The organism is Amphritea sp., from assembly GCF_016744155.1.
In the GTDB taxonomy this organism is placed as follows: Bacteria; Pseudomonadota; Gammaproteobacteria; order Pseudomonadales; family Balneatricaceae; genus Amphritea.
Window position 1 is genome coordinate 176,431 of record NZ_JADGEW010000003.1, and the last position, 47,011, is coordinate 223,441.

At 46.6% G+C, this 47,011-nt stretch carries 41 protein-coding genes, 4 tRNA genes and 1 pseudogene; 32 read left to right on the top strand and 14 right to left on the bottom strand.

Annotated features, from left to right (window positions below):
• Nucleotides 1-253 (top strand): annotated as a pseudogene (locus QZZ54_RS04565) (UDP-N-acetylenolpyruvoylglucosamine reductase); the annotation flags it as partial.
• A gap of 120 nt (nt 254-373) precedes the next feature.
• Here QZZ54_RS04565 and rne read toward each other — a convergent pair.
• A complete protein-coding gene (gene rne, locus QZZ54_RS04570) occupies nt 374-3,325 on the bottom strand; it encodes a ribonuclease E (protein ID WP_290699608.1) in 2,952 nt (983 codons plus the stop codon).
• A gap of 34 nt (nt 3,326-3,359) precedes the next feature.
• Nucleotides 3,360-3,596: a hypothetical protein gene (locus QZZ54_RS04575; RefSeq protein ID WP_290699485.1), complete on the bottom strand. Its 237-nt coding sequence runs from the start codon at nt 3,594-3,596 to the stop codon at nt 3,360-3,362.
• Between the two features lie 237 nt (nt 3,597-3,833).
• On the opposite strand from QZZ54_RS04575, the gene rluC reads away from it, so the two are divergent.
• The 3 genes from rluC (at nt 3,834) to cysB (ending at nt 6,995) form a co-directional block, all read left to right on the top strand.
• The gene (gene rluC, locus QZZ54_RS04580) at nt 3,834-4,802 is read left to right on the top strand and encodes a 23S rRNA pseudouridine(955/2504/2580) synthase RluC (protein WP_290699488.1); all 969 of its coding nucleotides are present in this window, start codon (nt 3,834-3,836) and stop codon (nt 4,800-4,802) included.
• 22 nt (nt 4,803-4,824) lie between these two features.
• Nucleotides 4,825-5,931 carry a DNA-binding protein gene (locus QZZ54_RS04585; protein ID WP_290699491.1) on the top strand — a complete coding sequence of 369 codons (1,107 nt, stop codon included), beginning with the start codon at nt 4,825-4,827 and terminating at the stop codon, nt 5,929-5,931.
• An 89-nt stretch (nt 5,932-6,020) separates the two neighbouring features.
• Complete coding sequence (gene cysB, locus QZZ54_RS04590) at nt 6,021-6,995, top strand: HTH-type transcriptional regulator CysB (RefSeq protein ID WP_290699494.1); 975 nt, start codon at nt 6,021-6,023, stop codon at nt 6,993-6,995.
• A gap of 325 nt (nt 6,996-7,320) precedes the next feature.
• Here the strand turns inward: cysB and QZZ54_RS04595 are convergent, their stop codons facing one another.
• The 3 genes from QZZ54_RS04595 to QZZ54_RS04605 are packed head-to-tail and all read right to left on the bottom strand — an operon-like array spanning nt 7,321 to nt 10,465.
• On the bottom strand, nt 7,321-8,340 hold the full coding sequence (locus QZZ54_RS04595; protein WP_290699497.1) for an LLM class flavin-dependent oxidoreductase: 1,020 nt from the start codon (nt 8,338-8,340) through the stop codon (nt 7,321-7,323).
• Entirely contained in the window at nt 8,330-8,749 is a 420-nt protein-coding gene (locus QZZ54_RS04600; RefSeq protein WP_290699499.1) for a heme-binding protein, read from the bottom strand. Before QZZ54_RS04600 ends, QZZ54_RS04595 begins: the two co-directional genes overlap by 11 nt.
• A complete protein-coding gene (locus QZZ54_RS04605) occupies nt 8,750-10,465 on the bottom strand; it encodes a sigma-54-dependent Fis family transcriptional regulator (protein WP_290699501.1) in 1,716 nt (571 codons plus the stop codon).
• Nucleotides 10,466-10,582: 117 nt separating this feature from the next.
• On the opposite strand from QZZ54_RS04605, the gene QZZ54_RS04610 reads away from it, so the two are divergent.
• Nucleotides 10,583-11,464 carry a LysR family transcriptional regulator gene (locus QZZ54_RS04610; protein WP_290699504.1) on the top strand — a complete coding sequence of 294 codons (882 nt, stop codon included), beginning with the start codon at nt 10,583-10,585 and terminating at the stop codon, nt 11,462-11,464.
• Here the strand turns inward: QZZ54_RS04610 and QZZ54_RS04615 are convergent.
• Nucleotides 11,457-12,038 carry a DUF2889 domain-containing protein gene (locus QZZ54_RS04615; protein ID WP_290699507.1) on the bottom strand — a complete coding sequence of 194 codons (582 nt, stop codon included), beginning with the start codon at nt 12,036-12,038 and terminating at the stop codon, nt 11,457-11,459. The genes QZZ54_RS04610 and QZZ54_RS04615 overlap by 8 nt on opposite strands.
• A gap of 718 nt (nt 12,039-12,756) precedes the next feature.
• Between QZZ54_RS04615 and QZZ54_RS04620 the strand changes: the two genes are divergently transcribed.
• The 4 genes from QZZ54_RS04620 to QZZ54_RS04635 all read left to right on the top strand — a co-directional run bounded on the left by QZZ54_RS04620 (nt 12,757) and on the right by QZZ54_RS04635 (nt 16,287).
• Nucleotides 12,757-13,272, top strand: a complete 516-nt coding sequence (locus QZZ54_RS04620) for a TRAP transporter small permease (protein WP_290699510.1) — start codon at nt 12,757-12,759, stop codon at nt 13,270-13,272.
• Nucleotides 13,273-13,321: 49 nt separating this feature from the next.
• Nucleotides 13,322-14,650 carry a TRAP transporter large permease gene (locus QZZ54_RS04625; protein WP_290699513.1) on the top strand — a complete coding sequence of 443 codons (1,329 nt, stop codon included), beginning with the start codon at nt 13,322-13,324 and terminating at the stop codon, nt 14,648-14,650.
• Between the two features lie 55 nt (nt 14,651-14,705).
• Nucleotides 14,706-15,188 (top strand): universal stress protein, encoded by a 483-nt coding sequence (locus QZZ54_RS04630; protein ID WP_290699516.1) that lies wholly within the window; start codon nt 14,706-14,708, stop codon nt 15,186-15,188.
• A 184-nt stretch (nt 15,189-15,372) separates the two neighbouring features.
• On the top strand, nt 15,373-16,287 hold the full coding sequence (locus tag QZZ54_RS04635; RefSeq protein WP_290699519.1) for a LysR family transcriptional regulator: 915 nt from the start codon (nt 15,373-15,375) through the stop codon (nt 16,285-16,287).
• A gap of 29 nt (nt 16,288-16,316) precedes the next feature.
• Here QZZ54_RS04635 and QZZ54_RS04640 read toward each other — a convergent pair whose 3' ends face one another.
• Nucleotides 16,317-17,543 (bottom strand): HDOD domain-containing protein, encoded by a 1,227-nt coding sequence (locus QZZ54_RS04640; protein ID WP_290699522.1) that lies wholly within the window; start codon nt 17,541-17,543, stop codon nt 16,317-16,319.
• Between the two features lie 175 nt (nt 17,544-17,718).
• Here QZZ54_RS04640 and ylqF point away from each other — a divergent pair, with 175 nt between their 5' ends.
• From ylqF to QZZ54_RS04670, 6 genes are all read left to right on the top strand, one after another.
• Nucleotides 17,719-18,687, top strand: coding sequence for a ribosome biogenesis GTPase YlqF (gene ylqF / locus QZZ54_RS04645; protein ID WP_290699525.1), 969 nt, complete (start codon nt 17,719-17,721; stop codon nt 18,685-18,687).
• Nucleotides 18,677-18,976, top strand: a complete 300-nt coding sequence (locus QZZ54_RS04650) for a hypothetical protein (RefSeq protein ID WP_290699528.1) — start codon at nt 18,677-18,679, stop codon at nt 18,974-18,976. The genes ylqF and QZZ54_RS04650 overlap by 11 nt, the downstream gene beginning before the upstream one ends.
• A 90-nt stretch (nt 18,977-19,066) precedes the next feature.
• A complete protein-coding gene (locus QZZ54_RS04655) occupies nt 19,067-19,315 on the top strand; it encodes a CDGSH iron-sulfur domain-containing protein (protein ID WP_290699531.1) in 249 nt (82 codons plus the stop codon).
• Nucleotides 19,316-19,377: 62 nt separating this feature from the next.
• The gene (locus QZZ54_RS04660; RefSeq protein WP_290699534.1) at nt 19,378-20,556 is read left to right on the top strand and encodes an NAD(P)/FAD-dependent oxidoreductase; all 1,179 of its coding nucleotides are present in this window, start codon (nt 19,378-19,380) and stop codon (nt 20,554-20,556) included.
• A 262-nt stretch (nt 20,557-20,818) separates the two neighbouring features.
• On the top strand, nt 20,819-22,171 hold the full coding sequence (gene yegD / locus QZZ54_RS04665; RefSeq protein WP_290699536.1) for a molecular chaperone: 1,353 nt from the start codon (nt 20,819-20,821) through the stop codon (nt 22,169-22,171).
• Between the two features lie 365 nt (nt 22,172-22,536).
• A complete protein-coding gene (locus QZZ54_RS04670; protein WP_290699539.1) occupies nt 22,537-24,726 on the top strand; it encodes an OsmC domain/YcaO domain-containing protein in 2,190 nt (729 codons plus the stop codon).
• A 150-nt stretch (nt 24,727-24,876) separates the two neighbouring features.
• Here QZZ54_RS04670 and QZZ54_RS04675 read toward each other — a convergent pair whose 3' ends face one another.
• A complete protein-coding gene (locus tag QZZ54_RS04675; protein ID WP_290699542.1) occupies nt 24,877-25,218 on the bottom strand; it encodes a DOPA 4,5-dioxygenase family protein in 342 nt (113 codons plus the stop codon).
• Between the two features lie 193 nt (nt 25,219-25,411).
• Between QZZ54_RS04675 and QZZ54_RS04680 the strand changes: the two genes are divergently transcribed.
• The 9 genes from QZZ54_RS04680 to QZZ54_RS04720 all read left to right on the top strand — a co-directional run bounded on the left by QZZ54_RS04680 (nt 25,412) and on the right by QZZ54_RS04720 (nt 30,989).
• Entirely contained in the window at nt 25,412-25,849 is a 438-nt protein-coding gene (locus QZZ54_RS04680) for a heme-binding protein (protein ID WP_290699545.1), read from the top strand.
• Nucleotides 25,850-26,000: 151 nt separating this feature from the next.
• Nucleotides 26,001-26,246, top strand: coding sequence for a DUF2164 domain-containing protein (locus tag QZZ54_RS04685; protein ID WP_290699549.1), 246 nt, complete (start codon nt 26,001-26,003; stop codon nt 26,244-26,246).
• Between the two features lie 86 nt (nt 26,247-26,332).
• Complete coding sequence (locus QZZ54_RS04690) at nt 26,333-26,863, top strand: N-acetyltransferase (protein WP_290699551.1); 531 nt, start codon at nt 26,333-26,335, stop codon at nt 26,861-26,863.
• A 102-nt stretch (nt 26,864-26,965) separates the two neighbouring features.
• On the top strand, nt 26,966-28,174 hold the full coding sequence (locus QZZ54_RS04695) for a DEAD/DEAH box helicase (RefSeq protein ID WP_290699554.1): 1,209 nt from the start codon (nt 26,966-26,968) through the stop codon (nt 28,172-28,174).
• A gap of 51 nt (nt 28,175-28,225) precedes the next feature.
• On the top strand, nt 28,226-28,546 hold the full coding sequence (locus tag QZZ54_RS04700; protein ID WP_290699557.1) for a hypothetical protein: 321 nt from the start codon (nt 28,226-28,228) through the stop codon (nt 28,544-28,546).
• Nucleotides 28,547-28,703: 157 nt separating this feature from the next.
• Nucleotides 28,704-29,042, top strand: coding sequence for a hypothetical protein (locus tag QZZ54_RS04705; RefSeq protein WP_290699560.1), 339 nt, complete (start codon nt 28,704-28,706; stop codon nt 29,040-29,042).
• Between the two features lie 139 nt (nt 29,043-29,181).
• Nucleotides 29,182-30,099 carry a glutaminase gene (locus QZZ54_RS04710; RefSeq protein WP_290699563.1) on the top strand — a complete coding sequence of 306 codons (918 nt, stop codon included), beginning with the start codon at nt 29,182-29,184 and terminating at the stop codon, nt 30,097-30,099.
• Nucleotides 30,100-30,269: 170 nt separating this feature from the next.
• Nucleotides 30,270-30,563, top strand: a complete 294-nt coding sequence (locus QZZ54_RS04715; protein ID WP_290699565.1) for a DUF6172 family protein — start codon at nt 30,270-30,272, stop codon at nt 30,561-30,563.
• 141 nt (nt 30,564-30,704) lie between these two features.
• The gene (locus QZZ54_RS04720; protein WP_290699568.1) at nt 30,705-30,989 is read left to right on the top strand and encodes a hypothetical protein; all 285 of its coding nucleotides are present in this window, start codon (nt 30,705-30,707) and stop codon (nt 30,987-30,989) included.
• A 139-nt stretch (nt 30,990-31,128) separates the two neighbouring features.
• Here the strand turns inward: QZZ54_RS04720 and QZZ54_RS04725 are convergent, their stop codons facing one another.
• Together QZZ54_RS04725 and nhaD are read right to left on the bottom strand one after the other, a co-directional pair.
• Nucleotides 31,129-33,282: a glutamine synthetase III gene (locus QZZ54_RS04725; RefSeq protein ID WP_290699573.1), complete on the bottom strand. Its 2,154-nt coding sequence runs from the start codon at nt 33,280-33,282 to the stop codon at nt 31,129-31,131.
• Nucleotides 33,283-34,317: 1,035 nt separating this feature from the next.
• Complete coding sequence (gene nhaD, locus QZZ54_RS04730; RefSeq protein ID WP_290699576.1) at nt 34,318-35,553, bottom strand: sodium:proton antiporter NhaD; 1,236 nt, start codon at nt 35,551-35,553, stop codon at nt 34,318-34,320.
• Between the two features lie 254 nt (nt 35,554-35,807).
• Here nhaD and QZZ54_RS04735 point away from each other — a divergent pair, with 254 nt between their 5' ends.
• Nucleotides 35,808-37,241 carry an aldehyde dehydrogenase family protein gene (locus QZZ54_RS04735; RefSeq protein WP_290699579.1) on the top strand — a complete coding sequence of 478 codons (1,434 nt, stop codon included), beginning with the start codon at nt 35,808-35,810 and terminating at the stop codon, nt 37,239-37,241.
• Between the two features lie 98 nt (nt 37,242-37,339).
• Here QZZ54_RS04735 and QZZ54_RS04740 read toward each other — a convergent pair whose 3' ends face one another.
• The 4 genes from QZZ54_RS04740 to folD all read right to left on the bottom strand — a co-directional run bounded on the left by QZZ54_RS04740 (nt 37,340) and on the right by folD (nt 42,222).
• On the bottom strand, nt 37,340-38,413 hold the full coding sequence (locus tag QZZ54_RS04740) for an FUSC family protein (protein ID WP_290699582.1): 1,074 nt from the start codon (nt 38,411-38,413) through the stop codon (nt 37,340-37,342).
• Between the two features lie 120 nt (nt 38,414-38,533).
• Nucleotides 38,534-38,944, bottom strand: a complete 411-nt coding sequence (locus tag QZZ54_RS04745; protein WP_290699585.1) for a hypothetical protein — start codon at nt 38,942-38,944, stop codon at nt 38,534-38,536.
• 89 nt (nt 38,945-39,033) lie between these two features.
• Entirely contained in the window at nt 39,034-41,169 is a 2,136-nt protein-coding gene (locus tag QZZ54_RS04750) for an FAD-dependent oxidoreductase (protein ID WP_290699588.1), read from the bottom strand.
• A gap of 201 nt (nt 41,170-41,370) precedes the next feature.
• Nucleotides 41,371-42,222, bottom strand: coding sequence for a bifunctional methylenetetrahydrofolate dehydrogenase/methenyltetrahydrofolate cyclohydrolase FolD (folD, locus tag QZZ54_RS04755; protein WP_290699590.1), 852 nt, complete (start codon nt 42,220-42,222; stop codon nt 41,371-41,373).
• 377 nt (nt 42,223-42,599) lie between these two features.
• Here folD and QZZ54_RS04760 point away from each other — a divergent pair.
• From QZZ54_RS04760 to clpX, 7 genes are all read left to right on the top strand, one after another.
• Nucleotides 42,600-42,675 (top strand) — tRNA-Arg (locus QZZ54_RS04760).
• A 31-nt stretch (nt 42,676-42,706) separates the two neighbouring features.
• Nucleotides 42,707-42,782 (top strand) — tRNA-His (locus QZZ54_RS04765).
• 57 nt (nt 42,783-42,839) lie between these two features.
• Nucleotides 42,840-42,924, top strand: a tRNA-Leu gene (locus tag QZZ54_RS04770).
• Between the two features lie 27 nt (nt 42,925-42,951).
• Nucleotides 42,952-43,027, top strand: a tRNA-His gene (locus tag QZZ54_RS04775).
• A gap of 254 nt (nt 43,028-43,281) precedes the next feature.
• Complete coding sequence (tig, locus tag QZZ54_RS04780; protein ID WP_290699593.1) at nt 43,282-44,607, top strand: trigger factor; 1,326 nt, start codon at nt 43,282-43,284, stop codon at nt 44,605-44,607.
• A gap of 112 nt (nt 44,608-44,719) precedes the next feature.
• Nucleotides 44,720-45,340, top strand: a complete 621-nt coding sequence (gene clpP, locus QZZ54_RS04785) for an ATP-dependent Clp endopeptidase proteolytic subunit ClpP (RefSeq protein ID WP_290699596.1) — start codon at nt 44,720-44,722, stop codon at nt 45,338-45,340.
• 133 nt (nt 45,341-45,473) lie between these two features.
• Entirely contained in the window at nt 45,474-46,769 is a 1,296-nt protein-coding gene (clpX, locus tag QZZ54_RS04790; protein ID WP_290699599.1) for an ATP-dependent protease ATP-binding subunit ClpX, read from the top strand.
• Nucleotides 46,770-47,011: the final 242 nt, after the last annotated feature.

Consider the following 47,011-nt stretch of genomic DNA (forward strand, 5'->3'; position numbering starts at 1 on the left):
TTACCCAGGGTTGGTGTCTTTTGCTGATAAGCCTGGCTATAGCAAATTAGCCGCAGGCTGGTTGATCGATCAGTTAGGCTGGAAGGGGCGTCGGGAGGGTGATGCCGGTGTTTACGAAAAACAAGCGCTGGTGTTGGTGAATTATGGTGATGCCAGTGGGCAGGATATTCTAGAGTTGGCGGGGGATATTCAAGCCGATGTATATACAAACTTCGGGGTAATGCTTGAGATTGAACCTCGCTGTTATCCCTAGTAGATGGCTTTCGTCAGGTAGACTGAATCTCTTGTTTAACAACCCTGCTTTTGAAATAAACAAATAGAATAGTAGACACAAAAAAGCCGGCTAATTAGCCGGCTTTTTTACTCCTGAGAATCAGATTGCGCTATTCTCGCTGGAGTCTGTGTCGCTTACAGGAACTTCATTAGCCGCAGTAGTGCGCGGATCATTTGGTGCCCGACGTGTGCGGCGTTGACGTGGTGCAGCAGCTTCAGGGTTGGCAGCAACAGGTGCTTCGCGACGAGGAGGTGGAGTCACGACTACTTCCTCAGAAGCAACAACTGGTGCGGTAAACTCTGGACGCTTACGAACACGACGTCCAGCTGGCCGAGGCTGTTCAGTCTTAGCGGCAGGCGCTTCAACTACCGGCGCTTCAACTACCGGAGCTTCAACTACTGGAACTTCAACTACTGGAGCTTCAACTACTGGCGCTTCAACTACTGGAGCTTCAACTACTGGAGCTTCAACTACTGGCGCTTCAACTACCGGAGCTTCAACTACCGGAGTTTCAACTACAGGCGCTTCAACCACTGGAGTTTCAACTACAGGCGTTTCAACAACTGGGGCTTCAACAACAGGCGTTTCAACTACTGGAGTTTCAATTACTGGAGTTTCTACTGCAGGCGCTTCAACAACTGGAGTTTCAACCGCAGGGGCTTCAGTAGCCTGGGCAGGAGAAGTAGTCGCTTCGGCTTCTAGTTTCGCTGAATCTGCTGCATTATCTCTCTTAGGACCGCGGCTACGCTGACGGCGTTTACGTGGAGCCTCAGAAGATTTAGCTTCAGTTTTAACTTCCGCAATCGGCTGCTCTACAGAAACAGAAACATCTTCAATCGTTGCTTCAGTATTAATGGCCTGTTCTTCATTAGTTAAAACAGAGTCATTAGCTGTAGTCGATACAGAGGTGTCAGCAGTACGCTTGCCGCTGCGCTCACCGCGACGACGACGTCCACGACGACGCTCACCGCGAGGGCGACCATCTTCGTTCTTCTCGGCGGGCTGATCCTGTTCGTTTTTAGGCTTGGGTTCGTTCTGCTCTTCTGTCTGCGGCTCTTGCTGACGGCTATTGCCTCGCTCGTTGCGGCGACGGTTGCGAGAGCGTCCCTGGTTAGACTCAACAGACTTTTCCTGATCGTCTTTTACAGGTGCTTTGGCTTCAACGTTCTCGCTGATGTTATCAACAAGTTTATCGCTGTCGCGGCGCTCATTACGGTTACGGTTGCGGTCACGGTCACCACGGTCACGTCTGTTATTCGTACGTTTGCGGCCCCGCTGCTTTTTGTTCCGCTCTTCTTTTTCCTTTTCTTGCTCTAGTTCCTGTTTGGCTTTGAGCTGTTCCGCTTTCGAGTCACCAAACAAAGCACCGAAGATTTTACCGAAAAATGATGGCTTGGCTGGGGTTGGGGGTTTAGCTGCTACAGGTTGAACTGGAGCTTGTGCCGGTGCAGGCGCAGGCGTAGCTGGAGCGACAGTGCTAACCGCAGCGCTTTCGCGAACAGGCAGTGGTTTAGCTGTTTCCATCTGCGGCTCAGCTTCAGGCTCTGGTTGAAGCGTATAGCTGGCGTCATTGGTATTAATGACTGTGTGATCGTCCCGCAGGCGTACAACCTCGTAGTGAGGTGTTTCCATGTTTGGATTCGGAACCACAACTACGCGAACGTTGTTACGAAGTTCAACATCATGAACTTCTTTACGTTTTTCGTTCAGCAGGAAGGTGGCGACAGAAACAGGCAATATTGCCCTGATCTGTGCAGTACGATCCTTCGACGCTTCCTCTTCAATCAGGCGCAGAATAGACAGTGCCAGAGATTCAGTGTCACGTACGGTGCCCTGGCCATTACAGCGAGGACAAACAGCGCCACGGCTTTCTATCAGAGAAGGGCGCAGGCGCTGGCGTGACATCTCCATCAAACCGAAGCGAGAGATGCGACCCAGCTGTACCCGGGCACGATCCACTTTGAGGGAGTCGCGCATCAGGTTTTCAACTTCACGCTGGTTTTTGATTGGTGACATATCGATAAAGTCGATAACGATAAGTCCGCCAATATCACGCAGACGTAATTGACGAGAGATCTCGTCAGCAGCTTCAAGGTTGGTTTGCAGCGCTGTTTCTTCGATATCGCTACCGCGGGTTGCACGGGCAGAGTTGATATCGATAGATACCAGGGCTTCAGTCGGGTCTATTACGATAGAACCGCCAGATGGCAGCTGTACTTCACGCTGGAAAGCGGTTTCAATCTGGCTCTCGATCTGGAAGCGGTTGAACAGAGGGATCTGCTCATCATAAAGCTTGATCTTGTTCAGATAGCTTGGCATGACCTGCTGAACGAAGTTCAGAGCATCTTGGTAGACTTCAGGCTTGTCGATCAGTACTTCGCCGATATCCTGTCGTAGATAATCACGAATCGCACGAATAACGACATTGCTTTCTTGATAGATAAGGAATGGTGCGCGACGCTCGTCGGATGCGGTTTTAATCGCTTCCCAAAGAGTCATCAGGTAATCCAGATCCCATTGAAGCTCTTCAGAAGAACGACCTATGCCCGCAGTGCGGACAATAGCGCCAGTCTTAGGTGGAATTTTCATTCCGTCCATTGCTTCTTTAAGCTGTTTGCGATCATCACCTTCGATACGGCGAGAGATGCCGCCGGCACGAGGGTTGTTCGGCATCAGTACCAGATAGCGACCAGCCAGGCTGATAAAGGTCGTGAGGGCAGCACCTTTGTTGCCGCGCTCCTCTTTATCTACCTGAACAATGACTTCAGTACCTTCAGCGAGGACTTCTCTAATATTCGGGCGTCCACCTTTGTCGGAGCCTTTCTTAAAGTATTCGCGAGAGATTTCTTTGAGGGGTAAAAAGCCATGGCGCTCAGCACCATAATCAACAAAAGCAGCTTCCAGGCTAGGTTCAACCCGGGTTATCTTGCCTTTGTATATGTTGGCTTTAGTTTGTTCACGGGAGCTGGATTCCATATCCAGATCGTAGAGGCGTTGACCATCAACCATGGCAACGCGCAACTCTTCTTGTTGAGTTGCATTAATTAGCATTCTTTTCATTGTTTGTTAGCGTTCTCTTATAACACTAACGCAGTTCATCTAGCCGTAAGCCACACAGAGAGGTGTCCGATATGTACTGCCGGACACGGCAAACCAAGTCTTCGTAGCGACTCTTGTGCTTAACTTCTTCGCTTGTACGCTTTGTTATGCGTGCAAGTCTTATCGACGGTGAAGGAAACAGTTGCCTCATATCGACTTCTTTATAGAGTCTGATCAGGCTGTTGCTGCCGGTTAATAGTGGCAGGTTCTGGGCAACTGACATCTTCACCTCCAACTGGTTTTGCAATTCAGGGCATTGCCAGCTAGATGAAATACGTAGTAATTCTTTTTAATTTAATGCTGTACAGGGGATTCAAACCGGTCATTTGCTTGATTTTAAGAACTATATGGCAAAAAAACCGGGAATTTCAAATTAGCTAAAGCCAACTGCCCGCAGCAGCGCTAGAATATAGCAGCTTAAACAGACAGCATCAATCGAAAGGTCCGATATCTAATTAATATGTCAGAACAAAATACATCTCCAGCCCCAGCCGTTCAATGGTTCGAAATTGATTCTGAGCTGCAGGGCCAGCGGATTGATAATTTCCTTCGCACCCGTCTTAAGGGAGCCCCTAAAACCCTGATTTACCGAATACTGAGGAAAGGCCAGGTTCGGGTAAATAAAAAGCGGATCAAGCCTGATTATCGCCTGCAGGAAGGTGATTTGGTTAGAGTACCTCCACTCAGGCTGAGTGAAGAGAAGCCGCAGGCAACTGTCAGCGAGAACCTGAAGGAGCTGATTGAAGCAGCTATACTCTTTGAGGACAGTGATATCATCGTTCTTAACAAGCCTTCTGGTCTGGCTGTGCATGGTGGTAGTGGTATTAGCCTGGGGCTTATTGAAAGCATCCGTCAAATCCGTCCTGAGGCAAAGTTTCTTGAGCTGGTTCATCGGCTTGATCGGGATACCTCCGGCTGCATTATGGTTGCTAAGAAGCGTAGCGCATTGCGTTTCCTTCATGCGGCGCTTCAAGCTAAGAAAATTACTAAGATTTATCATGCTTTGGTTGAGGGAAAGTGGTCGACACGAAAAACCAAAGTAGATGCGCCACTGCAAAAAAATGAACTCCAGTCCGGTGAGCGGAGAGTAAAAGCCCACCCTATGGGTAAGGCTTCGTTAACCGAGTACAAGGTGCTTCAGCGCTTTGGTGGTTTCGCAACGCTGGTTGAAGCTCGCCCCATCACGGGCCGCACCCACCAGATCAGAGTTCATTGTCTGTTTGCAGGTCATGCCATCATTGGCGATGATAAGTATGGCACTGACGAGATGAATCGTGAGATGAAAGGTTACGGCATTCGGCGTTTGTTTCTTCACGCTGCTGAGTTGCGGGTGCCTTTGCCTTCCGGGGGCAGGAGAATTTTCCATGCTCCGTTGGGAGCTGAGTTGGAAGCTGGTTTAAAAAAATTGCAAAACATTGACGGGCTTTAAATAGCCCGGTAAGGCGTGATTAATGAGTCAACAGATTAGTACTGAAGCGTTTAATAAAGCAGCAGATCTTATGCTGAAAAGTGGTAAATCACCCAATGCCGTTGAACTGGCTCAAACTCTTGGTGCGCAAGAGCAGGATTTAAGCGAGCTGTTGCAACAGTGGTGGACTGTATTGCCGGATCGTATCCAAATGTTCGGTGATGCATCGGTTAAAATGCCTGGGCTGCCTGAATCTTTAGTTCACAGCGTAGAATCTTTATGGCAACACGCCGTTCAGGAGGCACAGTCCACGCTGACATCTGATAAACAGTATCAGCAGTTGGCGAGTGATGATGCACGTCGTCATTCTGAAACCGAGCTGTTTAAGGCGCAAAGCCAGCAAGCGGAAATGGATCAGGTTTTCCGCGAAGTTCAACAGCAGTTGGAACAGGAAAAGCATCAGGTTCAAGTCCTCGATGCTGAGATATCTGTTTTAAAAATCAATCTGGCTACTGTAACGACAGAGCAGAAGACTGAAGAACAGCGTCGCCTGAATACTGAGCAGGAACTTAACCTGTTACAGAAGAAGATGGATGATTCAAAGAGAACCTTTGATCAGCGGGTGTTGGAAGAGCAGCGACATGGTTTGGATCAGGTCGCTAAAGCTGAAGCGGATACCCGATATTATCGCAGTGCATTAGAGAAGCTGAGAGATGAGTGTGGCCGCAAAGAATCTGCACTGACTAAAGATATCCATAATCTTCAGGCGTTAGTGGCCAAGAAAGATGTAAAGCTGGATACCGGAAAAACTCAGATTAAAACACTGGAAACTGAACTTAAACGCTATCAAAGTGATGACAGTCAGAGCGTCAGGGAGAGAGGTCAGCTGAGTAGTGCTTTGTTGTCCGAACAGAATCGTAGCAAACGTCTCGAAGATAAAGTGAGCGAGGCAAAAGAGGAGCTGAAGCGGGTTAATCAGAAAAATATTGGCACAGTCAATGATGCATCCCGACGTGAAAATATGCTCCGCGGTCAGGTAAAAGATAAAGATGAGGAGGTCATGCGTGCTAACGCCCGACTGGTATCCTTAGATAAGAAAATTGCCTCCCATGAAGAGGAAATTCGACGTCTTCGCAGCCGTTTAGCCTGATCGTTTAGTGAGAGTTTCACCTGTTCTGATAACCGTGTATTATAATTAAAAGTTATTAAGATATCTGTTTTTAGGTGTTGGAGGTATAAATGAAATTGCAGCAACTGCGTTACATCTGGGAAGTTGCCCGTCATGATCTGAATGTATCAGCCACGGCGCAAAGCCTTTATACCTCACAACCAGGGATCAGCAAGCAGATTCGTTTGCTTGAGGATGAGCTTGGCGTAGAGGTGTTTGCCCGAAGCGGTAAGCATCTGACCCGGGTAACACCCGCCGGTGAAGCGATTCTTGAAGTTGCTGGTGATATTCTTCGTAAAGTCGAAAGTATTAAACAGGTCGCTCAGGAATTCAGTGATGAGAAAATGGGCAGCCTGGATCTGGCGACGACTCATACTCAGGCACGCTATGCGTTGCCCGTGACTATTCATAGTTTCATGAAAAATTATCCAGATGTTTCTCTTCATATGCATCAGGGGACTCCGATGCAGATTGCTGAGATGGCGGCTGATGGCTCGGTTGATTTTGCGATCGCTACCGAGGCGATGGCACATTTTAATGATCTGATTATGATGCCATGTTACCGCTGGAATCGCTCCGTCGTGGTACCGAAAGACCATCCCTTGGCTCAGGTCTCAAAGCTGACGCTTCAGGATGTCGCGAAGTGTCCGATTGTTACCTATGTATTTGGATTTACTGGTCGCTCTAAGCTTGATGATGCTTTCAAGCGAGAAGGGCTGGAGCCTAAGGTGGTATTCACCGCGGTAGACTCTGATGTTATCAAAACCTATGTGCGTCTGGGTTTAGGTGTAGGCATTATTGCGACTATGGCCTTTGATGAAAAACTGGATAGTGATCTTGTTGCTTTGGATGCAAGCCATCTGTTTGAGTTCAGTACGACTAAAATTGGCTTCCGCAAAGGGACATTCCTGCGTGGCTATATGTATGACTTTATCCAGCAGTTTGCGCCGCATTTGACTCCGGAGGTCGTACGCCAGGTACAATCTTGTAGTAGCCGTGCCGAAATTGAAGAGATCTTTGCAGGGCAGGAGTTACCCAATTTATAGTTGATTGGGTTGAAGAATATGTATATTAAATAAAACCTCCTAAGAGGTTTTTTTTGTCTTCGGCGTAAGCAAAAGGTGAGCTTTTAAAATTCATCGGTCTCAACTTTGAGCTAATTCGCCCCTCAGTTTTTGCTCCGTTCTTGAGTTATTGATGACTAAGTATAATCAGCTCGAAGTGGTCTGGTCTGGTTTGAATCGGGGTGGAAGGACTACAGCCTCGTTGGTTAATAGTCCAATATGATTTTCAAGGGTGATGCCTAAAGCCTTCAAATTGTTGCTTGAAGGCTTTAGATAAAAAAACAGGCTTTATGTATAAAGATCGAAGTTATTTCTTGAATTCGGTCATCAGTTTTCTATAGCTGTTACAGCGGTCTTCGAAATCATAGGTGACATTTACCAGCATCAGTTCCTCGGCTCGGTAATGATCTGCCAGGTTTTCCAGTTCTTCCCGGCACTCTTGAGCAGAGCCGCTGATAACAGACCTCAATGTTTCCTGATAGTAGGCCTGATCTGAGATCGGCAGTTTACTGTACAGGTCTAACGCTTCTTCAGGACTGCGAATGTGTTCGCGAATCCCGTGGCGAAATGCCATCACTTTCCAATACATATTTGGCGCTGCCAGATAGGCTGCTTCCTCTTTGTTATCTGCACAAAGGCAAGCAACAGAGAGAATCGTCTGGGGCTTCTCTAGGCCTTTGCCATTTGGGCGGAATCGTTTTTTGTATCGCTCAAAAATCTCCGCAGGCCGTTCATGGGTTCCGATAAACAGGGCAAGCACAAACCCTAGTCCCAACTCTGCGGCCAGATCTACACTGCCTGAGCTGGAACCCAGGGTCCAAAGCTCTGGAGATGCACTATTTATCGGTGTGGCATTAATGCCCGCAAAGGGGTGTTCTTCGGGAAGGTTGTCATGAATGAATCCACTGAGATCGCTTAACAGCTGAGGATATAACTCGGCACTATTTGGTTGGTTAGGAAATGCCAGCGCTTTACTGGTCATATCTGTTCCCCCAGGTGCACGACCAACTCCCAGATCAATCCGGCCGGGATTCAGGGCCTCCAGTGTGCGGAAAGTTTCAGCTACCTTTAAGGGGCTGTAATGGGAGAGCATAACCCCGCCACTACCGACACGAATTTTTTGGGTGTTCTGCGCAATGTGGGAAATTAGAATTTCCGGGCATGAGCTGGAGTAGCTACGAGTATCGTGGTGTTCAGCTATCCAGTAACGATGGTAATCAAGCTCTTCACTTAATTGAGCAAGTTGTGTTGAGTAGTGTAGGCCGTCGCTCTGAGACTGTCCGTTATGGGCAGGAGCCTGGTCTATAACGCTGAGTTTAAGATTCATCTTTAGTCCTCGTATTACTCAGGCCTGACATTCTGATGGCCGTTAACGCTATCTCTTTATCTTCTGCAGCGGCTCCTCCTGAGATTCCTACGCCGCCAATCAGTCGTTGTTGTTGGTACACAGGTTCACCTCCGGCAAACAGAATCAGGCCGTTGTTGGTTTGCTCGAAACTGTCTAGTCGCTGATTTTTCACTAACTGACCTAACGCTTCGGTGGGTGCGCCAAACAGAACGGCACTACGTGCTTTTTTCTGGGCTATTTCAACGGAGCCTAAAGGGGAATTATCCATTCGCAGGAATGCGCAGAGATTGCCTCCCTGGTCAAAGACAGCGACATTGATGTTTATACCCATCTGTCTGGAGCATTCGACTGCATCCGCCATGAGTTTCTGACTTTGCTCGAACAGCATTTATACTACCTCTATATTCAGTTTCTTCAGCCGGTATGCCAGGGTAGGCCTGCTTACACCCAATAATCTTGCTGCTTCGGCCACATTGTTCTCGGCGCGCACTAGAGAGTGTTGTAGTAGTGCTTCTTCAACCTTTTCTAATGACCCCATCTGATCCAGTGCCTGATCCATCCAGTCTGTACTATCCGGAGATAACTCATTCGAAGAGGTCGGTGCGTTAATCAGCTCTCCTTCAGGTGAAATGATCTGGCTGTCCTGTCCCATGTTCATGCTAGGAAACAGGTATTGTGCGTCAATAGATTCACCGCTCTCTGCCAGGATGAGTCCTCGTTCTATGACATTTTCAAGCTCTCGAACATTGCCGGGCCAGCGATAGTTTAGTAATGCTTTCATCGCCAGGTCTGATAGCCCCAGGGTCTTTTTGGTGTAGAAGGCTTCGTATTTTTTAAGAAAATGATCTGTCAGCATCGAAATGTCTTCCCGGCGTTGGCGCAGGGGAGGGATATCAATGGGATAGACGTTTAGGCGGTAGTAAAGGTCGGCTCTGAAGCGTCCCTCTTCGACGGCCTTGCTCAGGGATTCATTGGTTGCGGCGATAACCCTGACATCAACACTGCGGGTATGGGTGTCACCTACTCGTTCTAACTCGCCTTCTTGAAGGACACGAAGAAGTGCCGCCTGAGAGCGTGGGCTCAGTTCAACCAGTTCATCAAGAAATATGGTGCCTTTATGGGCTCGTTCAAAGCGTCCCTCTCGTGATTGTGTCGCGCCGGTGTAAGCTCCTTTTTCGACGCCAAATAGCTCTGCTTCTATTAGATCGGGGGGAATCGCTGCACAGTTAACGGCGATGAAAGGCTGCTCTGATCTTTCTGAATTCTTGTGAATCCCTTTAGCTACCAGTTCTTTACCGACACCGGTTTCGCCTAATAGCAGGACAGAAACTTTCCCCGTAGATGCTTTTTTTGCGAGCTTGCAAACTTTTTGGTAGCCATCGGACTTACCAATAAAATTGCCTAAACTAGAGCTGTTGTCGATTTTATGCCGCAGTACGGATATCTGATCCTGTAGCTCGTACAGTTCTTCAATAATAGGGGATGATTTAAAGTAGTTACGGTAGGTTTGGTAGTCTTCCCACTCCGTTGCCGGGCGTCCTTCAAACAGGCACAGGTGATCACCGCAACCACGACACTGTTTCTCTTTGAAAATAATTTCCTGCCCTAACAGTTCAGAAGCAAAGCTGCTGGCGTGCCCGACCAGAGCCCAGCATGCAGGGCCGTCAATTAAACCCAATTCCGACGTAAACATTTCTGCTTCATAGGCATCATGCATAGTAAATTTGGCTAAGAAATGTTGGTTTTTCGGGTCGATCTCCAAGGTCTTTTCTTCGACGCGTACGGACCCTTTCAAGGCGTGAAGTTGAAAGCCCGTACGAAACAGCTCTTCTGGAGCAAGATTGCCTGATAGGCGTTTAACTAACTCTGCATCTTTCTGTCCAAGGCTATAACCCAGGCGCATAAAGAAGCCTTTAGCTCGCTCCAGGCCAACTGTGAGGATCTGTTCTTTGCGAAAGTTGGTCAGCGATGCCAGTTGCATCAACAACATTCTTTGCTCGCCGAACCAAACAGTACCATCGCTATTCTGGAATCGTACTTGTTCGAATAGCTGTTGGGTATCAGGGCGCTTTTGATTATTTAGATGTTCGGTTGCAATATTCATTAAATAAGCACTCTGGATCGTTATGATTGTTATCAAATCATCATATATGATTGCTTATATAAAAAGTTGGTGAAGAATTGTAATATATGATCCCAAATATGGGTTTATGGTAATCATATGAACTATCAGGATCTTTATATATTTCTAAAGGTGGTTGAAAGGGGGAGTTTCCTTTCGGCATCTGAATCTCTATCGGTTCCTACTTCGACTGTGAGCCGCAAGGTACAACAGTTAGAGCATGATCTGGGCTACAAGCTGATGCATCGCAGTGCCCGAAAAATGGTGCTGACGGAAGCGGGAGAAAAGTTCCATAATCGTTGTCAGCCTTTGTTTACAGAGTTGGAGTTTGCTGCAAAGGAGCTTGATGATGAACTAGCTGAGCCTTCCGGGTTGCTGCGTGTAACGGCGCCGGTCAGCCTGACTAACGATCTGTTGGCGGAATGGTTTTTTAAGTTTATGGAGCGTTTTCCACGGATTAATCTTGAACTGATTGTAGTAAATCGGAATATAGATCTGGTTGAGGAGGGGGTCGATGTCGCATTTCGCATAGGCGATGTGCATATGCAAAACTGGATCTCCAGACCTTTAATGGAGTCCAGTTTCAGTGTCTGTGCCAGTGATGATTATCTGAGCCGTCGTGGCATCCCTAAGCATCCAGAAGAGTTGTATCAGCATACGTTGATTGTTTCCCGAAGAACTCCAGTGTGGAATTTTAACGGGCCATTAGGAGAGAAGGTGAAAATAGCCGGGCAAGTACGGCTAAAAGTTGATGAGCTCAATCTCGCTGCGCGGGCAGCAGAAAATGGCCTGGGGATAGTTAACTTACCTGATTATGTTGTTGAGAAACTCATAAGTGCTGGGCGTTTAACAAAGTTGATGCCAAGTTGGCAGCCGCATCCCCGGGATGTGCATATGCTATACCCAGAGCGCAAATACATTCCGGGTAAAGCACGATTGTTTATTGAATTTATAATGTCTCAGGCGCAAGAGCTTAACTGATGTTTTCCGCTTTGATCTTATTCTCTGGCTCGTAAAAGTTAGGCCAGTATTTTTTAACAACCTCACCTGAGCTACCAAAAGTATGGCAGGTATTGAGTACGTGTGGCTTCGTATTTCCCTCACCCCAGCCCTCTATGTCTTTGCGCTCTGTATGTGTTGCCTGAAATGCAGTGGTAGCAATCGGACCCAGTAACTCTAATAAATGGGTGCATCCATTAGTCCCACTGAAAAGCTCTTTGCACTTTTTGGTAAAGCCAGGGGCTATGCGGGTACCTATGAGTAGCTTGTATCTATCTGCAATCGAAGGGCACATCTGGTAGGGGGTATAGTCCATGCTGGCAACCGCGTCGTGGATATTCAATTCCAGATCGATAGTAATCCGTATTGCCAGTAGGTGAATCGGCTCGCCGGCCTCAACAACGCCGTTGTTGCGTTCACGAATCTCAATAGGTGCCGTTTTAATATCGCTCAAATGTCCTTCGATATCCCATAAGCCATCGACACGTTTAAAGCCTGTGCATGTAACGGTACGAGTGTGTTCCAGTGTGCGCTCAGTAGGCTGTGGTAATGGCATAGGACCTTTCTTTCTATAATATAAATGTGTAATAGCTGTTAAAGGCTATCGTATGTCTTCATTTAGTTCATAAGCTGTTGTTCGTTACAGCAATATATACTCTGATTTTAACGGTTATTTATGTGGGTATCGAGGCTGATATAACCCTAATCTGGTGTGGTTTCTCTTATTTGGGCAAAAATAGACCCAGAAGTGAGAAGGGTTGGGCTTTTGTCTCAATAAGAGTTAGCTAAAAAATATTTACGTTTCTGATTTATTAAGTTAACATGTTAACTAATTTAGAGGCTGATAAGCTGTAAAGAGCGACTTATCGGTATACCACAGAGGAATGTTAGCTGTATAACGGACACTACTTGATACGAAATAATAAATTTATTTTGTTAAATGGTATCGTTTTTCGGTTAAACTAATACCTTGACCTCGGACAATTAATTTTGGACTGGGGTCGGGTAATAAATAATAAAGAGGGAATAATCCCCGTTAAGCTCTTGGGCATGATTCAAGAGCATCGAACGTATGTGCTGGAGACCGATCGAATGAAAATTATAAATTACCTGAGCCTGATAGCAGGAAGCGATGGTGACTCATGTCCTTTAAGTGTTAGGGTTGAAAACACTTTAGGTTGCGTAATCTAACTGCCACAAATCTATCCATTAAAACAATAATCGAGCTGGCTAACTGTTATCAAAGGCCGGTTGAAATAAATAAGGAGTCTGATATGGCTTTTAGTGCCTGGCTTTCAATGCACTATGAGGAGAAAGGACCGGTTGTCTGGTTGGCTTTCTTTCTTGAGTTGATTGCTGCTGTAACACTATTTTTCCTGATGGCGCTGACCTGTGCGGATGTGCTCGGTCGCTACTTCTTTGGCAATGCTGTCGATGGTGCAACAGAGCTGACGGAGATGGGTATTGCAATCCTAGTCTTCGCCGAAATGCCCGTGATCACTTGGCGGGGTGGCCATGTTGTCGTCGATATTCTTGACCGGATGCTGGGAAATACATTGATTAAGATTCTGGGGCTGTTTTCGGCTCTGTTGATGTCTACGTCGCTGTATTTTCTCGCAACGCGTATTTTTCAATTGGCTGAGAGATCGATACGTCGTGAAGAGGTAACTGAGTTTCTTGAGATGCCGGTGGGTTACATCGTTGAATACATAGCGTTCATGAGTTGGGCAACTGCTGCACTTATGATCACTTACGGTGTATACCGGTTGTTGACTCAGTCTGAAGACTAATTTGGGCCTTCTTCTTTAATACGCCGATAACGTTACAGGTATTTTCAGAATGATTACTGCATTAACTGGTTTTGCAATTTTGCTGTTGATTATCGTGGTCATCCGCATTCCTATCGCCTTTGCGATGGGTATTGTCGGGTTCTTTGGCTTTGCTTATATGCAGGGACTGACGTTCGATAATCTTATGGACTTTCGTTGGAATAGTACGCTCTCTATGGCGGCTAAACGAGTTGTCGACACTTCTCAGGAGTACGGTCTGTCCGTAATTCCTCTCTTTATACTTATGGGTAACCTGGTAACGAAGTCCGGGCTTTCTCATGAGCTTTACCGCGCCTCTTATGCCTTTTTAGGGCATCGTAAAGGTGGCCTTTCAATGGCGACTGTTGTGGCTTGCGGTGGCTTCTCTGCGATATGTGGGTCTAGCCTGGCAACTTCTGCAACCATGGCGAAGGTGGCGATGCCGCCGATGCGTAAATATGGTTATGCTGATTCTCTCGCGACAGCATCCATCGCTGCGGGTGGTACTCTGGGTATCCTGATACCACCTTCGGTTATTTTGGTTATTTACGGTCTGCTGACTGAAACCAGTATCCGTGAGCTGTTTGCTGCAGGCTTCATTCCAGGGATGATTGGTATTCTGCTCTATTTATGTGCCGTACGTTATGTCGTTTGGCGCACGCCTGAAGCAGGTCCTTGCGGTGACAAAATGGAATGGCCTGAGCGTATGCAAGCACTGAACGGTGTCTGGGGCGTTCTGACTCTGTTTAGCGTGGTGATGGGTGGAATATACGGTGGTATATTCACGCCGACTGAAGCTGCTGGTATTGGTGCTGGTGGTGCCTTTTTCATCGCGCTGTATCGTCGTTCGCTGAGCTTCGGTAGCCTGTTTGATATTCTCACCGATACTGCGCGTACATCTGCAATGCTATTTGCCGTACTTATCGGTGCGTTGATTTTCTCAAACTTCATCAACCGGGCAGGGCTTCCTGCAGACCTGCTAGAGCTAGTGAATGGACTTGATGTACCTCCGATGGTGGTTATTCTGGTTATTCTGGCAATCTACATCGTTCTGGGAATGGTGTTTGAGAGCCTGTCTATGCTGCTTCTGACGGTGCCAATTTTCTTCCCTCTGGTCGATAGCCTTGGTTTTGATCTGGTGTGGTTCGGTATTGTTGTGGTTGTGGTAACAGAGATCAGTCTGATCACACCGCCGGTGGGCATGAATGTGTTTGTTCTTGCCGCGGTACTTAAAGACGTTAAGGCCAGTACTATCTTTAAGGGTGTTACACCCTTCTGGTGTGCGGATATTATTCGTCTGGCGATGGTTACCTTTTTCTCTTCGATTGCACTGTTCCTACCGGAACTCTTGTATCGTTAAAGTCATATTAAGCATCTAAGGCCCCTTGTGGGCCTTTATTTATGAGGGTTACAGTATGCTGCCTGATGTAAAAAAAATTCTATACGCTTCAGATATTGATAAAGGTTCTCGTCCTGCGTTCAGGGCCGCCGTGAGTCTTTGTGGTCACTACAACTCTGAAATTACCTATCTGCATATCATTGAGCCGCTCAGCGCATCTGCAAAGAGTGTGGTTGAAACCATGATGAGCGAAGAATCTCTGCATGAGATGCATGGTGAGGGTTTAGGTAACCTTAAGCGTAAAATGGAAGGGAGAATTGCGCGTTTTTGTGAGACTGAACTTGAAGAGAATGAGATGCTTTCCGAAGGGTCAATACTCTCCCGTGTAGAAGAGGGAACACCCTGGAAAACGATTCTTAGGGTAGCTGATGATATCGACGCTGACGTCATTGTTATGGGGACTCGAACTCATTCTGCGGTTGGGCAGTTCTTGTTGGGTTCCACTGCTAACAAAGTGATGCAGAACTCTAAGCGTCCTATTCTGATCGTGCCTTTATAAGCTGAATAAACTTCAGTCTTCTGATTTCGGCATGATCTGAAATTCTGCTAAAAAGCGACTCCATTTTTTATGGTGTCGCTTTTTTTTGCCTGTCAAAGATTGGTGCCTAGCTGGAAATAATATTGTGTCTTACTGGGCGCCCTGATAAGTTTAAACTTGGTCATTAATATGGAGAAACCGGCTCATGGATGTACTCTCGGCTATGGAGGTTTTTGTCCGTGTTATAAAGTTGCAGAGCTTTTCTCTCGCGGCCAGTGATTTGGGTGTTTCTAGCTCGTCGGTCAGTAAACAGGTTTCGCACCTTGAGAAGCATGTTGGTGCAGCGCTTTTGGAGCGGACAACCCGGCGACTTAGTGTGACTGAAGCGGGGGCGGCGTATTATGAGAAATGCCAGTTAATTCTTTCCCAGGTGGAACAGGCTGAAACGCTTGTCACCGAACTTCAGGGCACCCCTTGCGGACTATTGAAAGTGAATAGTGATATCGCCTTTGGCTCGTTGCTACTTGCCAAAGCGATTCCCGTCTTTATGGAAAGATATCCTGATATTCAACTGGACCTAGTACTGGATGACGGGGCGGCGGGTATTGTTAAAGAGGGGGTAGATCTGGCTTTTAGAATTGCTGATTCAATATTGCCCGATGAAGATCTTAATATAAAAGAGTTGGCCACTATCCCGCAGGTGCTTTGTGCTACGCCTGAATATTTAGCGCTGCACGGTGAGCCACGCACTCCTGAAGAGCTTAAAGAGCATAAGTGTCTGCTAAGCACCTCATCTAAAGAAGCGAACCGGTGGGCGCTGAGCAACTCAGAAGGAACATATGTTGTTCAGGCTAAGGGTGGCCTAAGAGCCAACAGCTCGTTAGTGAGTATCGGGGCGATGCAGGCGCACCAGGGAATCTCTAAGCTAGCTCGTTTTGAGGCTGATCGCTTTATCGAGGAGGGTAGTGTCAGGATATTACTGCCGGATTATGATGTTAGTGCTGACAGGTTGTTCGTCGCTTTTCCCGAGCGCCAATATAAAAATTATAAAGCGGGTCTGCTTATAGCGTTTATTGAAGAGTGGTTAGTAGAAAGTTTGCAGCAGGAAGATGTTGTTTAGAAAGGCCGCCATAGCGGCCTTTTTTGTTATTAGCCTTCAAGATCGCTGAGGGCCTGCATGGCCTCTTTACTCCAGTCCAGGGCCTTTCGGTAACTGGCCTCATACAGATTGGAGTCAAAGTCGCTGGGTAATAGGTCCCAGTCACCGGCTTCATAGTTAGTGACATACAGCAGTGTCTCGCCTATTTTGCCCTGGTTGAATAGGATGGCGTTTTTAATGTCATCGCTCAGAGGTACGTCTTTAAGCATTGTTTTCTGATCGATATCAAGAAGTAGATGAAGGTTGGACATCATGCCGGCCATGAAATAGCTGCCGTGATTGCTAATCTTGGCTGCAAGAGCAACTTCTTCGCACATTCTTCCCCTGACCAGTAAGCTACGGCTAATCTCTTCAGGTTTTCCGCTCTGATTATTCAGGGCGATCAAAGTGGCCCATTTCCTGATTTGTGCCATGCCCAGCATAACGATAGCTTCAGTCAGGGACTCAACCTTGCGCACCAGTGAGTATGCTGCAGAGTTGACGATACGCAGTAGTTTATAGGTTAGGACCGGATCACGGATAATCAGATGTTCAAGTCTTTCGGGAGTAGTGTTTTGGTCTTGAAGCTCCTGGACTAACTCAAAAAGAGCTGCCTGATTCGGATCAACCTTCTTGCCTTTAACCAGTTTTGGCTTGCTCAGGAAATGTCCCTGAAATAGCTTAAACCCAAGTTTGTTACATTCTTCTAGCATTTCTACGGTTTCAATTTTTTCTGCTAGAAGAGTGACTTTGAAAGGGGTGATAAGTCGCACTTGCTCAGCAACTTGATCGAAGTTCAAGTCTTTAACGTCGACCTTAACAATGTGGGCTAGCTTAAGTAGAGGCACCGCTTCAGGTTTGTAGATAAAATCATCTAATGCGATACGATAGCCGCTTTTTGCTAGTCGATGCACCGCAATTATTAACTCGCGGTCTATTTTAATATCTTCAAGAATCTCGATTACGATATTTTTACGGGGCAGCTCTGGAAAATCATCAGAAATCAGAAGATCACGTGTGAGGTTAATAAATGCTGGAACACGTTTGAGAGATCCCTGATCAGAGATGCTAGTGTAAGAATTAAGAATGACTTCCCGGGTAGCACCGGTTCCCCGAAACAGAGCGTGTTCAGTGTCCTGCTCATCTCGGTATAGCAGTTCGTAGGCTACAACCCGTTGGCTTCGATCAAAAATCGGTTGCCGGGCCATCAGAACCTGAGAATCTGAAGTGGTGTCCATGTCTGCTCTTTCCATCGAAAACTGCGTGTTAATCAAGCATATAGCTAGTAGGCCCAATTGTCAGCTCTGATGTTGCCCATATCAGGTACTTTGAATGTAGGATATTAGTCGAAAGAAGTCGCTGTTTTGTATGCTATAGGTATAATGTGTGCCCCAGAAATAGTAGACCCTAATTATGAGTAGTATTAACTGGTTTCCGGGCCATATGCATAAGGCCCGTAAAGAGATAGCTAAGGTAATGGATGAGATTGATGTGGTCATCGAAATACTCGATGCCAGATTACCTGTGTCCAGTGAAAATCCGATGGTCTCAGATCTGGGGAAAGGTAAGCCAGTTATTAAGCTACTTAACAAGAGCGATATGGCTGACCCTGAACGCACTCAGGAGTGGGTTGATTACTACAATAGCCTACCTGATACCCAGGCCGTAATGATCGATTACTCACAGAAACTACTGATCAGTACTATTCCGGATATGTGTAACAAGTTGGTGCCTTCCCGGAGTAATAATGGCCGTCAGGTACGGGCGATGATTATGGGTATTCCCAATGTGGGGAAATCGACCATGATCAACGCTTTGCTGGGTAAAAAAATCGCTAAAGTAGGCAATGAGCCTGCTGTTACTAAGGGTCAGAAGCGTTTTACGCTGCGAAACGGTATGGCCTTGTCAGACACGCCCGGCATGTTGTGGCCCAAAATCGAAGATTATGATTCTGGTTACAGGCTTGCTGCCAGTGGTGCGATCAAAAATACGGCGATAGAGTTTGAAGATGTAGCCCTTTATGCCGCCGGTTTTTTACGTGAAAAATATCCGGACCTGCTGGTTGCACGCTATAAGTTTAAAGAGTTGCCTGATCATGCTGATCAGGTGCTGGAAGAGATTGGCCGTAAACGCGGTGGGCTAAGGCCTGGTGGTGTAATTGATCTGCATAAGGCCTCTGAGATACTGCTGAATGAACTTCGTAGTGGTCAGCTTGGCCAGATTACCTACGAGACCGTCACAGAGTGGCTCGACAAGTGGGAACAGCAACGGCTTGATGCTGAACGTATTGAGCAGGAAAGATTAGAGCAAGAGCGTTTAGAGGCGGAATCAGAAGCCCAGCGCTCGGCTCAGCGAAATAAAGGTAATAGATATGACACGTAAAAAGAAAAAACGCAGTTCGCCGAAGCCTATATTTTTGGATGTGCCGCGTCGCAGTGAAAAACTGGCTGATCCTGATAGCTATGAAAGTCGTAGACGTCGTAACCTGGAACAGAAGAAAAAGAGTAAATCGGTTTACGAAAAAGCCCGCGAAGCAGAGCAAGAAGCAGGTTCTACTACTCAGCAGCGCGAAACGCCGTTGGCCGAAAAGATACGCCGTCTTAAGCGAGCTGAAGAAGCTCGTCAGAAAGATTCCGAAGAGGTTGTTCAGAAAGACTCCGAAAAGGAATAATTCCTTCTATAGTTTGATCTCTGCTTTTGTGTGCTCTACGTTTACTGTTACCTGCGGCATTATTCGCAGGCAGTAAACGGAGATCAGGTTATGTCTCATGCTGATGTTCATCGTGCTGGCGACGCGCCTGCCAGAGTCGATCTCATAGAGGGCGAAACCTATTGCTGGTGTGCCTGTGGTCGTTCAAGCACTCAACCTTTCTGTGATGGATCCCATCAGGGTACAGGGTTAGATCCGATTGTATTCATTGCTCGAAAGTCTGAAACAGTAGCGCTCTGCTGCTGTAAACAAACAGGTACTCAACCACTCTGCGATGGTAGCCACAATAAGAGTCAATAATTCTCGCTAGGGCAATCACGACTGGGTACAATGCGCTTCTTTTGCTTTAGGAAGAGAGACTCTTGCAACAGTTTGATGTCGTTATTGTCGGGGCGGGTGCTTCCGGTCTTATGTGTGCTGCTACCGCCGGTTATCGTGGTCGCTCAGTATTAGTGTTAGAACATACCGCGAAGGTTGGCCGGAAGATTCTGATGTCCGGAGGCGGGCGCTGTAATTTCACTAATATGCACAATTCTCCTGCAAACTTCATCTCTCAAAATCCACACTTCTGTAAGTCTGCATTGAGTCGCTATAAGGCTCAGGATTTTATCGATCTGGTTGACCGACATGGCGTTGAGTACCACGAGAAAACCTTAGGGCAGCTGTTTTGCAATGACTCCAGCAAAGAGATCCTCCAGGTTTTGTTGACTGAATGTGAATGGGCAGGCGTTGAGGTCAGAACTGAAACAACGGTACATAAGCTGAAGTCTTCTGAAACGGGTTTCCAGTTACAAACGACCAAAGGCAATATTTCTGCCGGATCTGTTGTGATCGCTACCGGTGGCCTGTCTATTCCTAACGGTGGAGCAACCAGTTTCGCCTATGACATCGCTGAACAGTTTTCGTTGGATGTTTTGCCACGTACAGCTTCTCTGGTTCCTTTTACTTTGCAGCCGAAGGATAAAGAGGTCCTGAGTGAGCTTTCCGGTGTGTCTCATGCTGTCAGGGCAACAATAGGTAAAACCAGCTTTCTTGAGATGATGCTCTTTACTCACCGGGGTATTAGTGGCCCGGCGATTCTGCAGATTTCAAACTATTGGCATCCGGGTGAAGAGGTCGAAATCGATCTGTTTCCCGGTATCGACCTTTTTGAATGGTTGAAAGAACAGCGCGAAGCTCGCCCTAAAGCTGAACTGACTACCATCATGGCTCAGCAGATGAGTAAGCGGATGGCACAAATACTTTGTTCTAAGTTTGAGCTCAGTGGCGTGATGGGTAACTTCTCAAACAAGCAGCTTGAAGCGATTACCGCTGCGTTCTGTTGTTGGAAGATCAAGCCTTCGGGCACCGAAGGTTATCGTACAGCAGAAGTGACTATTGGTGGTATAAATACTAATAAAATCAATCAGAAAACAATGGAATCTAATTCTACTTCTGGTCTTTATTTCATCGGTGAATGCCTTGATGTTACCGGGCATTTAGGTGGCCACAATTTCCAATGGGCCTGGGCCTCAGGCTTTGCAGCGGGCCAGGCGGTTTAGTACACAGATGACACTATAGCCAAAGAATTTGTGCTGGCATAACCTACAGACCGTATATATTAGAAGCTTGTGAGGTTAACCGGCCTTCGCTTTGCCAGGCTAATTCCGGTTGTCACTTCATAAATTCTGGATATTTCTACAGCTCTTCAGTTGGCAGCGACTTAACCGCTATGTCATCCCACTGTCGTGGGAGAGTAAATTTAACTAAGACACAAAATTTGTAATCAGTCTTTGAATAAAGATAATTAATTGAGGGTGAGTAATGGCGATTGGCTTTGATTTTGGAACATCGAATTGTTCGGTTGCTCATGTTGTTGACGGGCATGTTCAAACGATTCCTTTATCCGATAACGAGTCGTTTATCTTGTCAGCATTGTGCGCTCCGACCCGTGAATCGGTCTCTGAGTATTTGTTTAGCTGCCTGGATATTTTACCCGGTAGCAGTGTTGGAGAGGAGGTGCTCAGACATGCAATCGCTGAGAACCGTGCCGAGGGTTTGAAGATACAATCCGACGATGTGCTTTTTGGTAAGCAGGCTTTAGAGCTGTATCTGGAAGACCCTGATTTTGTCTACTACGTTAAATCACCCAAATCCTTTCTCGGCACACAGCAGTTGCGTGAAACTCAGCTTGCACTGTTTGAAAATATTGTCTGCGCCATGATGGCTAATGTCAAAAACAGGGCGCAAGCATATTTAGGTCGAGATATCAGTGAGACGGTAATTGGCAGGCCTGTCAATTTTAATACCCTGGGTGGTGAAAAATCTAACATTCAGGCCGAAGGAATATTGCGTAGAGCGGCTTCCAGAGCAGGATTCAAGTATATTGAATTTCAATTTGAACCCGTAGCGGCAGGCCTGGATTTTGAATCGACTTTAACTTCCGAGAAGAATGTACTAGTGGTCGATATTGGCGGCGGTACATCTGACTGTTCGTTGATACGTATGGGGCCTAAATGGTTGGAAAAAAAGGATCGTGCAGAGACGCTTTTAGCTCATGCTGGAAAATCAGTGGGCGGTAATAATTTGGATATCGCTATCGCTTTTCAGCGGTTTATGCCGGAATTTGGTAAGGAAACTGATTTCAAATCAGGCAAAGCAATACCAACGATGACTTTTTGGGATGCGGTTGCAACGAATGATGTAAATGCGCAAAGAAGCTTTTATTCATATCAAAATTTGGACGTGCTCAATCGAATACGTATGGATGCCAAGCATCCTGAAAAAATTGAAAGGCTCATTCAGGTACACAAAAAAGCATTGGGTCATATGGTCGTCGGAGAGTCTGAAAAGGCAAAAATTGCGCTATCAAATCAATCAGACTATATCGCGAATATAAATTTGTTATCAGAGACGGTCGATATCCATCTATTATCAGAGCAGATGGAAAAATCTATTGCTGAACCTATGCGCCAGATTAAAGGGTTGATAGAAGAAATACTGCTACAAGGGGAGGTGACACCGGATGTGGTGTACATAACAGGGGGCTCTGCGCGTTCTCCTATTGTCAGAAAAGTTGTGGAATCAGTACTGCCCAATACACCCATAGCCAGTGGTAATTTTCTGAGTTCAGTGACTGAAGGCTTGGCACGCTGGGCAAATTTATGTTTTAGATAAGCCCGATTGTCACGCTACGCAGGCTGAATAGATATCGCTCCAGATCCAAATTTCTCCTGTTGTTCTTATTGAAAGTAAAAATTCTGAGGCTGCTGTGCATAAGCGGCCTTTATGGAGCTCTATACGTCGGCATACAGCAGTTCTTTGAAATCAAAATATAATTACCGGGTTGTCGGGGTATCGCTTGCATGGGCGTCAAAATAGTCTTCGTTTTAATTCCATTGATAGTGTTAAAATGCCCGCCAAATCATGCGGTCTACCGGGCTGTTTTGTCAGTGTTTAAAATACGTCGATACATCGTTGTTTAGTGGCTTACTGCTCCCAACATCAATTCTGTATTACACGATTCTGCAAAGAGTATTCAAATGGAAATCAAAGTAAATTTTTTAGAAAATCTCAGGCTTGAAGCAAAGTTTGATGATTTCACTGTTACCGCAGATCAGCCTATACGTTACAAAGGCGATGGCTCTGCTCCTAGTCCGTTTGATTACTTTCTGGCTTCGTCTGCGTTATGTGCGGCGTACTTTGTAAAGGTTTATTGTAAGGCGCGTGATATTCCGACCGATGACATCAGGTTGTCACAAAATAATATTGTCGACCCGGAAAATAGATACAACCAGATTTTTCAGATACAGGTAGAGCTACCCGAGTCGATTTCCGATAAAGATCGTACCGGTATCCTGCGTTCAATTGAGCGCTGTACGGTCAAAAAAGTCGTTCAGGAAGGCCCGGATTTCAAGATTGAGAGTGTCGAAAACCTGGCTGCGGACGCTTCGATTATGGCGATGGGAATTCCCGATGATGGTGTAAATACTATGATTGAGGGGAAAGACCTGCCACTGGAAAAAACCATCGCTAATATGACTGGTATTCTTGAATCCCTGGGAATGAAGATCGAGATTACCTCCTGGCGTAATATCGTGCCGAACGTCTGGTCGCTGAATATCAGGGATTCGGCCTCTGAGCTCTGCTTTACCAACGGTAAGGGGGCGACGAAAGAGAGTGCGCTTTGCTCCGCTCTGGGTGAGTTTATTGAACGTCTGAGCTGTAACTTTTTCTACAACGATCAGTTCTTCGGTGAAGAGCTTGCTAATGCTGAGTTTGTCCATTATCCGAATGAGCAGTGGTTCCCGCTTAATGAAGAGGATTCAGTCCCGGCAGGCTTGCTGGATGACTACTGTCTGGAGATATATAACCCTGAGGGTGAGCTGCAAGGCTCCAACCTGATTGATACCAACTCGGGTAACTATGAGCGGGGTATCTGTGCCATTCCCTATGTGCGTCAGTCTGATCAGGAAACGGTTTATTTCCCCTCGAATCTGCTGGAAAACCTGTTTCTCAGTAACGGTATGAGCGCCGGTAATAACCTGTTTGAAGCGAAAGTACAGTGTCTCTCTGAAATCTTTGAGCGGGCAGTTAAGCGGCAGATAATCGAGCAGGAGATCGTCCTCCCGGATGTCCCGTTGAATGTACTGGAAAAATTTCCGGGTATTATGGCAGGTATCCAGGGGCTAGAAGAGCAGGGCTTCCCGATCGTCGTTAAAGATGCGTCTCTGGGGGGGCAGTTCCCGGTGATGTGCGTCACTCTCATGAATCCCAGGACCGGCGGGGTGTTTGCCTCTTTTGGTGCCCATCCCAGTTTTGAAGTAGCACTGGAGCGTAGTCTCACTGAGCTGCTGCAGGGTCGGAGCTTTGAAGGCCTGAATGATGTGCCGCCACCTACATTCAGTAGTGAGGCAGTGACTGAACCGAATAACTTTGTAGAACACTTTATCGATTCAACCGGCGTCATCTCCTGGCGTTTCTTCAGTGCGAAGCAAGATTACAGCTTTGTTGAATGGGACTTCTCCGGGACTAACGAGGAGGAGTGTGGGCGTCTGATGGGCATTCTTGAGAAGATGGGTAAAGAGGTCTATGTTGCTACCTTTGGCGGTTTTGGGGCTGATCAGAGTGCTTCTGCCTGTAGGATGCTGGTACCTGACTACTCTGAGATCTATCCGGTGGAGGATCTGGTGTGGGATAACACTAACAAAGCGATCTACTTCCGCGAAGATATTCTTAACCTTCATACGCTGGATGATGATCAACTTGCCGATCTGGTTGAACGACTGGAAGAGAGCGAAGAGGATAATTACACCGAGATCAAAACCCTTATCGGAATTGAGTTCGATGAAAATACGGTGTGGGGCCAGCTCACTATACTCGAATTAAAGCTTCTGATCTATCTGGCGCTGCAGCAGTATGAAGAGGCGTTTGAGCTGGTGGACAGCTTCCTGCAATACAATGACAACACGGTTGAACGTGGTTTGTTCTATCGAGCGATGAACGCCGTGTTGGTCATCGCACAGGATGATGAACTGGAGCTTGAAGACTACCTGTACAACCTGCGTCGTATGTTTGGTGAAGAAGTGATTAACAAAGTTGTCGAATCGGTTAACGGTGAGGTTAAATTCTATGGTTTGACTCCCACCAGTATGAAGCTTGAAGGCTTGGATAAGCACCTGAGGCTGATAGAGAGTTATAAGAAACTCCATGCAGCCAGAGCGACTAATTAATTAGTCGCTGTTAGCTAAGACCCAGTCCTGGTGACTGGGTTTTTTATACTTCCAGAAAGAGAGATTGTTACAGCTAGGCTAGGTAGTTATTTTACTTATAGCATATCTATAAGTATCAAACTGATTAGAGTACTGACGCTATCCGCGTCATTATAGGAATAGTTCAAGGTTCAGTGGCTTGCTATCGCCCAGCCACATGACGTATTGGGTATGGTCATCCAAATCATTTCCGGTGACGGGATGGATAAAGACACTCAGGCCGTTTCTGTTAAGTATTAACCAAGGTAGTATCGCTGCAATTTTCTCAGAGCCAAATGAAAGTTGGCAGCTCCATCCAGGATGGGGGCCTACGAGCTTTTGGTGGACTCTACCCATGGTGATTCCTTGAGTATCGCGGGTCTGTTCACAAAACTCTACAGCCTGATCAAGGCTATCAGCATTGAAGTATACATGAGCATGATAGGCTGAAATTTTGATAGGTGGCTGTGTCATAATCATTCCGGTGTTTGTTGGCAGTTGTTGATCATAGATTAAAGCGATTTCCTGATGCAATTGTTATCGTAAGGCTGAGTGATGTTGTAAAAAGATAGATAGGCTATAAGTGCTTATATTTGAGATCCTGTGTGTCAGTTATAGGCATTAATTATTAGATGCAATCGCTGATTTATAAAGATAATAGGAAGATATGATGATTAAGACCCATACCCAGATATCACTGACACTTGATGCTGCTCTTGTGATTGCTAATTCCGCCATCAATAAAGGAAATGAGCTGGGCATTAAGATGAACGCAGTGGTGGTTGATGCTGCAGGTAATCGATTGGTGTCATTACGGGAGCCGGGTGCTCCAATGCCTGCGTTAGACTTTGCAGAGAAAAAAGCTTACACCGCAGCAAACTTTAAGTTACCGACTGAGAAGTGGTCAGACGTTCTTGAGGGACGGCCTGTCGTCGCAAATGGTTTGGCGCAGCATGAAAAAGTTGCTTTGTTTGGTGGTGGTTTGCCTGTAATAGTTGAGGGTGTTGTTGTTGGTGCAATTGGTGTTTCAGGCGGTAAAGTGCCTGATGATATTAAGTGTGCGGAAGCGGGGCTTGATGCGCTTAGTTTGCTTATTCATGATTAGGTGTTCTGGTACTGAATTGATGCTGTCACTTTAAAAAATATAAGTGTAGATAAGCAATTACTTTGGTAGTGGGCATAGATATACATAGCGATTAAATAGAACTATCCAGCGACGCATGCTATTTGTGACACCAAAGTTTAGAGAGTATTTTATGAGCGACATGAAATTCACTAAAGACGAAACTGATCGAATTGTTGCTAAGGTGAAAGCCTATTTCACCGATGAGCTCGACCATGAGATTGGTGGCTTTGAGGCGGAGTTCCTGATGGATTTCTTTGCCAAAGAGATAGGCCCACATTTTTATAACCAGGGGTTATCTGATGCTCATACGTTATTTTCAGAAAAAGCTAATGAGCTGGGCTATCTTATTGAAGAGTTGGAGAAGCCGGTTTCTTAAAGCCTGCTTGAAAAATGGCGTGAGATGCGTGCTGGCCAAGATTCAATCACGCTATAAATAAACACTCAGTTTTATCAGTGATAATTATGAATATTAGAGTAGCAAAAAGTGAGGATGGCCAGGGTATCCAACAGTTGTATCTCTCAGCCTTTCCCGAAGACGAAGGTGAGGTCGTGTCTAAGATTGCCATTGATCTGCTTGATGAAAAGACGACACCTAAAGTATTATCATTAGTTGCTGAAACCGAAAGCGATTTACTGGGTCATGTCGCTTTCAGCCCGGTGACAATAGCTAGTATCGAAAACTTTCACAGCTATATTTTAGCGCCATTGGCGGTGAAACCCGATTTTCAGAAACGGCATATTGGGTCACAGCTGATAGAGCAGGGTCTGCAGCAGTTATCTTTGATCGGCGTTAATGTTGTCTTCGTTTATGGCGACCCTGAATATTACAGCCGGTTTGGTTTTAGTGTCGAAGCGGCCCATCAGTTCAGGCCGGAATACAAGCTGCGATTTCCCTTCGGCTGGCAGGCCGTTCAGCTTAATGAGGCTAACCTACCCAGCGCCCCTGTTACTATAAAATGTGTTGCGTCTTTAAGTAGTCCGAGTCTCTGGTAACACTCCGCTAATTTCATAAGCTGAAATACCTGTATTTATACTTGCCACAATATTTATCTGATCTGCTAAACTCGCGGCTATTCTATCGTTAAGGCACAGTTTATGAGTTTTTCGTCATTTGGTTTAAACCCTCTTTTATTACAGGCAATCGAAGAAAAAGGGTATAGCCAGCCAACACCTATTCAGCAGGAAGCCATTCCTGCCATTTTGAATCAACAGGATGTGATGGCAGGGGCGCAGACGGGTACCGGGAAGACTGCCGCCTTTGCCCTGCCTATTCTGCAACAACTCGCTGTATCAGGCAGTGCTAAGGCTTCGGTACAAGCATTGGTGCTTACGCCAACACGGGAACTGGCGCTGCAGGTGGGCAAGAGCTTTCAGCAGTACGGCATGCACATGCCACTTCGAACGGTGGTGGCTTACGGTGGTGTCAGCATCAATAATCAACTCAGTGAAATCGCCAAGGGTGTGGATGTTTTGGTGGCGACTCCCGGGCGGTTGATTGATCTGGTCATGCGTGAAGCGATTGATCTGAGTAGTCTATCGTTCTTCGTTTTGGATGAAGCGGATCGGATGCTGGATATGGGTTTTATTGACGATATCAAACGTATCCTCAGATCGGTTCCGGCAACCCGCCAAACGCTGCTGTTCTCGGCCACTTTTGATGATGCGATATTTAAACTCAGTCAGAAGCTGCTTAGTAACCCTACGTTGATTGAAGTTGATCAGCGCAATGCTACGGCCAGTCAGGTTGAACAGATAGCCTATGAAGTCGATAAGCATCGTAAACGTGAAATCACATCCTTTCTGATAGGCTCAAAAAACTGGCAACAGGTACTTATCTTCACCCGTACTAAGAAGAGTGCTGATGATCTTGCCAAAGAGATGTGCAAAGACGGCTTAAAAACAGAAGCGATACATGGTGATAAATCCCAAGGAGCTCGAGAACGCGCGCTTGAAGGGTTTAAAAATGGAACGATTAGGGTGTTGGTAGCGACTGATGTGGCTTCCCGTGGGTTAGATATCCAGCAGCTTAAATATGTTATTAACTATGAGCTTCCGCATAATGCTGAAGATTATATTCACCGCATAGGTCGTACAGGCCGCGCGGGTGAAACCGGGCTGGCCCTTACATTGTTAAGCGCCGATGAAACCTGGTTGCTCGATGAGATACATAAAATTACTGATACCCGTCTGATGCAGCAGTGGTTGCCAGGATATGAACCTAATCTCGATCAGAACTTCGTTCAGAAGAACAAGAAAGGTGGCGGAGGTCGTACTAATAATCGTGGTCGATCGCGACGTCGTTAATTCTCCTGTAGAGGCTGAATACAGATATATTACAGGGTAGATGCTTAGCCGATGTTGCCAAATATTCTTTTCAGCCTAATCGTATCGTTGCCTATTGTAGGGTTGCTCTCGATTTGTCGATCGTTCGTTTGTGGTTACAGAAGTTATCAGGCCAGTAAGACGGCTTTCGTTATTTTATCTGTTGCCTATATCCTGATTATGCTGATCGTTCTGGCATTCGATCTTGTGGTGCTGTTTGGTTACGGGGTTGCCCATACGGGAAAGAGCAGCACAAACGATCTAATCGTTCTCAGTGTTACCGTTATTCCTACTTATGTTGTTACCGCAGGTCTTTGGCTGTTATGCCGGTATATGGAAAGAAGACTGGCTTAGTGATTCATCTCCTGGGTTCGTTGCCTCGCCTTTACTGGCTATGAACAGATGATGGCTGCAGGCCAATACGAAGGCTTGCAGAAGATTTAGACTTAAGAGGATTAGATACATAAATAAATATTATGTATCATGAGCTTACCGATCAGGAGACTCAGATATGAACAACTCTTTGCCCTTGCCAGATGAAAAGAAACTGCTGATAACCTATCGGGTAGAATCGGGCTGTCTGGGGCCGGAAGGTGAGTGTTATGTTTCAAGTTTTTGTGAATTCGCACAACGCCAAATCCAACCTCTCTATGCTGATTTTATCGCCTGGAATGTGGTATCCAGAGATGACAAACATGAGCCTGAAATCCAGTATAATCTAGTGACTAAAAGAGTGAATCACTCACAGGCCAGCCGTTATTTCGCTGCATTTGGGTCAAGTATTGATCAGTTTGAAATTGATCTCTCTGAAAGACTGGCAGAGCTTATTGATGAGTTCATGGGGCATTAATTCGATACGTTATTTCCTTATTTAACGTAGTGCGGCCATAAAACCCTAGCCTCTGTGTTTTTGTTTGTAGATTCTCATTGTTTGATCATACCCTCTCTTCTACTATTGGCACCATTGTTGGTGTAACAGGACAGGTATCGTGCAAGATATATTAGATGAGATTGTCGCTACCATAGGCGCTAGTGAAGATAGGGGGCAGCCCGCTGACTATATTCCTCAGCTGGCTTGTATCGATCCAAATCAGTTTGCGATTACAGTAGCGATGGCTGATGGGCGGGTTTTTAGCGCCGGTGATAGTGAGCAGTTGTTCTCCATTCAGAGTATCTCCAAAGTATTTACCTTAACTATTGCGCTTGGAAAATTGGGTGACGCTGTCTGGTCTCGGGTAGGCCGTGAGCCGTCCGGAGATCCTTTTAATTCTATCGTGCAGCTCGAGCATGAATTGGGTAAACCGAGAAATCCTTTTATCAATGCCGGTGCAATTGCGATCGCCGATGCGATTATTATGGGCCATCAACCAAAAGAAACATTGGGGGAGATTCTTCAGTTTGTTCGGTTTATTGCCGATGATGACAGTATCAGTATTGATGATAAAGTTGCCCAGTCTGAACTTGCCACCGGTGATCGTAACGCTTCTTTAGCCCACTTTATGGCTTCCTTCGGTCGAATGAATAACCCTGTTGATTGTGTCCTGGGTACATATTTTCATCATTGTTCAATTGCGATGAGTACGCTGCAGCTGGCTAAGGCGGGGCTTTTCCTGGTTGATGATGGCAAAAACCCGGTGACAGGTGCTCGTGTGGTATCGGCCCAGAGAGCCCGAAGAATTAACTCGCTTATGCTGATGTGCGGTCATTATGACGGATCAGGCGAGTTCGCATACCGTGTAGGGTTACCGGGTAAAAGTGGTGTAGGCGGAGGGATATTAGCTGTCGCACCGGGTAAGGCCTCAATTGCTGTCTGGTCTCCGGGTCTCGATGCGGTAGGAAACAGTAAGCTGGGAACGGATGCACTGGAGAAGTTGGTGCAGCATACTGGCTGGTCTATTTTTGGTTAAGTCCGCTAGGCTCCTAGGTGCAAACATCTGCTCAGCCCTATTTGGGTCTGGTAAGCACTGAAAATATCAGAATCAGCTGAGTGATTTGTGCTCAGACGTGTTAAAGTGCGCCGATTATTACTGGCATTATCTATCCGTAGTTAAGGCCTGTTTCACTCTATGGAATTATTATGAAAAAGACGTTTAAACTGTCTCATCCAAAGCTTGCTGTTGCCAGGCATGTTGACGCTATTAAGCACGAAGTTAAGAAGTATATAAGACGCGAGCGAAATAAAGCGTTGCCTGAGGATGTCGACTATTGGGATTTTGACTGTCGTATTGGCGCGGATGAAGCTTGTAGTGAGGCAGTTCAAATCTCGGAGATTAACAAATTTATTACTGAGGCTGAGTCAAACGAGGCTGAATCCTTTTATTTAGAGATTATCGCCAAGCCTGGGTATCGTAATTCAACACCAGCTGAGTAATTAAAACCTTTTAGTTATTAAAAGGAATTTGAGATCAGTACCGCTTGTTAGTAGGGCTTGTCAGAGGGGCTTATCAGAAGATCTCCTACAAAGAGATTAATAGGGTCTTTCTTCTCAGTTCGGTTTACATAAGGACTCAATATGAATTTGGATAAAGCAAAAAAGCGTATCGCTAAGTGCGTTAAGAGAGGCGTTAAAGGATATCCGCAAATATCGCTGAGCTACTTTGGTGAGACCGCTGATGTTGCTACTGAAGTCAGTGTTCAGTTTGTATTTGAAGAGGGTGCTGAGGCTCAGGAACAGAGGTTTGTAGGTAAAACTGATGTTAGAGAAGATGAGGTTATTCAGTCTGCGATAGTGAAAATTATCGAGCGGGCAGAGGTTAGTACTGTGTTAGTGACAGATACAGTGTCGCTTCTTGGCTAAGTGCTCCTGATTCTTCAATGTAATCTGATTCTTTAATTTCTCTGTTTTTCCAGATTTGCAAAAAAAAAGCACTGGCTGTCTGGCCAGTGCTTTTTTTATATGCCCAGCTTCATATGCATTCAGCTGGGCGAGTGAAAAGTTACTTAATAAATAGCATTTCACGGTACTTAGGAAGAGGCCACAGGTCGTCAGCAACCAGAGTTTCCAGCTTATCAGCTGATGCCCGAACTTCATCCATCAAGCCGCGTACATCAGTGGCTAGGAAGGTCATGTGAGCTTCTGTTGAATCGAACTCTTCAATATCCATAGCCGCGCTCAGTTTCTGAACCGAAGCCATCATTGCCGATGCATGTTCTGCAACGGCGGTAGCTGGAGAGTATTCCAGCTGCAGACCGGTAGATGCGATACTGGACAGATAGTTGATTGCTGCTGGATAGATCATGGTTGTTGCCATCTCGATAACCAGCTTTGCTTCAACTTCGATAGACAGAACATACTGCTCTGCATACACCTCAAAACGGCTAGCCAGTTCGACAGGAGACAATACGCCAGTACTGGCAAACAGCTCAATTACGTCTGGAGTTTTGAATGCTGGTAGTGCATCAGCGGTGGTAGGAATGTTCTTCAGACCATGCTCTTCAACCGCTTTGGTATGCCACTCAGAAGAGTAACCGTCACCACCGAATACTACATTGCTGTGCTTTTCCATCAGCTCTTTCAATACAGCGAAAACGGCCGCTGTTTTGTCAGAATTTTCTTCCAGCTTCGCTTCGAGTTTAGTGGCAATCCATTCCAGAGAGTCAGCCAGCATAGTATTCATTGCTACGAGCGGGCCAGACACTGACTGAGAGGAACCTACTGCACGGAACTCAAAACGGTTACCTGTGAAGGCAAAAGGAGAAGTACGGTTACGGTCGCCAGTATCACGATCAAATTTCAGGATTTGAGACAATCCCAGGTCCATCTGGCCGCCAGTGGTCGGCACGTGAAGTTCACCGGTTCTGATGTCATCAAATACTTTCTCAAGCTGAGAACCCAAATAAACAGAAAGGATAGCTGGAGGAGCTTCGTTTGCACCAAGACGGTGGTCATTTGCAGCGGAAGCGATAACTGCACGTAGCAGTGGTCCAAATTTGTGCACGCCGCGGATTACTGCACCACAAAAGAGCAAAAAGTTGAGGTTGTCATTAGGCGTATTGCCTGGATCAAGGAGGTTACCCTGAGTTGAGTTACCCACTGACCAGTTTACGTGCTTGCCCGAACCGTTAATGCCAGCGAATGGCTTTTCATGTAACAGGCAAAGGAATCCATGAGCTTTTGCTGTGCTTTTAAGCAGTGTCATCATCATTTGCTGATGATCGGCAGCAACGTTGGCAGCTTCGAAGTAAGGTGCAATCTCAAACTGACCAGGCGCTACTTCGTTGTGGTGAGTTTTTGCTGGGATACCCAGACGGTATAGCTTGTCTTCAAAGTCTTGCATGAATACCTGAACGCGCTCAGGAATTGCACCGAAATAGTGGTCATCAAACTCTTGTCCTTTCGCAGGAGAAGCACCAAAGAGTGTTCTGCCAGCAAGCAGTAAGTCAGGACGAGCGATAGCAAAGTTCTCGTCTACCAGGAAGTATTCCTGTTCTGCACCACAGCTTGAGTTCAGGGTAGCGATCTCTTCTTCACCCATCAGAGCCAAGACTTTCTGTGCGGCGGCGTCCATGGCTGCGTTAGAACGAAGCAGAGGGATCTTCTTATCAAGCGCTTCACCGGTCCATGACATGAAGACACTAGGTATCATCAATACAGCGCCGTTAGCGGTATGCATCATGTAAGCAGGGCTGGTTGGGTCCCATGCGGTATAACCACGAGCTTCGTTGGTCATACGCAGGCTACCATTCGGGAATGAAGAACCGTCTGGCTCGCCTTTAATTAGCAGGCTACCGGTGAACTCTGTAATAGCGCCGCCATCTGAATTGGTAACGACAAAGCCATCGTGCTTTTCTGCAGTGGCGTTAGTCATAGGGTAGAAGATATGGGAGAAGAACTTGGCTCCTTTAGTCATCGCCCAGTCTTTCATTGCAGCAGCGACCATATCGGCGACGGCAGGGTCAAGTTCAGCGCCGTTTTGTACGGTTTTCTTGATAGCTTTAAATGCAGACTTTGAAAGCGACTCTTCCATCTGCTCTAAACCAAAAACATCACATGCCCAGATCTCTTTCAGAGAGTCTGTCATCGTTGTTTCGAATGGTTTAGCGCTGGTTATTTCGCTGATCGCTTTCAAACGAGATTCATTACCGCTCATATACTTCCCCTGACTATCCAATATTTTTGTGGTCATGGCTCATGCTGGTTGTGACAACCAATTAAGCCAATAGCTAGCAAGCTACTGCACAACTTATAAGCAATAATCAAACCAACTTTAATGGCGTCTGTTTTTTTGTGTTTTAAATTGAAACTATGAGGAGGGAAACGCTAAGTAAACCGCTGGTATTTGGTGGCGAAAACTTTGTGGTAAGTGATCGGGTTTTCATGATTGTGAGTTCTTAAGTGTCTCTACAGGGCCCGTAAAACCTAGGGTTAAGCACGTTGATTAGTCTGAGGTTGAGTATTAGGGAGTCTAATTGGATACTAACCGTAAAGCGGGGCCTCTGGATTATTTGATGCTTGGGAGGGCGGATGAGTTATTGAGGTTCTAATGTCGCTGCTATCGACATTCAACCGTTGGTTAAACAAAAAGCGCACCAATGTTGTGCAAGGAATATTGCACTGCATCAACGTTAAATCAGTAACCAGAGGGAGTGCCATGGCACTAAGGTAGTTGTTTGCACCATTTTAGGTCAGGGGTTGAGTGCTCAGAATGCTATCCTGGGTGGTTTAAATAGGGTCGCCTGCTTTGTAATAGCCATTCAATAATTTCTATAAAAATATACTTGCTAAGTAATTATTATATTTAATAAACAATAAGCTAGGTCTTATTTTTAATGTCATTAGTTAATTGTGTGCTCGCTTCAATCTAGCGTTAAATAATCAGCAAGGGCTATACCGTTCTCTGTTATTAATAGTGAAAACAACCCGATTTAGACTAAGGTGAGTCGTTCAATGCTCACAAATAGTGCATCTACAGATACGTAATAATGGGTGCAGAATGTGTGAGGAGCTTGATGGGCTCAGCACTGAGGATCAGTTGAAGAAGCGTTAGAGCTTATGAGTGGGTGTAAGCTGAGGGCGTTTTCAATTGATGTTATGTCGGCAGGAAAATATTGAGGGGGTCTGAGTCCGGGTGCGTTTCGCAGTCAGCGGGATACATAATCCCGCTGACTAGTTATCTAGCACTGTATCAAAGTACCAGGTTTGTCAGAGCCATCACGGCCAGGTAACCGCAGGTATAGGCAATCAGCAGCCAGTGAATAAAGCGTAGATAGGAGATGAAAGAGAGCCCTTCGAGTTTACTCAGCGCGATAACGCCGGCAGCAGAACCGACGATCAGAATCGAGCCGCCAACACCTACTGCGTAGGTCAGTCCCAGCCATTCAGCCTGGCTCATCTGGATATCTGATTGAAGAATCGCAGCGGTTAAAGGTACGTTATCAACCAATGCGGAGAGGATACCAATGAAGTAATTGGCGACCGCAGGTGGCATATAGGTATAGAGTTCTGGCAGTAGTTCCAGTATTGATAGTTCTTTTAACATACCTACCAGCAGCAGAACGCCAAGGAAGAAGAGCAGCGTATCGAATTCGATTTCACGTACATATTCAAGCACGTTTGGGTTTTGTTCTTTACGGAAAAGGATCTGATGGACGATAAACATCAACGACAGTCCAAACAGAAACGTCAGAACCGGTGGGACTGAGAACATCACGCTCAGATACAGTGTGCTGAGAATAGTCAGCAGAAAGAGAGCGGCGATCAGTTTGTCCTGTTTCGCGATAGGCCGTTTAAACTTAGGGAGTGTAATTACCTCGTTACTACCCTGCATCAGAATCAGCGCTAAAATCGCAACGCCGATAATGGCTGGCAGAACCAGTAACATCAAATTGAGGATGGATACTTTTCCGTTGAGGAATATCATCAGGGTGGTGACGTCGCCAGTAATCAGCGAAACCCCGCCAGAGTTAACGGCAAACACAATCAGTGCGGCAAACTTCAGGGTGTCTTTTGTCTCAAGCTTGAGTGAAGCTAGCAGTGACAGCATGATCAGAGATGCGGTGATGTTGTCTGCCAGGGAGGAGAACAAAAGCCCCAGCAGTGCGATCAGAATCATCAGGGTGCTGAGTTTCAACTCACTAGGCAGCATTCGATATACCAGCTGAGTAATCAAACCTTTTTCGTTGAGGTAGGCTACAAAGGTCATCGCGGCCATCAAAAACAGCCACAGAACGGCGATATCGAGTAGCTGTTCGTTAAGAGCCTCTTGAATCAACTGAGGTGATTTTTCCGGGAATACAAAAGCAAGAATCCAGACCAGTGTGCCAATAAAGAGTGTGGATTTGGCTTTGTTCAGGTGAACAACATCTTCAAAAATGATCAGCAGAAAAGCGAGCGTGATCAGACTTAACAGCAAGTAATGCATCTCTGTTCCCTGTATCGAAAAATAGAAGATGGCTATTTTCTACTTTTGTATAGGGTGAATACAATAGATAAAGTGCTCAGTGGAGTTGGATTTTTAGGATTACTACTTTCGTGTGGGTGTCTCAGTACTATACTGATGGTCTTGGTTTACGCGGGAATCCATGTAAGATAAGGGTAATTACTTATATGGATTCCTGCGTTAAGAGAGTTTTCACTGTAAGAATAAAATTATTAGAAAGATAGGGAATAATAAAAATGTCAGATTTACGCCTTTTTTATATTGATGGCAGCTGGGTAGCACCTGCTCAGAGTAACGATTTTGAGGTGATTAATCCCTCAAATGAAGAGGTGTGCGGCACTATCTCTTTGGGTGGTGAAGCCGATACCAATGCCGCGGTTGAAGCGGCCCGACAGGCTTTTGATAGCTGGAGTCAGACATCAAAAGATGAGCGTATTGTTCTTTTGGAAAAGCTGCTGAGCATATACAACAGCCGGGCAGATGAGATGGCTCTGGCTATTTCAACAGAGATGGGGGCGCCGATCGCCTTGTCTCGTACTGCTCAGTGTGGTGCCGGTGCTGCGCATATTAAAAACCTGATTCGTGCGCTGAAAGGCTATGAGTTTGAGCGTCCATTAAGTGAACGGGCGGCGGATAACCGAATTATTCATGAAGCCGTAGGTGTCTGTGCGTTGATCACACCCTGGAACTGGCCGATGAACCAGGTCACTCTGAAGGTCGTGGCTGCATTGGCGACAGGCTGTACCATGGTGCTTAAACCCTCTGAAATCTCGCCACTGTCATCAATGCTATTTGCCGAGATGATAGATCAGGCTGGGTTCCCAGCAGGTGTGTTTAACCTTGTTAATGGTGATGGTCTGGGGGTTGGTTCACAGCTTTCAGGTCATCCGGAAGTCGATCTGGTATCTTTCACTGGTTCAACCCGGGCGGGTATCGCTATCTCAAAAAATGCAGCGGACACGGTTAAACGTGTGGCTCTGGAATTGGGAGGCAAGGGCGCTAATATTGTGTTTGCAGATGCAGACGAGAAGGCGGTAACCCGTGGTGTGCGACAGTGTTTCAATAACAGTGGTCAGTCGTGTAATGCACCGACCCGGATGCTGGTGGAACGGTCTCTCTATGAGGGTGCTGTTCAGGTAGCTGCAGACATCGCTGCTAAAACAACCGTTGATCGGTCTGAGATTGATGGGCGACATATTGGCCCGGTTGTTTCACAGATGCAGTTTGACAAAATTCAGGCGCTGATTGAGACGGGCATTAGCGAAGGCGCACGGTTGGTTGCCGGCGGTCCTGGTAAGCCAGAAGGCTTGGAAAAGGGTTATTTTGTTAAGCCTACTGTGTTCGCTGATGTTAATAATCAGATGAGTATTGCCCGTGATGAAATTTTTGGTCCGGTACTGACGATTATTCCTTTTGATTCAGAGGAGGAAGCGATCAGTATAGCCAATGATACTCCTTATGGACTGACCAACTACCTTCAGACTCAGGATAGTGAGAAAGCCAATCGGGTTGCTCGTCGATTGCGTTCGGGTATGGTGCAGATTAACGGTACATTCCTGGGTGCTGGAGCTCCATTTGGGGGCTATAAGCAGTCGGGTAATGGTCGTGAAGGCGGAGTCTGGGGGCTTGAAGAGTTTCTTGAGGTAAAAGTGATCTCTGGTTGGAACTGATACCGAAGTTATAAGTTTAAGAGTAGGCTCCGTCGCGATCGCTCGTGACGGAGCCTATTGCGTTATTGAGGCTTAATTGTTCTGAGTGTGCCTCGGCTTTATCTTAACGCTGTCCACTTTTGAATTGTCTGAATAAATCTTGGGTGGTGAATAATCCAGCCGCCGACGTATCCAATAAAACTCCCCAAAGCTATATCAAAAATACGGTTTAGTATCAGTTGGTTAGGCTCTGCTGTGGCAACGGTTGCCTCAGCGAATATCACCGTAAGTGGGGTAATGAAAATTACCGCTAACCCATAATTTCGCGTGATCAGAAGTTCGATGATAAAGGTCAGTATCAGGATTAACCCCGCCAGCCCCCATGGCCCGGGTGCAAGTGAAAAAATCATCCAGGCGAGCGCCATCCCGATGATTGTGCCAAATATTCTGTGAATATTTCGCTGCCAGATTGCCCGAAAAGTTGCCCCCTGCATGATTGCAGCCGTCGAGATTGGAACCCAGTAAGGGTTTTCCAGGTTAGTCAGTAACGCTAGCAGATAGCCCCCGCCGACAAAGATACTGATAACGGCTGATTCAATGCTGATGGCTAAGATGTGATGGTCTTCAGTCTCACTGGGCTTTATGTCTATATTTTTAGAGAAAAATTTCTGAGCGAACCCGTAGCTAAGAGCTAGCAGGCAGGCCCACATGGAGCCAAACATCAGTATGCCGGTCCGTTCTGCCGTCAGAGAGATGTCAAAAGGGAGAGTCCGGGCGAGACATGCGGCAACGATGAAGAAGAAACTCGCCGGGGGTGGGACTGAGTAAAATCTGCAAATAGTTGTCGCTAGAAATACAGTCAGTAGGAGTGTGAAAGCCGACAGATACGGGTCGAAGCTTGTTAATACGCCGAGAGCAAAGCTTAATGAAAACCCAAAAGCGCAGGTGGTCAGGGTCATCATGCGATGGGAGATGTTAGTTTGTCGCATGTAGAGAATTATCAAGCCCCCCATGCAGCCCAGCATGCCTGCTGAAAACTCTCCTAACCAGGCGGCAAAAAACGCAGGCATGCCAACGCTAAGGGCTGAAACTACCAGGTAGCCTAATGGGCGTTTGTGGTCATTCCACTCAAATAAAGGCTTTATCTGGTTCCAGAATTTAAGTCGCAAAGTGGGTTGAGAGTCTGTGCTCAATTAGTATTTTCCTAGTGAATGTGTCTCTTTAGTAATGATATATAAGCTATTGTTTATATTATCAATGTGTGTTTTTTGTTTGGTCGTTTTTAGAGAGGCTTTGCTATCTTTCTTTGCCCGTTAAATCGATACTGAAATATACCATTTAGGCTTTATAGCGGAGCAATCAGTTATTTCGTTATTGTCTAAATAGGCAGCTGAATCTAACACAGTTCCCTCTGTTGATGTGCGTTTAAAAACCACCCAGTGCCAGAAGGGTTTGCCGTTCTCGTAATGGTGTTTGATAGCGAGTAATGCGATATCTGGCAGCGCTTCCCATGAGGTGAAAATTGATTCGTCAGCTGAGGTTTTTACACCATAGGCATCTAGTAAGCGTCGCATATACTCTGTATCGCTGAACAGCGCCTCATCGGTTGCGAAGATGCCGATAGCGTTCGCTTTAGCTTTTACCTCGGCGTATGACAAGCCAAGGATGTTGGCAGCAGAGGCAATGCCGCACCCGGTCACTTCTTCTTGAATAACGACGGACATCTTTACCTCGAATCAGAATAGTTAAAATGCGAAAAAAAACCGCACATCCTTATGAGAGATGTGCGGCGGGAGTTCTATATTAAGCTTTCTTAACCTCTTTTCCAGCTGTGAAACTTCTCTAGCCAGCTGAGAATCTTTTGTGGAGCATGCTTTTTCTTCCATTCACCGGCGACAAAGCGGTTAGCTTCATTGAGCGTTGGGTAAGCGTGTAGTGTGCCGAGGATCTTGTTTAGTCCTAGTTTGTTTTTCATCGCCAGAGCGAACTCAGGTAGCATCTCAGCAGCGTGTTCACCAACCAGCGTCACTCCAATGATCTTATCGCTGCCGGGCTTCAGTAGGACTTTGACAAAGCCGTAGGCGGCCTCGTCAGTGATTGCACGGTCAAGTTCATCGAGGTTATATCTAACCGCTTCATAAGCAACCCCCTGATCAATCGCTTGTTTCTCGTTCAGGCCTATCCGGGCGACTTCCGGGCTGGTGTAGGTGGTGAAGGGGATGAATGAATAATCAATTTTGAATTTCTTAAACTGACCAAACAGCGCGTTGACTGAGGCATACCAGGCCTGATGGGCTGCCGCATGGGTAAATTGATAGGGCCCAATCACATCGCCGCAGGCAAGAATGTTGGGTATCCGGGTACGCAGATAGTCGTCTACCTCAATAGTTCCACCGGGTGCTGCTGTGATGCCTAGTTCTTCAAGTCCAAAGCCGGTTACATTGGCTGTGCGGCCAGTCGCGACCAGTAGTTTGTCAAACCCGATACGTTTTTCCTGATCATTGTGACGGCATACCAGTTCATAACCCTGTTCAGTTACCTGAAAGCGAACCGGTGTATGGCCAGAGCAGATATGGATGCCGTCCTGTGTGAGGCGTTCCTCAACAACCGTGGCGGCATCCCGGTCTTCTCGGGTTAATACCTGGCTGCCACGAAATAATATGGAAACGTCGCTACCGAGTCTGGCAAAGCACTGCCCAAGCTCGCAACCAATCGCTCCAGCGCCCAATACCAGTAGACGATCTGGGCGTTCACGCAGTGCCCAGATGGTATCTGAGGTCAAAGGTTCGACCAGTTCAATGCCGGGAATAGGTGGCATCGCGGGGCGTGCGCCCGTAGCGATGACTATATTTTGCGTTTTAAGGGTCTGACCGTTTACCTCTACTTCCCAGGGGCTAATGATTTTAGCGCTTCCGGTTACACAGTCGACGCCCAGGGATTCATAACGCTCAATTGAATCATGGGGTTCGATCGTCTGGATGACCCGTTGAACCCGATCCATTACTTCAGCGAAGTCGTATTCAACTTCAGCATTGCGGATACCCAGGTCTCTTGCATCACGGACGTCGGCGAGAAAGTGCGTTGTTCTGATTAATGCTTTTGACGGTACGCAGCCGGTATTGAGGCAATCGCCGCCCATCTTATGGCGCTCAATCAGGGTGACTTTGGCTTTCGTAGCTGCGGCGATATAGGAAGTGACTAGACCGCCAGCGCCGGCGCCGATGACTACCATGTTGGTGTCAAATTTCTTAGGTTTGCTGTACTGGCTATACACTTTGCGTTTTTGCATAACGCCGACGATAGCTTTGGCAATCCAGGGAAATATGCCCAGAAGGCAGAAGGATAGGATGAGTCCGGGAGAGAGAATGTCGCCGGGCTGTTCAATGGCGGCCAGCTGTGTGCCGGCATTAACAAATATGGCGGTACCAGGCAGCATGCCCAGCTGACTTACCCAATAGAAAGTACCAGCTTTCATGCGGGTTAAGCCCATAACGGCATTGATAACGAAAAATGGAAACAGTGGTACTAGTCTCAGTGTAAACAGATAGGAGATGCCGTCTTTCTCAATACCCCGGTTAACGGGATCGATATAATTGGAAAACTTACTGCTTAGCGGCTCGCGGAACAGATATCGCGCTACTAGGAATGCCAGAGTCGCGCCGATGGCGCTGGCGAAAGATACTAGTATCAGGCCGGTGAATAGGCCAAAAATCGCACCACCTACGAGGGTCATGACCACTGCGCCAGGAAGGGAGAGGGCGGTGACCGTGATGTAGATCAGCACAAAGGCGCCGATAGCCAGCAGAGTATTCTCAGAGACCCAGCTTTGCAGGCTGTTTTGCTGAGATTTGATATATTCCAGATTCAGATAGTTGCCAAGATCAAAGATAAAAAATGAACTGATCAGGGCCGCTAATATCAGGATAAGAATTATTTTTTTACTATTCATAAACAAATCTGCTCTGCGGGTGGTGGTAAGGTTTTGGGGATAGTCGCATAGAAACCTGAAAGCATCCTGAAATATGATTATAACTGTCTGTATAGGTTCAATTTATTATTTAATGGCTATTGAAGATACGGACAATAAAAAAGGCCTTTTACCGATTCCTTTAAAGAGGAGTGTAAAAGGCCTTATCCTGACAATCACGAATTAATCGTTGTTATTTGCGGCTTCCAGCGTATTTTCCATCAGAGTAGCCACTGTCATTGGTCCTACGCCACCGGGTACCGGTGTTATCCAGCCAGCTCTCTCGGCTGCGATGTCATACTCTACATCGCCCACTAAACGGCCATCTTCAAGGCGATTGATGCCCACATCGATAACCATCGCGCCGGGCTTAATCCATTCACCCTTTACCAGACCCGGAATACCAACGCCGACGACAACGATATCAGCGCGTTGTACGTGACCGGCAAGATCTTTGGTGAAGCGGTGGGTGGTGGTTGTAGTGCAGCCTGCCAGTAGTAGCTCAAGCGTCATTGGGCGGCCAACAATATTAGACGCGCCGACAATCACTGCATCTTTACCGCGAACGGTCTCGCCGGTTGATTCAAGTAGTGTCATTACCCCCTTTGGCGTGCAAGGGCGCAGTGCTGGCATGCGTTGAGCCAGGCGTCCGAGGTTAAAGGGATGGAAACCATCAACATCTTTATCAGGGCGGATGCGTTCAAGGATCTCATTCGCTTCGAGATGCTCAGGAAGTGGGAGTTGAACCAGAATGCCGTCAACCTTTGGGTCTGCATTGAGCTTATCTACCAGTTCCAACAATGGTTGTTGACTGGTTTCTGCTGGCAGATCGTAAGAGACGGATTCAATACCTACTTCTTTACAGGCATTTTTCTTGTTTCTGACATAAACCTGAGAGGCTGGATCAAAGCCTACCAGTACAACAGCCAGGCAGGGGGCGCGTTTACCCGATTCAATACGGGCCTTTACACCAACTGCAACCTGTTCACGGACATTTCGGGCAATCTGCTTGCCATCGATTATCTGAGCGCTCATCTTTCGAATGTTATCCTCAGTCATATTTTTGATGGCGCGGATTGTCTCATGGTTGCGGTTTTCCTCCAAGGGGTATTCCCCGGCGGGATCTGTTTATTTGAGGTGGTTGAATTTTTAGCCTGGCATAGCGAAATGGTGCTTAAGTAAGCTGAGGCTATATGCTTTTTTAAGCTGCCTTTTAGCAACGGTTCTAAACAGTGTAGAGAGGGGATCTATGGGCTTCTTAATTTGTCTAAGTTTCTTATTTCCTTAAAAAAATATAAAAAGGGTGTTGACGGACTATAAAGCGATATATATTATGCGCTCCACCTTGAAGAGAGGCAGGCAACGCACCTAGGTGTCGTTACTCAATTCTTAACAAGGTCGGGCAGTGTCAGGCGCCCGTAGCTCAATGGATAGAGCACTCGCCTTCTAAGCGAGCGGTTGCAGGTTCGACCCCTGCCGGGCGCGCCAGTAAGGTCTGACGAAAAAGTGTATTGATATGGTGGGCGTAGCTCAGTTGGTAGAGCTCCGGATTGTGATTCCGGCGGTCGTGGGTTCAAACCCCATCGTCCACCCCAATACATCGTCATAGGGAATCTTTACCAATTTCCTGTTTTATGACAAAATTGTTTTATGCGAGTGTGGCGGAATTGGTAGACGCGCTGGTTTTAGGTACCAGTATCTTACGGTGTGGGAGTTCGAGTCTCCCCACTCGCACCATTTATCTTCCTCGGAAGTGCCTCTTTGGTGGGCGTAGCTCAGTTGGTAGAGCTCCGGATTGTGATTCCGGCGGTCGTGGGTTCAAACCCCATCGTCCACCCCAATACCTCATTGTTTTCTAGTAATTTTCCTCTCTATTTCTTTTGCAAAATATACTACCCTTTTGATTTGTTTCGAATTTGCTCTGCATCCATTGATATTCAACGCTTTTCACTTGACTAATAGCACCGGTTCCCGGACAATTTCGGCCTTTAGAAATTCTGGTACCTGCTGTGCCGGTCTTCTGTAAACAGAAGGCATAAATAGCGGGTCAATTTTCAGATTTGTAACGATACAAATAATTTTGTGAGGAATTCCATGCAAGTATCCGTAGAAGCCACTACTGGTCTTGAACGTCAGATGACAGTTGTTGTACCTGCTGAGCGTGTTGACAGCGATGTAGCCAAGCGTGTTCAAGATACAGCTCGTACCGTTCGCCTTGATGGTTTCCGTCCTGGTAAAGTGCCAGTTAAAGTAGTTAAGAAGCGCTACGGACCAGGTATCCGCCAGGAAGTTATCGGTGAAGTTGTACAGCAGAGCTTCTATGAAGCTGTACAGCAGGAGAAGCTGATGCCTGCCGGTGGCCCTAATGTTGAATTCAAAAACGATAAAGAGGGTGAAGAGTTTTCTTACACTGCTACTTTTGAAGTTTACCCAGAGATCGCTCTTGCTGATTTCTCTAGCGTTGAGATTGAAAAATCTGCCGCTGAAGTAAAAGACGCTGACCTTGATCAGATGGTTGATACCCTGCAGAAGCAGCAAGCTGCTTTTGAAGAAGCTGATAAAGCTGCTGCAGAAGGCGACCAGTTGAGTGTTGATTTCGAAGGTTTCATCGACGGTGAAGCATTCGACGGCGGCACTGCAACAGGTATGGATCTGGTACTGGGTTCCAATACTATGATTCCAGGCTTTGAAACTGCCCTGGAAGGCGCTAAAGCGGGTGACGAGAAAGAAGTTAACGTTACTTTCCCAGAGGAATACCACGCTGAAGACCTGAAAGGTAAAGATGCTAAGTTCAACGTTAAAGTGAACAAAGTTTCTGCACAGGTTCTGCCTGAGCTGAACGAAGAGTTCTTCGCTAAGTTCGGTATTGAAGAGAAGAGCGTTGACAGCTTTAAAGTTGAAGTACGCAAAAATATGGAGCGTGAGCTTACTCAGGCACTGAAAGCTAAGCTGAAAGAAGCTACTTTCGCTAAGCTGCTTGAGCTGAACGCAATCGACGTGCCTTCTGCACTGATTGATGGTGAAATTGACGCGATGCGTCAACAGGCTATCCAGCAGTTCGGTGGTCCGGATGCGAACATCGATCCAAGCATGCTGCCAAAAGAGATGTTTGAAGCTCAGGCTCAGAAGCGTGTACAGATTGGTTTGCTGGTTAACGAAGTTATTAAAGCCAACGAGCTGAAAGTAGACGAAGATCGTGTACGTACTACTGTTGAAGAACAAGCTGCTACTTATCAGGAACCTCAGCAGGTTATTGACTGGTACTACGGTAACCAGGAAATGCTGGGCCAGATCCAGAACCTGGTTATGGAAGATCAAGTACTAGACCTGTTGCTGGCTTCTGCTACAGTGAACGAAACTGAAGTAAGCTACGAAGATGCAATCAAGCCAGCTGCACCTGCTGCTGACGAAGAGGCTTAATTGCCCTTCAGCTTAATTGCGTTATAAAAGAACGGCTGTCGGCTTAGGTCGGTTGCCGTTTTTTTTTCTTAACCTGTGTTAATAGGTTTATAAGGACTTAGGAGAGCATTTAATGTCGGATTTTCATAATGGCCCTACAGTAATTACGAATAGTGGTTTGGTGCCCATGGTTGTTGAGCAAACAGCCCGTGGTGAGCGTTCATACGACATCTATTCCCGATTACTGAAAGAGCGCGTTATTTTCATGGTGGGTCAGGTTGAAGACCACATGGCAAATCTGGTTGTTGCCCAGCTGCTGTTTTTGGAATCAGAGAATCCTGACAAAGATATTCACCTGTACATTAACTCTCCGGGTGGATCTGTAACTGCAGGCCTGTCAATTTATGACACTATGCAGTTCATAAAGCCGGATGTTAGTACCATGTGTATTGGTCAGGCTGCCAGCATGGGCGCGTTGTTGTTGACCGGTGGTGCCCAGGGCAAGCGTTACTGTCTGCCAAATTCCCGGATGATGATTCATCAGCCATTAGGGGGTTATCAGGGACAGGCAACTGATATTGAGATTCATACTCAGGAAATCCTAACGATTCGTGAGAAGCTCAATACTATTATGTCGCACCATACTGGCCAGAACATGGAAGCTATTAGTAAAGATACCGACCGGGACAACTTTATGTCTTCGGCACAAGCGGTTGAATATGGTCTGATCGATCAGGTAATGGCAAGCCGTTAAAACGGTCTGCACGTTGCGCCGCACTTGAATTTAGACTCAAAGCGGTGCACATTATCCGCTATACTATTGTGAAATGCGGTTAAAGAAATATTGGTCCGAGGCCTGCAAGGCCTGAATAAACTGAGGTAGTTTAATGTCCGACGATATCAACGGCAAAGAGGGAGGCGATGACAGCAAGCTGCTGTATTGCTCTTTCTGTGGTAAAAGCCAGGACGAAGTTAAGAAACTGATAGCAGGCCCGTCTGTCTTTATCTGTGATGAATGTGTTGATCTATGCAACGACATCATCAAAGAGGAGATTCAGGAAGCTGAAGAGACTCATGAAGAGGGCGATAGTCTGCCGACTCCGGCTGAGATTAAGTCAAATCTTGATGAGTATGTTATCGGTCAGGAACGGGCTAAGAAAGTACTCTCCGTTGCCGTATACAATCACTACAAGCGTCTGCGCTTCCAGCAAACCTCTGGCGATACCGGTGTTGAGTTGGGCAAAAGTAATATTCTGCTGATCGGCCCGACTGGTAGTGGTAAAACGCTGCTGGCTCAAACCCTGGCGCGAATGCTGAATGTACCTTTTACTATTGCTGACGCAACTACGCTGACTGAAGCGGGTTACGTAGGTGAAGATGTTGAAAATATCATTCAAAAGCTGCTACAGAAATGTGATTACGATGTAGAGAAGGCCCAGTTGGGTATTGTTTACATTGATGAGATCGATAAGATCTCTCGCAAGTCTGATAACCCGTCAATCACGCGTGATGTGAGTGGTGAAGGTGTTCAGCAAGCGTTGCTGAAACTGATTGAAGGTACGGTTGCATCTGTACCACCTCAGGGCGGACGCAAGCACCCACAGCAGGAGTTTTTGCAGGTTGATACCTCAAATATTCTGTTTATCTGTGGTGGAGCCTTTGCCGGCCTGGATCAGGTGATTACCAATCGCAGCGAGAAAAGCTCTATTGGTTTCAACGCATCGGTCACCAGTAAAGAAGAACTGAAGGCAGTTAGCGATAAGCTGGCTGATCTTGAGTCTGAAGATCTGGTGAAATACGGTCTGATTCCTGAGTTTGTTGGTCGTCTGCCGATGATAGCAACGTTGATCGAACTGGATGAGGACGCACTGATTCAGATTCTGACTGAGCCTAAGAACTCGCTGACGAAGCAGTATGCTGCTCTGTTTGGTATGGAAGGTGCAGACCTGGATTTCCGTGAAGATGCCTTGAAAGCCATTGCGACTAAGGCGCTTGAGCGTAAAACCGGTGCCCGTGGCCTGCGTTCTATTCTTGAAGAAAACTTGCTGGATATCATGTACAGCCTGCCATCTCAGGAAGGTATATCAAAGGTTGTGATTGATGAGGGCGTGATTACAGGCGACTCTGATCCTATCCTGATCTACGAGAATCTGGATGCGCCTAAAGCGGCTGCAGAAGAGTGATCTCTGTTTAGATGATAAAAACGCGCCCCGGGCGCGTTTTTTGTATGTATATCATTGATCCTGTGATTAATCTGAGTCAGGCAGGGTATTTGCCAATAAATACCCTGCATACACTAGAGCTTAAGGCGGCTAGCTATTAGAATTAGTGCCTGCCTTTATAGTAAGAAAGAGATTTTCCAATGGGAAGAAGTTTTGAAGTTCGTAAGGCTTCCATGGCTAAGACTAATGGAGCTAAGTCCAAG

Coding starts and splice junctions, on each gene's coding strand:
- rne (WP_290699608.1), bottom strand. CDS start 3,325: ATGCTAATTAATGCAACTCAACAAGAAGAGTTGCGCGTTGCCATGGTT.
- QZZ54_RS04575 (WP_290699485.1), bottom strand. CDS start 3,596: ATGTCAGTTGCCCAGAACCTGCCACTATTAACCGGCAGCAACAGCCTG.
- rluC (WP_290699488.1), top strand. CDS start 3,834: ATGTCAGAACAAAATACATCTCCAGCCCCAGCCGTTCAATGGTTCGAA.
- QZZ54_RS04585 (WP_290699491.1), top strand. CDS start 4,825: ATGAGTCAACAGATTAGTACTGAAGCGTTTAATAAAGCAGCAGATCTT.
- cysB (WP_290699494.1), top strand. CDS start 6,021: ATGAAATTGCAGCAACTGCGTTACATCTGGGAAGTTGCCCGTCATGAT.
- QZZ54_RS04595 (WP_290699497.1), bottom strand. CDS start 8,340: ATGAATCTTAAACTCAGCGTTATAGACCAGGCTCCTGCCCATAACGGA.
- QZZ54_RS04600 (WP_290699499.1), bottom strand. CDS start 8,749: ATGCTGTTCGAGCAAAGTCAGAAACTCATGGCGGATGCAGTCGAATGC.
- QZZ54_RS04605 (WP_290699501.1), bottom strand. CDS start 10,465: ATGAATATTGCAACCGAACATCTAAATAATCAAAAGCGCCCTGATACC.
- QZZ54_RS04610 (WP_290699504.1), top strand. CDS start 10,583: ATGAACTATCAGGATCTTTATATATTTCTAAAGGTGGTTGAAAGGGGG.
- QZZ54_RS04615 (WP_290699507.1), bottom strand. CDS start 12,038: ATGCCATTACCACAGCCTACTGAGCGCACACTGGAACACACTCGTACC.
- QZZ54_RS04620 (WP_290699510.1), top strand. CDS start 12,757: ATGGCTTTTAGTGCCTGGCTTTCAATGCACTATGAGGAGAAAGGACCG.
- QZZ54_RS04625 (WP_290699513.1), top strand. CDS start 13,322: ATGATTACTGCATTAACTGGTTTTGCAATTTTGCTGTTGATTATCGTG.
- QZZ54_RS04630 (WP_290699516.1), top strand. CDS start 14,706: ATGCTGCCTGATGTAAAAAAAATTCTATACGCTTCAGATATTGATAAA.
- QZZ54_RS04635 (WP_290699519.1), top strand. CDS start 15,373: ATGGATGTACTCTCGGCTATGGAGGTTTTTGTCCGTGTTATAAAGTTG.
- QZZ54_RS04640 (WP_290699522.1), bottom strand. CDS start 17,543: ATGGACACCACTTCAGATTCTCAGGTTCTGATGGCCCGGCAACCGATT.
- ylqF (WP_290699525.1), top strand. CDS start 17,719: ATGAGTAGTATTAACTGGTTTCCGGGCCATATGCATAAGGCCCGTAAA.
- QZZ54_RS04650 (WP_290699528.1), top strand. CDS start 18,677: ATGACACGTAAAAAGAAAAAACGCAGTTCGCCGAAGCCTATATTTTTG.
- QZZ54_RS04655 (WP_290699531.1), top strand. CDS start 19,067: ATGTCTCATGCTGATGTTCATCGTGCTGGCGACGCGCCTGCCAGAGTC.
- yegD (WP_290699536.1), top strand. CDS start 20,819: ATGGCGATTGGCTTTGATTTTGGAACATCGAATTGTTCGGTTGCTCAT.
- QZZ54_RS04670 (WP_290699539.1), top strand. CDS start 22,537: ATGGAAATCAAAGTAAATTTTTTAGAAAATCTCAGGCTTGAAGCAAAG.
- QZZ54_RS04675 (WP_290699542.1), bottom strand. CDS start 25,218: ATGACACAGCCACCTATCAAAATTTCAGCCTATCATGCTCATGTATAC.
- QZZ54_RS04680 (WP_290699545.1), top strand. CDS start 25,412: ATGATGATTAAGACCCATACCCAGATATCACTGACACTTGATGCTGCT.
- QZZ54_RS04685 (WP_290699549.1), top strand. CDS start 26,001: ATGAGCGACATGAAATTCACTAAAGACGAAACTGATCGAATTGTTGCT.
- QZZ54_RS04690 (WP_290699551.1), top strand. CDS start 26,333: ATGAATATTAGAGTAGCAAAAAGTGAGGATGGCCAGGGTATCCAACAG.
- QZZ54_RS04695 (WP_290699554.1), top strand. CDS start 26,966: ATGAGTTTTTCGTCATTTGGTTTAAACCCTCTTTTATTACAGGCAATC.
- QZZ54_RS04700 (WP_290699557.1), top strand. CDS start 28,226: ATGTTGCCAAATATTCTTTTCAGCCTAATCGTATCGTTGCCTATTGTA.
- QZZ54_RS04705 (WP_290699560.1), top strand. CDS start 28,704: ATGAACAACTCTTTGCCCTTGCCAGATGAAAAGAAACTGCTGATAACC.
- QZZ54_RS04715 (WP_290699565.1), top strand. CDS start 30,270: ATGAAAAAGACGTTTAAACTGTCTCATCCAAAGCTTGCTGTTGCCAGG.
- QZZ54_RS04720 (WP_290699568.1), top strand. CDS start 30,705: ATGAATTTGGATAAAGCAAAAAAGCGTATCGCTAAGTGCGTTAAGAGA.
- QZZ54_RS04725 (WP_290699573.1), bottom strand. CDS start 33,282: ATGAGCGGTAATGAATCTCGTTTGAAAGCGATCAGCGAAATAACCAGC.
- nhaD (WP_290699576.1), bottom strand. CDS start 35,553: ATGCATTACTTGCTGTTAAGTCTGATCACGCTCGCTTTTCTGCTGATC.
- QZZ54_RS04735 (WP_290699579.1), top strand. CDS start 35,808: ATGTCAGATTTACGCCTTTTTTATATTGATGGCAGCTGGGTAGCACCT.
- QZZ54_RS04745 (WP_290699585.1), bottom strand. CDS start 38,944: ATGTCCGTCGTTATTCAAGAAGAAGTGACCGGGTGCGGCATTGCCTCT.
- QZZ54_RS04750 (WP_290699588.1), bottom strand. CDS start 41,169: ATGAATAGTAAAAAAATAATTCTTATCCTGATATTAGCGGCCCTGATC.
- folD (WP_290699590.1), bottom strand. CDS start 42,222: ATGAGCGCTCAGATAATCGATGGCAAGCAGATTGCCCGAAATGTCCGT.
- tig (WP_290699593.1), top strand. CDS start 43,282: ATGCAAGTATCCGTAGAAGCCACTACTGGTCTTGAACGTCAGATGACA.
- clpP (WP_290699596.1), top strand. CDS start 44,720: ATGTCGGATTTTCATAATGGCCCTACAGTAATTACGAATAGTGGTTTG.
- clpX (WP_290699599.1), top strand. CDS start 45,474: ATGTCCGACGATATCAACGGCAAAGAGGGAGGCGATGACAGCAAGCTG.